This is a genomic window from Vibrio sp. 10N.261.55.A7, from assembly GCF_002877365.1.
Taxonomy (GTDB): domain Bacteria; phylum Pseudomonadota; class Gammaproteobacteria; order Enterobacterales; family Vibrionaceae; genus Vibrio.
The window spans coordinates 20,433-77,918 of record NZ_MCWZ01000003.1; the positions used below are offsets into that span (position 1 = coordinate 20,433).

The following is a 57,486-nucleotide window of genomic DNA, read 5'->3' on the forward strand; positions in this document are numbered from 1 at the left end:
TTCATAATCACTATCATAACGTCCCGCACCGTAAGAACATGACACTTGAAATGTGAGTTCTTTTTCAAAGAAGTCGGAACGTGAAAGCTCTAAGCCAACGACACCCACAAGTACAATGCGTCCCTGTTTTCGACACATTGTCGCGGCTTGAGATACTGGTTCATTTGACTTAGTTGAAGCAGTAATGATTACAGCATCTACACCACGCCCACGAGAAAAAACTTCAGCAACTCTTATTGGGTCTACACCCTGTGATAAATCTACTACTTCCGCTCCTAACATTCGTGCCAAATTACATTTCGAAGAATCGAAATCTATCCCAAGAACCCGACAACCATTTGCCTTCAGCAACTGAACCGTAATTAAGCCAATTAATCCCAGACCGGTAACTACTACACACTCCCCTAATGTAGGTTTAACAAGGCGAATCCCTTGCAGCGCGATTGCACTTAAAACAGTAAATGATGCTTCTTCATCGGACACATTATCCGGCACACGGGCACATAGATTTCTAGGAACTCGTACAACTTCGGCATGGTTCCCGTTAGATACAACTCTACTGCCTGTATCAAATTCAGTGCAACCTGAATCTAACACTTTACCAACATTACAATAACCCAGAGTCAAAGGCTGATCTAGTTTAGATTTTACTGTGTCTATTGTAGTCAACAATCCATCGGTCTTAACCTTATCGTAAACCATCTTAACTTTATCTGGTTGTTGTAATGCTTTATCAATAAAATTAGCTTTACCGAAGTCAATCAACATTCTTTCGGTTCCCGCTGAAACAAGTGTTTTAGATGTTGAAATCAAGATATTGCCCAACTTGGATTGGGGACAGGGTACATCAACGAGAGTAGTCTCACCGTTACTCAGATTTTGCAGTATTTGTCGCATAATTTAATTTCCCAAGGGTATAAAGCAAAGATATAAATAGAATTCTTGGATCTGAAAAGGTTGCCATCGATACTGCACAAAGCAATAATAAAGAATGCAACATCGCTACACAAAAAACACGATGCACGATGGCTTGATATATAAAAGTAAAATGAAGCATTAAAAGGGCTATTAATACAAAAATCCCATGGCGAACAAACACTAGGAGGTATTCAGAGTCAAAAGCCATGTTAAGCTTAGTAATTGGTATTCCTGAAAAGAGCATCTTTAAGTTGTATTCTTCGAGAATAACATCCCAATTTGATAATCTCGCGATAAAAGAGCTTAACGATGAAAATCTTTCAACTAATGACGGGATATCAGCAAATAAAACAAAAAATGAAAAAAATACCGAAATAACAAGGCTATTTTTCAAAGATGTATTATACATAAAGAACACAAGTATAAAGGAGAGAATCACCGTCCTTGAAAGGGTTAAATACAGAAATGCAATAAGGGACAACAAAACAAAATACACGAGAAATTTATTCAAACCTATCAGATCTCGTGATCCGTAAATTATCAAAAAAGAAATAGCATAAAATAACGCAGTGTGATTGGGGTTTCCTAAAAGACCTATATGTCTAGAATAAGCTACATCACCTAAGCTTTCCATGCCAGGGAATAGATAAAGAGAATACAAGCCATAACTTCCTACCCCATAAATATAATTAGTGATAACCATCACGAAATAGACTGACAAGAAAATCACAAGAAATTTCAAAAATCTACTGATGTCGACTGGCTTTATAAAAAAAAACAAAACAACTATAACAACTTTTAGATATTCCCTTAACTCATAAAAAGAAGCGCCATAAAATGCAACATCCAAAAAAAGAAACATCAGAAAAAAACAGAAGAAAACGCATAGGAGCAGTAGTTTCTCTTTATTTAAACTGAAATTAAAGTTAAACAATGCATATAGAAGAGCAAATATATAATGGGGTATGTAGTAGAGACCGAAATGCGGAAAAAATAGAGACAAAGAAGATATCATATATAGTTACCGATACTAAATCCATCTGGTTTAGTGCTTTCTAATTCCTTAGTATTGATTCCATAGTTATTTACCATACTGGCTAAATACCCCATGACTTCTTTATCTATAGGCAAGTTAAAAACCTTAGATCCAAAGGGTCTAGAAATGACTGAAGAGCAATATGATAAGCAATTTAAGCTCATTGCGTCTTGTATTGTAAAACCGTATGAATCCATAGTTGTAGGCCTGAAGTAAACTTTATGCTCAGCCAATAGAAAAAGAAACTTATCTTCCTTCATTTCACTATATACAGTTACATTGCTTAGTTTGTTAGCAATAGATATTATCTTTTCGTGAACTGTGATCTCTGGCTCACCATACAAAACCACTGATATACTAATATCTCGAAATAAATCGTATTGCGCTAGTACTGATTCTAAAAAGGTATCTATGTTATATAGTTTTTTTGCGTAGCCTGCGATAAGGATATCAGATTTTTTCACTGGCAGCGAAAATGTCACATTGGGAGCAATATACACAATATCCTTACAAGTAATGACACCAAACTTTCGATGGAATTCGCTTACATGATTTTCGGTTAAGGAAAGTATCCTTATGCTTTTAATATAAAATAGAAATTTATATAAAAGAAGCATATTCACTTCAGTTGGGTTGCCATTATGGAAGATATACCTTCGATTGCTAGCCTTACCTAATATAAATTCAAGAATGAGAGTTTTAATTGTTGAGAAGTTCAAAAACACAACTTCACTGAACTCATAACGACAAAATCTGGCTATATATAAGTATCGAAAAACTCTATTTATGGTTTTTTTTACTTTATATTTACCTGTTGCTTGCAGCTCATATACAACACCAGTATATGGATCATATATTTCATCTATCTTCTCATTACCAACAAGTCGTGACATATAGCTTGCCACCCCACCAATCTGACCAGAATAGGGACCGACTACTTTAACTTTCAATCAATAGCTCCAATAACTTTGTAGTACTAGTGCGGCTATACCGGCTAACATCAAACTCTTCATATATAAATCGATTATGAGCATGGAGCAAATTCTGAAGCGAATGTCCAAAGTCCATTTCGCTATTCCAAAGTAAAAACGGATAATCAGAAAGATACTCTAACATAACAGAAGATACTTTCCCTGTAGCAGAGATAATCACAATCGGTTTACGCATAGCCATATAGTCAAATAATTTAGTTGTACTCTCAAAGTCAAACCCAGCGACTAATAAAATAGCAATATCATACTGCATCGCGTTTTCAATAAACTCTTTATAAGAAACTAGTCCGTAATTATTAATGTGCGGATGTGATATGGAGTCAGGGCTATACAAATTTAGCTTTGCTTTTTCACCTAAATATCGTAAAAGAGGCTCAATACTCCTACTTGTACTGAACTTTCCTCCATAGAAAAAACTAATAGGCGAGTCGTAATCAATATATTTCTCATTCACAATGTCAAACTGAGTATTATCAAAGCCATTATCAATTACTTTCACATCTTTTGCGTAAATGAGATTAGCACAAACCCTATTCACTGTAATAACGTCTGTCGCACAAAAATTAACAATCTTTTCAAAGGTACTTCGAACATAGTTAATAATTCTCCCCTTTGGATGAAGAGGGTTTTGAGCATAAGGATCACGATAGTCTAAAATGATTTTTTTTGAAAACAACCTTAGTATAGGTGTTACCCAAAAATATAAAAATGGACTTCCAGACAAAAGAATACAGTCATAGCGCCTAATATTGGTAAGTAGTGAATAAAGAATATTGAAACCCCAAAAAAAATTAATAGAACTAGGGAAAGACTTAAAAATATGACCTATACATTTTACTTTTTCGTCATATTGAGCCGCACAACTCTTCTCATTAGTCAATACGTAGACTTCATGTTTTTTTGAGAGCGTTTTAGCCCAGAAAGACACTCGAGCGGCAGCTACTGTTTTACTTGGGTGGTAATGATAATTCACTAGTAATATCTTCATTTTATTCCTTTGGCTGGTACACCAGCTACCACAGAGTCCCTGTAGATTGACTTAGTAACTACAGAGCCAGCCCCTATTACTGAGTTACTGCCAACGTCACTCATCACTATAGAACCACAGCCGACCCAAATATTATCTTCAAGTCTTATAGATACTAAGCCTTGCGGATTTGATAGGTTATGGTGAAAATGTTGGTGTCTGCCGGACAGAAAATGACAGTGCTGTGCTACTTGTACATCATTACCAAATGAACAAGAGGCTATAGTTGTATTAACACCAAACCTTACGTTATCGCCAATAGAAATATTCTTGTCAGTTAGAATAACCCCATACGAAAACTTAACTTTATTACCAAGGCTATTAAGTTGACTTTTATAATACAGGTATCTTAACTGTTCTCCAAAAATCACGTGCTTTGACAAAATACACGAAACTTTATAAAAACCCAAAAATCTAGTTAGCATTATATGCAACCAAACCACTGGGTAGAGGAAGAGATTAAGAAAATTTAGGCTTATTGATGAGAACCGCATCGTGCTTCCCCTTAAAGACAAATGCTCTACCGCATACCACGCCATCCAAGGATGTGCTTCTTATGATCTCAAAATCCGTTTGGTGATTAACACCGCCAGAGTAATGGATAAGCGCTTTAAAACTGCGACTATCTAACATTTTAACAAGTTTTACATCTGGCCCACCATCAATACCCTCATAAGAAACTGAGTTAAATATCATGTCGCCTACATCTATCCTAGAGAGAACATCTAGAATATGTTCCAGATCTTTCACACGAGTTCTGAGCTTGTTATATGCAACATAGTAGCGACCAAAAAAGTCTCTCTGCACATTAATAACCAAACTCACACTTTGCGAGCCTAAAGTGTCAATAATTCGATTCATTTCATCTAGATCAGAAAAATATAAACTATTTAGAGCTACTTTCTCAAAACCGGATTTAATCACTTTCTTTGCTATATTGAGGCTGTCGATATTCCCAGCATAAGTCAAAGGCATAAAAGTCTGCTCAGCAACTTTATCTAATAATTCAAAATCGATAGTGTCTCCAATATTGGATATAATAAGTTCATCAACTTCTAGTTCATTAAATAGTTTTACAGTATTTAGTAGATCACCAACGTACTTATGCTTGTCGAATTTTCGTCCCTTAACAGCATAATTACCTTGATACAATACATTAGGAATTATTCGCTTCATTTATGTAACTCAATAAAATTCTTCAGTAATTTCAGGCCATATTTGTGGCTTTTCTCAGGATGAAACTGAACTCCAAAAACATTCCCCCTAGATACACCGCACACAAAGTCCTCACCATTATACTGAGAAATAAGATCCTCTTCAGACTTGAAAGTAGAAGGCAGATAATAAGAGTGGACAAAATAATACCTAGGTTTATCAATCATTGTAGTCAACGGGGAACATCCGGATATACTCCGCCACCCCATATTTACTTTTTTCGACTCAAACCTTCTAAAGAAGCCTTTCTCAATAGAAAGCCCTTGAAGCTTCCCCTCTTCTGAGCCTTCAAAAAGAAGTTGAAAGCCGAGACAAATACCTATAATTGGGGTCCCTGAAGATACCTTATTACGTATACAAATATCTAAGCCATTAGCTTTCAGCGATGAAATCGCCACATCATAACTCCCAACCCCTGGAAGAATTATTATATCAGCACTAAAAACATCTCTTACTTCATTACTAACAATAGAGTCAAACCCTATATAGCTCAGTGCATTCCGAACAGATTTGATGTTGGAACAGCCATAATCAACTATTACAATATTCACGAAAACTTCCTATATAGCTTGTAGAATATAGTATCAAAGTCACTTTTTATTGCTGAAGAAAGTGTTTTGCTACCTATAAGTTTGCGAAAACCTTCTACACTATAACCAAGCTTATCAGCTACAAATTTTTCGTTGTTAACTATACTTTCATCATATGGCTTTTCTTTCAAAATTTCTAATGCATCTTCTTTCTCAATCTGTCCTGTTTGTATCAAATTTGACAAGTGAGCTTTTCTCTTATCGATACCGAAATAATTATACAAATAGTAACTTTGAAAATACTTAGTTAATTTACTTTCAAAATGCTTACCACCATAATCCTTCCAATCGAATTCATCTTTCAATATTTCTTGAACTGAAAACTGATTGTAATCAACAAAATACAGTGGTCGGTAATCTTTAATATTCTTGATTTTTTTATAGTAGAACTTCTTCAACTTTGAGTAGGTTGGATATTTCTTTAGCTTTTCTCCAGTATAGCTTTCAAATACACTTGAAATAAACATTTTGTCATCACTATTCATGGACCAGTTTCTAGGTAAAGTAAACTCAGTCCAAATGTTGTGCCCACTCAAAATGCTCTTAATCCCAAATTTACTTGCAAGCATGTGAAGTACAGGAGGAAACACGTGGTCCTGAGGGATATCACAGTCTAGAATTTTATAAGCAAAAAATGCTTCTTGGAGTTTCGCCATCTCATTCCAATCAATAACATGAGTATATAGATCTAAATCATATTTATTAACAATCTTATTTATGTTACTAACTGACTCTTTAGTATTCCAACCAGTATCAACATGAACAAGTAAAGGGTTTATTCCATTTTCAACGGCCAAGTATACCAAATAACTAGAATCAACACCTCCGCTAACCCCTATAATACAGTCATATTCAGAGCTATTTGATTTATTCCTTATTTCATTGAAAATGAGTTCTAATTTTTGGGACTTGTCACTCACGTCGTATCTAGAAATCTCAATTTCGATTTTTCTACAATATGAACACACTCCATCATCATCAAATTCAATATCCTCTATTTCAGAGGTCAATACACATTTTCGACATTCAATCATAGGTTTTCCTCCAAGAAGTCGGCTATCTTCTTAGATGTATCACCAACACCATAGATAGATGAGCTTTCAGGGATATCAACAATATGCTCTAAATCGATACTATCTTGCGTTTGTACGAGAACATTGAAACTTCTATTCGTCAACTCAACCCACTCTGTTTCATTACGTAAAGTGAAACAGAATTTCCCTGCAAAGTAAGCTTCTTTTTGCAAACCACCGCTATCAGTTACAATAAATTCAGAGTGCTCAATAAGCCAACCAAATTCGAAATATCCCATTGGGTCAACAACTAGTACATTGGCGTGAAGTTCAATATTACACTCTTCAATTAATTTCTTCGTTCTTGGGTGAACAGGAAATACGACACGAATGCTTCGAGACAAAGCATTAACTTGTTCAATCCTTTTTCTAAGAATTTTCGCGTCGTCAGTATTCTCTTGTCGATGCAATGTTAGAAGGCAATATCTATCTTCTATTACAATACTTGGCTTAGTGAAAAAATTTCTATACGACAAATAGCAGTCGTACATTATATCACCATAGTCTCTAATCTTACTACCATCAATCCCTTCATCAATGAGGTTGCTAACACCTTCATTTGAAGATGTAAAAAGTAAATCTGATACCCTATCCGTCACAATTCGGTTTATTTCCTCTGGCATATTATTATTAAAAGACCTCAAACCTGCCTCGACATGAATCAATCGAATACACAATTTTTTGGCTGTTATAGCAGCCGCTAGCGTGCTGTCGGTATCACCGAAAACGCACACAGCATCAGGAGCTTCATTTATAAATATTTCTTCTAGTCCCACCATCATCTTAGACGTGTTTTCAGCATGACTACCTCCTCCACAAGATAGACTATACTGAGGCTTCGAAATATCTAGCTGTTCAAAAAAAATCTTCGACATTTGATAATCGTAGTGCTGCCCTGTATGAACTAATATATGCTCAATCGTGGATTTTTCTTTAAGCGCTGAACTGAATGCCGCGGCTTTTACAAATTGGGGCCTAGCACCAATAACTGTGATTAGTTTTTTCATTTTTCTATTTTTTCATAACCTATATAAAGATGCTGATTAGTAAACTTTATTACTTCATGCCTTTCCATATTGCGGATTTTTTTTGCAGGATTACCTGCAATTACGCAGTAACCATCAGCAAATGACTTAGTCACCACTGAGCCTGCGCCTACAATTGTATGATCGCCAAGAGTAACTCCAGGCAGTATAACTGAGTTCATACCAATCCAACAGTACTCACCAATTGCTGTCTCCTTCTGGTAGTGGACCCTTGTATCATTCAAATCATGGTTAGCAGAAATAATACCGACATTCGAAGCAATTTGCGTGTAGTTCCCAATCTTAATCTTACCAATCCCTTGTATATAACACCCTGGCATATAACCAGGGTTAACATCTATTCCAATAGAAACATTTTCCCAGCCAGTCACTATAGATGTATGATGAACAGGCCAAGGTACCGACCTATTACGAGTAACCTTTTGTAGCAAAGCCATTTTTAGTTTTATTGGCGTTTGATAATCTTTAGTTTCTTTAATAGATCGAGATAGCTTATTAAATATAAATCCGAACATAATATACGTGTCATTTACCTTCAGTTAAACGAAAACATACTATCCAATAGAGTATATATATCAGTGAGCCTCCCAAGGAGTAAATATACAGCATTTGGATAATATCAATTCCTCTCCATAGTAAAATAATGGAAATCGTAGTAGATAGTAGGTAGGCCAATTGTAATAGCATATCTAACTTTTGCTTTTCAAATATATATAAAACAAAACTCACTGGACTGACTATGAACTTGAAAAACAACATAGGAACCAATATAGTTGCATATACACCAGATTCTTTCCAAGCATTGCCAAACACAAATTCAAATATTTCGGCCCCAAAGAATAGAAGCAATGAGAATGGTATCAAACCTAGAACAAAAAGAGAAAAAGACACTTTAAAAAATAGCTTTCTAATTGACCCTTCTTTCTTTGCTACAATAGCTTGCTTTTTAAAAACCACACCTACAGACTGAGAAATTAAATTTATCGGCATTAGCATTACACGTGAAGTAAATGAAAAATACCCTAGAATTTGAGAGTTGGTTAATTTACCTAAAGACAAATTTGGTAATTGAAGAGATAGCAAATTAAATAACGAAGATGGCACATCAAACTTAGGAAAGTTACTGTATTTCTTAAGCATAGCGTAAATACTGCTTAAATCAATTTCCTCCTTGGGCTCACATTTCATAAAAGACCACATGTAAGCCACGCCAAGTAGCATACCTAGCAAAGCCCCTAGTAATAAACCATTAGCACCAACACCCCAAAAGCCTAGTATAATCTGAGAGAGAATAGTCGAAATTGAGATTATCACCTTATTTTTCCCAATGCATTTAAAGCTAGCCTTGACTATTGCCATATTCAAAGTGACATTTGTCAAACAAGTCAAAGTTAATATAGGGGGAATAAAGTAAGCAAACAACACTTCGTTCTTTTGGCCTGAAAGGCTTATTATCTCATCGCCAAAGAAAGCGACGAAGACAAAAGAAATCAAAAACCAAAGTATAGACAGGAACAAACATACTTTTTTCAAGCCTGCTATATGAGGTATTTCCGCAACAACTATCGCATTTTCTAAGCGGAGCATTACCAAAGGGCTAATAACAGCCACAACCGTCATGGTAAATATGTAAATTCCAAAATCAACGGGAGTATAAAGCCTAGATAACAATGGTGAAGATATAATAAGTAAAACTTGACTGAGTGTTGTTGCAGATAGTACAGCAGCAATACTACGTAACATTACATATACCCATGCATAGGCAGACTAAAAACAGTGTCGGAAAGACGCTCTGCTATTGGAAAATCCCCCCTCTTATAGCCCAGTTTATAAAAAGCGGTTTGCTCATGCATGCAAGTTCTATAGTACACCATTGTTGGTATACCTAGCTCCCTATACTTCGCGATTTCTAAGGACCTATCCTCTACTATAAGAGTATATTGAGCCCAAGAACTCGTATACCCCTTTGGCACCAGCGGCGTTTTGTATACACTCTCAAGCTCACTTGTATACTTATCAGCCACTCTATTCCGACTAATTAACTCTTGAGGAAAAGCGGACAATTTCTCCAAAAGTATCGCTGCTTGTATTGTATCTAGGCGAGAGTTCATTCCAATACGTATATTATCGTACTTGTCCGTACCTTTTCCATGAACACGATAAGAGCGTAATAACGCTGCATATTCATCATTATTGGTAAATAGCGCACCTCCATCACCATAACAGCCTAATGGTTTAGCGGGAAAGAAACTAGTCGTAGCAATGTCACCAAAGCTACCCGCTTTCTTACCATTAATTGAACCGCCAAAACCCTGTGCAGCATCCTCTATTACTTTTAGGTTATACTTAGCCGCTATACGTTCAATTTCAGGGTAATTGGCAGGTAAACCAAACAAGTCAACAGCAATGATAGCTTTTGGCTTTAACTTACCGGCTTCGATAACATTGATGATTTGTTTCTCTAATGCAGCTGGACAAATGTTAAATGTTTGCTCATCAGAGTCAACGAAAACAGGAGTTGCACTTGCAAATGAAACTGCTTCCGCTGTTGCAAAGAAAGTAAAAGTGGGACAGAAAACTGCATCCCCTTTTTTAATATCTAACACCATCATACAAAGTGTTAATGCATCAGTACCATTAGCGCAGGTAATCGCATGTTTAACACCCACGTATTCAGCTAACTTAGCTTCTAACTCAAATACTTCCGGCCCCATAATATATTTACCATGGCTTAGAACCGTTTTAATGCGTTTGTCTATCTCTTCTTTTAAATGCTGATACTGTGCAGCTAAATCTATAAATTGCATGACTATTTATCTTCTAAGCGAGTAAGAGTTTCACCATCAAGCACATAAGTTTCATTGGTAAATGGACAAACCGTCGTCGCGTTACCAGTAAGAGGCAAATCTAGAGCTTCACCATAAGCACTCATCCAACCAATCTGTTTTGCTGGCACACCAACCATCAATGCAAATGATTTTACATCTTTATTAACAACAGTACCCGCACCAATAAATGCATACTCGTTAATCGTAATACCACAAACAACGGTACAGTTAGCCCCCAATGTTACGCCTTTTTTTACGATAGTGTCACGATATTCATCTTTACGTTCTATCAAAGAGCGGGGATTATAAACATTGGTAAACACCATGCTTGGTCCACAGAAAACGCCTTCTCCAAGATGTACATTATCGTAAACTGAAACGTTATTTTGTATTTTGCATTTATCACCGATAGTTACTTTATTGCCAACAAATACATTTTGCCCCAGTGATACGCCTTTACCAATTTGAGCTCCACCACAAACATGTGCCCAATGCCAAACACGTGACTCATCACCAATAACCGCACCATCATCAACAATCGCAGTTTCATGCTTCATAAAGCCCATATAGTTACTCGCTCTATCTTTGACTTAAAGTAATTTTGACATCAGAAAATGATAATGCTCAGGATTTGCAACAATTTTTTGGTCACGAATTTTTTCAACCGTTTCGATTGCAGTTCTATTTTCTTCCAAGCCATAACCGTTGCCTGCAAGCACATTTTCATAGCTTTGCGTGTGTAAATCAGTAAAACCACCCGAGAATTCAAGCTCTTCATCACCAATCACAATGCTACGATAAGTTTTCTTTTCACCTTGTACCGCATTCTTTGGAAGGTTATTCGCATCAATTGACAGGAACCACTTAACACGTGCGCGCTCATACTCTAAGTATCCTGAAACTGTTTGCTCATCTTTATAATGGACTTCATTGGTTTTAATATCACCAAATATAAAGTGCAGCATATCAAAGAAGTGCACACCTACATTAGAGGCAACACCACCAGACTTCTCATTTACTCCTTTCCAAGACTTAAGGTACCATTTACCACGAGATGTCATGTAAGTTAGCTCAACATCGAACACTTCATCTTTAGGAGCACTTTGTACTTTTTCACGCAGTGCGACAATTGAAGGGTGCAAACGAAGCTGAAGAATACTGTTTACTTTTGCACCATACTTTTCTTCATACCGCTTTAAAATATCAATATCCGAAGAAGTTAATACCAATGGTTTTTCACAAATAACATCAATACCATTTTTAAGGGCAAACTTCATTTGCGGTGCATGTAGGTGGTTTGGTGAACAAATAGAAATGTAATCTAACTTGTTACCTTTTAAAGCTTCGTCTTCAACAAAAGCAGCAAAGTCTTCAAATTCAGTAAAGAACTCTGACTCAGGAAAGTGCATATCCATAATACCAACAGAGTCATTAACATCCATTGCCACCACTAAGTCATTTCCAGTATCTTTAATCGCATTGAGGTGCCGAGGGGCGATGTAACCGGCGGTGCCAATAAGTGCAAACTTTTTCATTTTTCTCAACTCCTTACAATCTGATATCTGATTCATTCGGCGCTAACACATGCTTTACATCGTACAAAACATGCTCAGACTTCCCAAGAGCGCGTAACTTACTTTCACCCATATCTTTAAATTCACTGTGATCAACGGCGAGTACCACAGCATCGTATTTTCCATCTTCTAAATCATCAATTAGATCTATACCGTACTCATGTCCCACTTCTTCGCTAGAAGCCCAGCCATCATAAACATCAACCGCCATATTGAAATCTTTAAGTTCTTTGACGATATCAATAATCTTAGTGTTACGCACATCTGGGCAATCACCTTTAAAAGTAAAACCTAAAATAAGTACTTTAGCTTCATCGATATGAATTTTTTTACTCGCTAACTTCTTAACGAGTTGTGTCGCAACATACTCTCCCATGCCGTCATTAATACGACGTCCCGCTAGAATCACTTCAGGGCGGTAACCAACCTCTTGCGCTTTATGGGTTAGGTAATATGGGTCAACACTAATACAGTGACCACCAACCAAACCAGGTTTAAATGGTAAAAAGTTCCATTTAGTGCCTGCTGCTTTTAAAACCTCTTCAGTATCAATATCAAGCTTATTAAAAATCTTGGCAAACTCATTGATAATTGCAATATTCAAATCACGCTGAGTATTCTCAATCACTTTAGCGGCTTCTGCTACTTTAATAGATGATGCTTTATGTGTACCTGCTGTTATAATCGAAGCATAAAGATTGTCAATAACACTAGCTATCTTAGGTGTAGACCCAGCGGTTATTTTCATAATTGTAGTGAGTCTATTGGTTTTATCACCAGGGTTGATTCGCTCTGGCGAGTACCCTGCGAAAAAACCTTCATTTAATTTCAGCCCTGATAACTTCTCTATGATAGGGAGGCAGACCTCTTCAGTTGCACCTGGATATACTGTCGACTCATAAATTACTGTATCACCTTGAGATATAACTTTTGCTATCGCTTCTGAAGCCCTTATTAAAGGATTTAAATCTGGGGTATTTTCATCCGTAATTGGAGTGGGTACTGTTACTATATAGAAATTGTAGTCTTCTATCTCTTCTAATTTACTAGTGTATTTTAACAATTTTGCAGATAAAAGCTCTTCTGATGTGCATTCAAGAGTAGAATCTACTCCTTCGTTCAGCTCTTGAACCCTCACTTCGTTTATATCAAAACCAATAGTGTCGTATTTCTTTCCAAACTCTACAGCTAATGGCAAACCTACATAGCCTTGGCCAATAATGGCTATCCTAATTTCATTAATATTCATTATTGCCAAATACCTTTTGTATCAATGATTATTTTATTTTCCACTTGATCCTTTTGGATAAGTTTAAACTCTTTATGGTCAACTAAGACAGATATAATATTGGCCCGTTCTATAGCTTGCTCGATATTTACTAACTCAATATTTAAAGTACTCAAATCTACTGGTAATATATTAATATTTGGCTCAACTACAATAATTTTCCCCAGCTGTTCTGTTGCCAGCTTTTTCACTATTTGAACCGCGGGACTTTCTCTTAAGTCATCAATATCAGCTTTAAATGATAAGCCAAGGCAAGCGATAGTCGGCTCATCTATCCCACTAGCAAGTTTTGTAATCTTGCTAGTCACATAATTAGGCTTTGAATCATTAGTAATTCTAGCTTGCTTTATGATATTGGACTTTTCTGGGCAACTATCAACTATAAACCAAGGGTCTACTGCAATGCAGTGACCTCCAACCCCAGGACCTGGTTGTAAGATATTTACTCTAGGGTGTCGATTCGCAAGCCTGATCAACTCCCAAACATCAATATCTAGGTCATCACAGATTAAAGATAATTCATTTGCAAACGCAATCTGCACATCACGGCAGCTATTCTCCGTTAATTTTGCCATTTCCGCAGTTCTAGCGTTGGTAACAACACAATCCCCTTGAACAAAAGACTTATACAATTCAATTGAACGCATAGAACACTTGCGAGTAAGCCCACCAATAACCCTATCATTATCTACTAGCTCTCTTACTACATGACCAGGTAAAACTCGCTCAGGACAATGCGCAACATTGACGTCAGCAAGTTCCCCATGAGTTTGTGGGAATGTCAGATCTGATCGGGCTTGCGCCAACCATTCCGCCATTTTCTCAGTTGTGCCTACAGGGGAGGTTGACTCTAAAATAACCAAGTTACCTTTTCGTAGTACCGGAGCAATTGCCTTGCTCGCAGCTTCAATGTAAGAAAGATCCGGAGAAGGAGCTTCACCTTCATCGCACGGTAAAAAAGGAGTTGGAACTGCAATTAAAAAAGCATCAGCAACTTCAGGCACTGTCACTGCCTTGAAATAACCTTCTTTTACTACTGCATTTACAATTATATCTAGTTCAGGTTCTACGATATGAATTTTACCTTGATTGATAGTGTCGACAGCATGTTGGTTAATGTCTACACCAATTACTTTTTTCTTACGTGATGCAAACATCGCTGCAGTTGGTAGACCGATATATCCAAGCCCTATAACTGATACCGTTTCAAAAGACATATATACTTCTCATTTAATTAAATCATTTTGCTAGGATATCTAAAATTCGTCGACAAGCTAACCCATCACCATAAGGATTATGGGCGAAACTCATATCTTTATATGCTTGTTCGTCTTTTAGTAACGTAGTTAATTCTGTAACAATTCTCTGCATATTGGTACCGACCAACTTTACAGTGCCAGCTTCAACAGCCTCAGGTCGCTCTGTAGTATCCCTCATCACTAACACGGGCTTGCCTAAGGAGGGAGCTTCCTCTTGGATACCGCCAGAATCAGTTAGAATTACATGAGCTCTATTCATCAAATAAATAAATGGTAAATATTGCAGAGGTTCGATCAAATACACATTCCCGATACGAGACAAAATTCTATTTACAGGTTCACGAACGTTAGGGTTTAAATGCATTGGGTAAACTATTTGAACATCTGGGTTGTCCTGAGCAACATAAGCTAAGGCTTCACATATACGCTCAAAACCATCGCCAAAACTCTCCCTTCGGTGACCAGTAACCAAAATTAGTTTTCTACTCTCATCAAGAAAAGGAAGTTGAATAGATAATTCACTCTGTAACCTTCTACTAGATTCAAGTTTTTCTTTAACCATTAACAACGCATCAATAACAGTATTCCCCGTAATAAATATGCGGCTGCTATCAAAGTTTTCTTTTAATAAATTATGTTCAGATGTTTTAGTTGGTGCGAAGTGGTAGTGAGTGAGAACTCCAGTTAATCTGCGATTTGCCTCCTCTGGCCAAGGAGCATAAATATTACCAGTTCTTAGCCCAGCCTCTACATGCCCTACTGGAATCTGCTCATAGTAAGCCGCGAGACTAGCTCCAAAGGTCGTAGCAGTATCACCATGAACCAATACGATATCTGGTTCAAAATCTGTCAATACGGGTTTAAACTCCTGAACTACACGGGCTGTAATACCATTAAGTGACTGTCCAAGCTCCATGAGGTCAAGATCATAATCAGGTATTATGTCAAACAACTCCAAAACTTGATCTAACATCTCCCTATGCTGTGCTGTTACACAACATTTAGCAATAAACCGTTCATCTTTATTTAATGCAGTAACTAAAGGAGCCATTTTAATTGCTTCTGGTCGAGTACCGAATACGACGAGAATTTTTTTAAAACCCATAACAAGACATCTCTTCAATAATAATTTTACTATTTTATAGGCGTTGTTGATCAAATCAGCTTGAAGATCAACGACACCATACATCGCTAGCCGTTAGCTTCTAACGGGTATACCTAGTCCTATGACTTTATTAATCGCTTTGACATTCGCCATGATTTAGCCCACTTGAGCGTTGTAACATCTAAAGCCAATTTACCGCTTGTTAGTCCTTTATATCGGGGTATCGCGGTCTCAGATATTGAACGAGAGTGATAACCAGACTCAGTTTTCCACTCCGCTATCGTTCCATTTTTCAGCGCTGTTACCGCCTCATTTCTGGGATGCCCGTCTTCCCAAAGAGCTGTAGTCTTTCGAGGCGGTAACAACGGAGCACAGCCTTTATTTTTCAGAGTCTCGTGGCAGTTTTTTGTGTCATATGCTCCATCGGCAGATACGGCAGCGACCTTTCTGCGTTGTGGGTTGAGTAACGTCGGTAACACTTCACTATCGCCAACATTGACAAGACTGATTTCCGCACTAATAGCTTCGTGGGTATCCACGTCTACACCTAAGTGCAGTTTGCGCCATGTTCTACGTTTTTCTACACCATGCTTTTTCACTTTCCACTCACCCTCTCCAAAGACTTTAAGGCCAGTCGAATCAATAGCTATATGGCGAATAGTCCCTCTAGATTTATTGGGATATTTGACCTGAACTGTCTTCGGTCGTTTACTGATACAGGTGTAGTCAGGGGACGTGAGTGGAACATCCAATAACTCAAAGATAGAGTCGATAAAGCCTTGAAGAGCCCGTAATGGAAGAGAGAAGATGCCCTTAATCATCAAGGCAGTTTCAATCGCTGTATCAGAGTACTGAAAGCCTCTCCCACTCTTGCCATGATGGGGTTTGCATTGCCATGCATCTACGGCTGAATCATCTATCCAAAACGTAACCGAACCCCGTTCACAAAGAGCCTTATTGTACTTCGCCCAGTTAGCTATCTTCTTCTTCGCTTTACCCATGTCACCACCGTTCCAACCACTTCAAATGTTCAGATCGCAGGACGTGGATAGGCAACAACGCGTATTTTATATAAAAAAATGGATAGCTATGACAAGCCGAATACAATCACTTTAAATAAATTAATTCAATATTATCATGCATCTAAATGAAAAATTTAATACTAAAGTAAAAAAACCTAGGTAACCACAACACTAAATTGATCGTCACTTCTAGCGAAACTCCTTATAAGGGATATTCCTGAACCAAAAACAATTCCAAATATAGCACCTAATAAAACGAGAAGTGTACGCTTTGGTTTATCTCTATACTCAGGTTCTTGAGGCTCCTCTAAATAGCGAAAAGTTCCAAATTGAACTGTTCTATTGATTTGAGTGCTACTTAATAGATCTAGCTTTGAATTGATCTGTTGGATTCTTGGTTCTATCACACTCAAATTATTAACTTTTTTTAACGCTTCAATTTTTGCTTCCAAAGCTTTGCTGCCCAAACTTATAGAAAAGAGTTCATTATCTCCTGAACTTTGATATGGATGGATCACATTGGCTGCTTCTGCTATCTTCAAGGCGTACTCTGCTCTGCGCGTTTCGACTTCAAGCTTTTGTTTAGCATGAAGACCAAGAACAGATTTTTTCTGTAATAATTCATTCTTTTTACTAGTAATATTTGCCTGTAAATTCAACAGAAGATCCTGCTGAATAACTTGCGAGATGAACGATATATAATCCTGGAGCATTTTATAACTATCTAGCTTGGTTGTTGCTTGCATTGATAGATCATAAATAAACTCCTCTGTCTTATCTGCCTTTCTTGCGCTCAAACGACTGAACCATTTATTATATAAATGAGTGGTTACATTCTCCTGGCCACCAGATTTTTTGATATCTAGATTAGACTTAAATTCTTGAAAGACTTGATTATTTTCCAAAAATGTTCTTTTATTCTTATTTGAGTTAAAAGCTGTAATGAATCCCTTGAAAAGAGCTTCTCGATCTACTAAGTCATCCAAATTCTCTCCAACAAGAACCGTGCCATCTTCTTGATATAGATCAAACACAGGCTGAAATTGCTTCACTTGCAATTGATATTGAGAGTAATCTTGAGCTTGGGGTAGTGTTACTTTTGCATTACTACTCCACCACTCTTGGGCGAATAGTGTATACAAGATGGTACTCAATGCGAATATCATTGTAGTGACCAAAATAATGTACTTTCCCTGCCACAGCACTTCAAGTAATTCTCGAAGACCCATAGGTTCTCTAATTGGCCTGTTATAGCCATTGGGTATATCAGGAAATTCATTTGATGTATGGTTTGACGAGGGATGAGTCACTGTGTTTCCTTACTTAGTCTAATGGTTTTCATTACCACGCTACCGCCCTTAGGTCTGACTCCTAAAAGCAAATAAAACTATGAATTTTATAGTTCTCTACGAACATCTATCAGATAGTTAAATGCTATTTTCTAAAACAAGAAAAAGTGCATTGTAGCTCAAATCCAACCGCTAGGCGATAGTCCGTTGGCACTCGAACTTAGCACGCTATCACACTCTCTGCTAGCGCCTAATCTTACTCGTTGATATACTAACTCAAAGTATCAAATTATCGGTAAACTATGATCATAGTAACTGGCGGCGCTGGCATGATTGGCAGCAACATTGTCAAATCACTTAACGAACAAGGTATTAATGACATACTAATTGTCGATAACCTTAAGAATGGTAGAAAGTTTCAAAATCTAGCCGACCTTGACATCACTGACTACATGGATCGTGATGATTTCCTAGTTCAAATCATGTCAGGTGAGAATTTCGGTCCAATAGAAGCAATTTTTCACCAAGGTGCCTGCTCTGCCACCACGGAGTGGGATGGTAAATATATGATGCTCAATAATTATGAGTATTCTAAAGAGCTTCTGCACTACTGTTTAGAACGCGAAATCCCGTTTCTTTACGCTTCTTCAGCTGCGACTTACGGTGAGACAAGCACCTTCATTGAAGAAAAACAATACGAAGGTGCACTTAACGTCTACGGCTATTCGAAACAACAGTTTGATAACTATCTACGTCGACTATGGATAGATGCCGAAGAACATGGTGAAAAACTATCGCAAGTAACCGGCTTTAGATATTTCAACGTTTATGGGCCTCGTGAGCAACATAAAGGCTCAATGGCATCAGTAGCATTTCATCTAAACAATCAGATGAATGCGGGAGAAAACCCTAAGTTGTTTTCAGGAAGTGAAACGTTTAAGCGAGATTTTATTTACGTTGGTGATGTTGCAGCAGTCAATCTAGAGTTTTTGCAAAATGGTCAGTCTGGCATCTTTAACTTAGGTACTGGTAATGCCGAGTCTTTTGAAGCGGTCGCTAAAGCCGTAATTGACTACCATGGTAAAGGTGAAGTAGAGACCATTCCGTTCCCAGAGCATTTAAAGGGTACATACCAAGAGTTTACTCAAGCTGATTTAACCAAACTACGGGCAGCCGGCTGCAATCACCAGTTTAAAACTGTTGCTGAAGGTGTGGCTGAGTATATGGCTTCCATCAACAAATAACTCTCCCAAAAGTAAACTTAATTTGCGGTCATTAAGCCAAGGGTTTATCTTATATCCCTTGACTTTTTCTATTTTACGCCCTTTAAAGGTTTTTCTGTGACTCAAGAACGTAACGACTACGATCCCAAAGCATACAACCCGACATTTAAGAGAGAGTTTCTTACTCCAATGCACTGGGGAACTTGGTTGGGTTTACTTGTTGGTTTACCTTTTACATTACTCCCAAATTCTATCCGTGTATCTTTAGCTCGCTTCGCAGCAAAAAAAATGTGTGCAAAAAGAAAAGGCTCCATTCAAAAAGCGAGAATAAACTTAGCCCTCTGCTTCCCGAAAAAAAATGAGTATGAGAGAGAGGTTATTTTAGAAAAATGCTTAACGACTGCTGGTGCATTTCTTATTGGCTTTCCAGCTATTAGTTTGAGAAGCAAAAAGTGGCTAAAGCGCAACTCATCCATAGTAGGGCTTGAACACCTTCAAAAGCTACAAGAAGATAACCAAAATGCCATTTTACTCGTGCCACACTCATGGTGCATTGATATTCCAGCCATCTTACTCGCTTCCACAGGGCTACCAGTATCAGCAATGGCTAACAGCCAAAAAAACCCTCTAACAGACTGGCTAATGCACAAGCAACGAGTTCAATATGGTGGTCGTGTTTATGATCGAAGTGGTGGTATCAAACCATTTATCAAGTCAGTGAAAGACGGGTATTTAGGTTACTACCTGCCAGATCAAGATCACGGACCAGAACAGAGCGTATTTGTAGACTTCTTTGGAACTGAAAAAGCAACCCTCCCAGGTTTGGGGAAGCTCGCTAAAGTGAGCCGAGCAAAGATAGTGCCTACCTTTGCGAGTTACAATATTGATACGGGTAAATATGAAATTGAGATCAAGGCCCCTATCGACGACCTTTCAGGTGATGAATACCTAGATGCAAGAGTAATGAATGAAGTCGTTGAAGGTTTTGTAAGGCCTAAACCTGAACAATATATGTGGATTCTAAAACTGCTAAAAACTCGCCGTAATGGTGTAGACCCATATATTGGTTATTAGTCTATGCCAAAAAATGTAAAGCCACTAAAATACTAAGTGGCTATGTACTAATTTAGTTATGGTAAGGCAATCTCTTGAAATCTTTAATGATGCTTCCCAAATTTAAGTTGAGCTGCTCACCATTAGCGACAGATTGATATTTAGCAACATAAGCTTTAGCCATAGCATCAGCATTGAACACGTCTTGTGCGTATTCATGACATCGCTTATTGCTAAATACCTTTGCGTTTGAGACTGCACTGACTAACTCAGATTCATTCACCGATAATAAACCGACATCCTCATTTACTAGTTCAGGAAGAGAACCGTAAGGTGTTGCAAATACAGGACAACCAAAGTAGAGACTTTCCGTGATTGCTAGACCAAAAGGTTCATGCCAAGTGACTGGAAACACTAACCCTTTTGATTGAGTCATAATCTTCGATTTAACTCTATCATCAACCATACCTAAGAAACTCACATGCCTATCTAGTGTCAATCTAAAGCCCATTTTCAGATTTAATCGATGTCCACCTAAAACATCTAACTTCTGCCTAGCTTTTCTAGTGATGTCTATCGCCCCTTGAACATTCTTCACTCTCCAAGCCGCTTTTCCTAAGAAGTGAAATCGCTCTCGTACTGACGTAAAATTAGGCTTTAAATAGTTGTCCCAGTTAAGACCATTATAAACAAAAGCTTCTGCACCATGATTCTTCGCATGCTGTGATGACACAAACACAGTATTAGGGTTGATTGGCCCGTTGGAGTTTCCATGCTGTGTGATCATATAAGGCGCTGAGATTTCTTCAAACTTTGAGTGAAAGTGGACGACATCAATATCTTGAGGTATCTGGGCTTCAACTGGCACATTTGGCTGATACTCAATAACTCTCGCCCACTCACATTGCGTTCCCTTCCCTGCGAGCAACGTCATTTTATGCCCCCCTAAATGCAGAGCATAAACTAAGTCCCAAATAACACGCTCAGTACCACCATAATTTCTTACAGGAAGAGTGGCATGAGTAAACATTAAAATATTCATATTTGATTAGGCTTTATGTGAATTAACTTTGTTGATAACAGCTTTATGCACACAGTCGGGAACGAACTGCTGTATCTCCCCCCCATGAATTGCAACCTCTCGAACCAGTGTTGAAGATAAAAAAGCAAACTCTTCAGAGGGTGTTAGGAAAAGGCTCTCGAGTTCTGGCTTCAATCTACGGTACATAGTGGTCAAACCAAACTCGTATTCAAAATCCATAGTAGTCCTTAACCCGCGCACAAGAATTGTAGCGTTTTGTACTGTCGCAAAATCAACGAGTAAACCACTGAACCCATCAACAGAGACATTGGAGAGTCCTTTTACCGTTTCTCGTAATAAATTGACCCGCTCATCTAAGCTAAATAGTGTATTTTTACTTGGGCTTGCCGCCACACCTATCACAAGGTGGTCAAACATGCTGGCAGCACGCTTAATCAGATCATAGTGCCCGTTAGTTACTGGATCGAATGTGCCTGGGTAAACAGCAATACGCATAAGTGTCCTTCATTATTTCAAAAGCAATAATTAAATATTCAGTTAGCTACGAAGTAAGCTTACTCAACACTCGTTCAAGTTGTGCAATGACTGCTTTGCACTCTATTCTTTGCATCAAATCATGCCCCTTAGCACGCGCTCCCCATTTAAGTTCTTCCACGGGTTTCTTATGCTGCTCTGCTGCAATCTCTTCATATACCGAGACAGTTGTTTCTAAGCTATTATAAGGCCCTGTTCTTTTAGGGTTACTATGAGCATACAAACCTATAACTGGTGTGCCTTGAGTGGTTGCAATATGAGCGGGCCCTGAATCAGGTGCTATCACAGCTTTCGCTAGTTTTAGAACTGCAGTTAACTGTTTAAGGGATGTTTGACCAACTAAATTTACTGGCGGAAACTTCATAGCCATTTCAATATTTTCAGCCAGTTTTTTCTCTCGCTCAGTAGGAGCTCCGCAAAGAACGACCTTCACACCTAGTTGATATGCGCGATCAGCAACGGCCGCATAGCGTTCAACTAACCAGTTTCTTTCATCTTTACTGGCGGCTGGACTGATCACAATATAAGGGGTTTTAACAAGCTCACGAGCTAAAGCAACATCTTGCTCAGTAAGCGGGATTGACCAAGTAGGTTTTTGTTGAGAGCAGCCTAAGAAACGAGCAAATTGAGAAAAGTTATCTAACACATGTAGGGTAGATGAATTTGGTAGTTTTCTATTAGTAAATAGCCACTGCCCCTCTTTAGCGCGAGACCATTGAAATCCAAGCTTAACCTTAGCTTTAATCCCAACAGTTAATAAGCTCGCTCGCAGGGCAACTTGCATGTGCAATAAGTAGTCGAATTTCTGATGTTTTAATTCGCGCCATACTTTTTGCATACCTTTGAAACCAAGCTTTTTGTCAAAGGTTATAACTTTTATCCCCGGTAAATCTCCTAGTAGTTGCGCTTCAATCTTTCCCATTACCCAAGTAATTTGGCATTCAGGATAAGTTGATTGAATCTGCTGTACAACAGAAAGGGCATGGCACACATCGCCAATAGCAGAGAGGCGAAGAATGCAAATAGAGCCTGGCTCAATTCTACTAGCAGTCATGTTCAACACTTAGGGGCATCATCTCTTTTACTGCTTCCAAAACAAGTTTAGGTTGAATATCAACGAGACAGGGGGAGTGTAAATCATTACTAATAGCGCACTTGTTTTTATAACAAGGAACACAGTTTCGCTCTGATTGAATAAGTTTCACATTCTTAACTCGCTGTGATTTGACTGCGTTGTAATACAAATTGCTGTGTATATCTATTGGTTGTTCATAAGGCCAAGGAGACCACATACTTGCAGGGGCTACACTGATAATTGAAACTATCGGAATATTGTACCCCGATGCTAAATGTCCAGGACCACTATCTGGCCCAATAAACCCACAACTCCCCTTTATCAACTTGGACGTTTGTGCCAAAGACAACTCTGCCAGCATGCTATGCAAACGTTCCGATTTAGGTATCCCTTTTATTATATCGCTAACAATGGTTTGGTCTCGTTCTAGGGCAGCACCAGTAAGCACTACGTGGTACCCCTCTTGAAGTAGGTGCTGTATTAACTCAACCCAATATAAAATCGGCCATTGCTTCAAACTGTTTGAAGAAGGTGCATGAACCACTAAATAGTCCTTCGGCAAGCTTTTCTCTAGATCGATCGGTAAAGGTTCTTCAGGGGACACCAAATGAGGTACAGCGTCCACACCTATCAGACTCAATATACGGGCAGCACGGCTCATCTTATGCTCAAATCGATTTTGTTCTTCGATATGTTGAGAATAAACGCATTTTTTAAGCCATGCTGTACTGTGCGAATTTTCAATAGCACCAATTCTTTTTTTACCAAAAACCAAACCATAAATAGCGGTGCGATCATTAAGCATTTCATTAACGACCAAATCATAACGACCATTCTCTTTTAATAGTCGGTAGTAATCATTGAGCGATGGGCGTCCAGGCATTACAACTAAGTTATCGACGTCTGGGTTCGTACCAAATACCATCTCTCCTCTCGCATTGACTAAAACATCAATCTGAGCTTGAGGAAATGCTTCTCGAAGGCTTCGAGTAAATACAGAAATCAATAAACTATCACCAATACAGTGAGTAGCAATAACTAATATCTTTTGATAGCGATATGAATAACTCATTAATTCAGTACGTGTTTGATATACTATTTTGCTTAGTATGCCACAAACCATCCATTTCGAGACAGTGATTCATGTTTACATCCAAGCAAATCAAAAATACGACTTATTGGTATAACTCGACTTTACTCACTGAAGATGTTGAACTCGTATTTAGTGTTGAGTACTGGAGAGATAAAAATGCCATCATCGGTAGCGCTCAAGGTCGTGGGACAACCTGGTTTGTAAAAGGAAACACCGGCGAATTTGCACTGAGGCATTACCACCGTGGAGGACTATTTGGTAAGTTAGTCAAAGATAGCTACTGGTTTGCTGGATTAGAAAATACCCGTGCTTATCAAGAACTGTTGCTTCTAAAAACACTGACAGAAAATCATGTCAATGTCCCTACCCCCATTGCTGCGAAGGTAGAAAGGTGCGGTAGTTTTTATAAGGCAGACATCTTAGTTGAGAAACTAGACAATGCTAAAGATTTAGTCTCGATACTCAATACTCAAAAACTATCGAAAGTGCAGCTCCTAACTATAGGTAAAGAAATTCGTAAAATGCATGAGATTGGTGTAAATCACACGGACCTAAATATACACAACATACTAATTAATAATAACAAGGTTTGGATTATCGATTTTGATAAATGTCGACAGCAAGATGGAAACGAATGGAAGCAGGACAACCTAGATCGATTGGAGCGCTCATTTGCAAAAGAGGTTCGGTTAGGCGAAATTAATGCTGCAGACTTCTGTTTTCAAGAGATAGAAAAAGGGTACCAAAATGCACCCTTAAGTCGTTAAAACCTTACTCTTCTTTCAAGCCAAACAGCTTGCGCAGTTTCTTCTTCTTTTTGTATATATGGCCGCGAACCACCTCAGCTAGGGGGCGCTTAAAGCTGACTCGTTTTGCTAGGCGTACTTGCTCTTCAAAAGGCTTATTCCCATGCTCTTCAAAAAATCGCTCTAAAACGATTCTGGCCCAGTCTTTTCTTCCACTTGTTGAGTAGTGGTTCACCCACTCTTTTGCTGGCGTAATCGAAACTTGCCTAGAAAGAGCTTCAGATAACGCAAATTGCTCTAGAGTATGAGCGAAACACCCTTCCTTGCGTAAGCCTTGAATCAATATATCGGCACGATCGAAAGCTGATATGCGAGCTCCAGTCATTCCAATCACTGCAGATGCCCACATGACCGAGTCTGAGTTTGTACGATAAACACTGCCATCAGCAAGTTTAATATCCCTATCTCTTATTGCGGCATATTCATTATTCTCTGGAAGGGCATTAATGTTCGCTTCTGAGCAAAACAACAGTGCATGCTTATTGGAGATTGAGTCGAAGTACACATTGGTGGCTTGGGTAAAGTATGTGTCTGTATCGAGAAACAGCAGCTTATCTTCTGCCCCAATATTTAAACACTCACAAAGATACTTTAAGCCCCGATTTTTAATTCTAAAATGATAAGTATTATTGAGGCTCCACTCTGCTTTTTGAGCGGGAGATATCGAAAACACCTTGATTGGCATATTGACAAAATGTCCAGGTTCTTCAGCTAAAACAGAAACTTCAGGGCGTACACCACTCTTTCCACTCCAATTAGCTAAAAAGGATAAAATGCAAAATCTTGCACCTTGATAATATGTTTTATCGTTTCCATAAACTACGAAGGTTAAGTGTGTCCGAGCTAAGTTTGATGTCATAATCTTAGTACTTGTTAGTGTTCTGAAAGAGCGCTTTGTGTTTTTTACTGAGATGACTTCGAATATCACGTCTATAAAAGTCTTTAATCGCACTTCTTAATCGTATGTAGAGCCCAGATTTTGCGCCATTCAATTCGCTGGCAAACATACCATTCTTACTTCCTTGAGAAACAAGAGGAGGCTGGCACCAAAAAATATTGTAACCCAGCTCAGAACGAACATTCCCAATCAACCCATCGATAGGCGCATCAATTGTGTTCGTCTCAATATAAGTCACCATTCTCGTCGCGAAAGATAAATCGTAGACATAGCCTCCACACAGCTTATTTGTTTTACTACGGTAAAGTTGCTGCTCTGGAACTCTTAAGCTGAATGGTACGGATGTGGCTGCATCTTCAATATTGACAAAATAGTTAGACTCTTCACTCACTTCATCTAAAGCTTCGAGTAACTCATCCAAGAAGTTTTTTGCTAAGATTGCATCATCTTCAAGCACTAAAACATGAGGTATCTGTTCTTCAACGACCTTCTTCATCACCAAGTAGTGCTTATAGAAACATGATTTTTCAGGCAACCTTAGTGAATCATTAAAAAACTCATTACGAATTTCATCACTCAAATTATCAATATCGCCACGCAACATGTACTCATAATCCGTAATGCCACGCTCAGGCAGGTGTTTATCGATATGCTGTCTGCGCTCTTCATAGCCTTTACTGACATGAATAACAAAAGTTTTGATCATGATGGTGTCTCAATATTTGGTGAAGTACTTACTAACTCGAGTGTTTTATGTAAAGCGCCTTGATTTCGCTTAACTATATCATAGCCCCACTGCCCTTTTTCAGTTAACTGATCCGGTTTAACTAAGGCGCTGACTATCTGCATAGCAAGATCGTTCGCATCCAATACTACTGAAAGCGCATTCGACTCTATAAGCTGATTAGCAAGATCAGGAAAATTAAAATAACTGGGGCCTGTTAAACAGTATTTTTTAAGCAGCGCTGGCTCTATGAAATTATGCCCACCAACTTTTTTTCCGATTAGGCTTCCCCCCATGAAAACAAGATCGCTTGCCGATAACATAACCATGAGTTCACCCATCGTATCGCCCAAATAGACATCGACATGACGATCAATATTCTCTACCGAATCACTGCGGCGAGCTAAAGATAAACCTTGGCTTAAGACCAGATCCGCCACTCTATCAAACCGTTCTGGATGACGAGGTACAATCACAAGTAATAGCTCTGGCGCCTCCATTTTAGCTTGTTGATAAGCCTCGAGTATTTGTTCATCCTCTCCTTGATGAGTGCTAGCTGCTACTACTATTTTTCTGCTGGTTCCTAAGGCGTTTTTTAATGCATTCCCTTGGACTTCGATATCTTGATCGAGCGTAACGTCATACTTGATAGAGCCTGTGACAATAATCTTTTCACTTGACACCCCAAGAGATTCAAATCGAGATTTATCGTCAGCATGAACCGTGAGTATTAAATGTAACTGGGAGACAGCAGGATAAATCAAAGTATTTAATTTACGATAGTTGCCGACAGATTTTTCCGAAAGGCGACCATTGATTAACGTAATTGGGATGTGATTATTAGCAACTGTATGAATCGTATTCGGCCATAACTCCGTTTCAATAATGAGCATTTTTTCTGGTTGGATAGCATTGATAAAACCTCGAACACACCAGCTAAAATCAATCGGCATATAGCGGTGTATGATGCCATTATCCATCTTTTCAACCTGCGCAGCGCCAGTACTGGTTGTTGTTGTCACCAGTATTCGTTTGTCTGGGTTTTTCGCTGCTAGTTTTTCCACTAACTTCTTGCTTGCTAGGACTTCACCTACTGATACGGCATGAATCCAGATAACACCTGATTTTCTGTCGTCAATTTTTGGTGTGAAACCGAAATGCTCTTTCCAGCGTCTACCAAAGGGTGGTTTGTTGGTTTTTGGACGATACAAACCCCACAGTAAAATGGGGCTAATGAGACTGAGCAGTATGGTGTAACACCAGCGAACCATCGTTGTCATTCTTCACGCCTTTTAAATGTGCTCTTGTTTAATGATGTCGAACTGCTGAATCGCAGTAATGACTTTCTCAGGCATAAGCTCCGTTAAGCACTTTAGATGCTGTTTAGGGCAAACTCGTTCAAAGCAAGGGCGACAATCAATGTCAGTATTCAGAATCGACAACTTATCGGTTAGCGGTGGTGTATATTTCGGAGAACTAGACCCATAAACAGCGACAACATTACAACCAACCGCTGCGGCAACATGCATCAAACCAGAGTCATTACTGACAACGGTACGACAGGCGCCAATCAGATCAACGGCCTGAATCAGACTTGTGCTGCCAGCGAGATTAAAACAATACTGCTGCCCATCAGATTGCACTTGATCAATAATTTTGGTTGTAACTTCTCGATCTTTGGCCGAACCAAATAGCCACACTTGATAGCCAAGTTCAATCATCCTAGAGGCAACTGCAGCAAAGTGATTATCGGGCCAACGTTTGGCAGGGCCGAATTCAGCGCCAGGGCACAAACCAAGAACGGGGCGATCCAAATTTAAACCGAATTCTTCCATCGCTGCCAATTGTGTTTGCTCTATGACTTCTAGCTTTGGAAACGGCAAGCCTGATAGCTCACCCAAACAACCACTGCCCGTCATTTTTTCTTTGGTATGCGCTAATGCTACATATCTTTCTAGCATATATTGGAACGATTTCTTGTTGGTGCGGATGTCGTTGAGAAGCCCATAGCGCATTTCACCTTTCCAGCCTACTCGCTTAGGTATCTGAGCAAACCAAGGAATGAGCGCTGATTTCGCTGAATTTGGTAGTGTGTAGGCCATATCATATTGTTCATTTTTCAGAGACTTGCCTAGCGAATATCGAGTTTTCAGATAAAACTGCCCATGCCCTAATGGCATCTCTAAAGCTTGATTCACCTCTGCCATTCGCTCAAGGATTGGCTTACACCAGGCCGGAGCCAAGACGTCAATAAGGGCATCAGGATATTGTTTTTTTAGTTCAATGTATAAGCCTTGGGACATCACCATGTCCCCCACCCACGACGGGCCAATTACCAGTATTTTCATAGTCTTCTATTTCTTATAGTTCTGGTTCTAACTGTTTTGGTTCTAACGGTTCTAGCTATTATCATTCTGGTGTTCATTAACATATTGACCGGATAATTCGAAGTAACGCTCTAGTGTTCTAATGCAAATAAGTTGCTCTAATTTTTCATCTTTAAATGGCGCGACATAGTCATGTGCGTTGTTAATGATCTTCTCAGCTTCTTCTGGATGAGCTAGGTAATATTGCATTTTTTCGTCAAAATCTGACCAGTCATCTTTCACTTCAATATAGTGAACACCCGCTTTTAATGTGCCTTCCATAAACCAAGTTTCGTACTTCATTTTAGGCGTAATAACGACAGAGTTAGAAGACATCGCCCATTTTAAATTTGACGCAACATCGTTACCTTCTAAACATATTAGAAACTTATATTGAAGTTGTTCGTCAACCGACATAAACGGCTTTTGCCACTCTGGGGGGTCATTACTAGAATTAGATTGCCCTGCATCCATTAACGGGTGTTCGAACATTTTCTGCATAAAACGAATGCGGTGAGGCTGAGTGACTGCTCCTCGAAAGACGGCCATATCCTTTTTATCTGAATACTTGAGTTTATCGTTTACAAAACGAAAGTGGCGTCTTTTATCGAGCTTGAAAAGGACGGAGTTTCCATTATCACCTTCTACTGGGCGAGCTTTGAACAACGTTGGCACTGACTCTATGTGCGTTTCATCACCGAAATAGTAGTTAAATCGAAAGTGCTTTGGGAAATAATGAAGAAACTCTCTTAGATCAAAGTAGTAGGAAGTGTAACCTTTTCTCTTATAGTTATCGATTTCAACACTGTTGTTTGAAAGATAAAATGAGCCTTTAACTTTTAAATAATACTTAACACGCCCTTTGATGTAACTTTCTCGCTCCTGATAAGCACCATTTAAAACACTATAATGCCTTCGAAACAGAGTTCTTGGTAGCAACTCCAAAGCCGTATGCTTTAGGTAATAAAATAGCTTCATGCTTCCTCTTTTTGATTCATCAGCATAAAGCTAACAAAACCAATCAAGTACATATAATAAATTGCCGCTTGAGCATTAATAAATGGCGCATCTGACACATTACAAATTGCTATAAATAGTGCAGGAGGCCACAAAAGAGCTGAGCCATTTTCTATTGAATATCGCCTAGACAATATAATGGGATAAAGTAAAAAAGTAAGAAAAATAGCTCCACCTATAACTCCATACATAACAAATTTATCAATAAAGCCATTATGGAAAGTCATTGAAATTAGCCTATTAAAGCTCGGGGATATTCTTTTTTCTGATTCTAATCGGTCAAACTCTTGCTTGATATCTTTACCGTAACCCAAGATGAGTTTCTTTTGCCAAAGATTAGCGCCTATGTTGACCATTTTCAATCGAATCCCGATAGAAGATCCGTACACTCCCTTTTGGATCAACCGATAATCTTTAATAGTATGCTCGATTCTTTCTTGAACTACTGAGAACTGAGATATCCCAAAAATCACTGTACTTAAAAACACTAGTACACACACACTCAATTTTTTACTTCTTTTAAATGAGGCATACAATAGAAGCAGGAAAAACACCACTATCATTGCGATAAAAGGTCCACGTGATAGACTCAGTAGTAAACCAACCACAGAGCAAGTAAGTGAAATCAGTAAGAACACTATTCTTTTCTCTTTGAAATTAGTTACAATAAGTCCCAGAGAAGCAATACCAACTAAGCCACAAATGGTTGCAAATGGAATAGCGTTGATTGGCCAAGCTCCACGTCCCAAACTAACATGAAGCTGATAGTAATACCCATATAAAGCACAAGAAGACGCTGCAGCCAATAATATCCACTGCATAACCTTTTTAGTGTAAAAGTCTCTTGGTGTCACCAAAAGTAAAACGAGTATCGCTAAAGTAGCTCTTAACTCTCGTGAATCAAAGCCATATATTTTATATGCTATGGCACCAAACAGTCCACTGACAAGCAAAAGCTTAATCCAAAAGCTATTTTTGAAATTGTCTCTTATGATCTCGAAGCGAAAAAGTAATATTGAGACCAAAGCTAAAACTAAAACAATGGGAACGAGACGCATATCCCCATCACCGTCCCATAACATTCCAGTCGTCATCCAAAGCACAGGAAGACTGAACAGCAACTGAATAAATTTGTTGTTACTTTTACTACTACTTATGTAATTTAACATTTTCAAATACTCTTAAAACACGTTTGTTGACATGACTCCAAATATACTTTTTATGGTAGTTCTTAATCATATAGCGAAATTTATCAACTACCCCTGTGCCTTCAGCATTAATTGCACTAGCAAAAGTACCATTTTTGCTGCCTTGCTGAACTAGATCTGGTTGCGACCAATAGATATTGAATTCGATAACATCTCTCATTTCACTTTGATAAACATCTATAGGAAGATGAATAGGATAAGAGTTAAGATAGTCATACAATTTCTTAGCCGCTTTATAGTCAATAATATAACCACCCGTCATTTTGGTGTAGTTGGCTAAATAAATGTACTGATCACACTTACGAAATTTAAATGGGACGCTCAAATAAGCACTTTCTATATTAATAAGATAGTTAGACTTATCCTTCAGCTCATCAATAACTTTTTCTAATTTACTTGAAAAGTTTTTTGTCAAATAGGCATCATCTTCTAACACCAGAGCAAAAGGAATCTCTCTTTCCACAATAGCTTTGTAAGTTAAATAGTGCTTATAGAAACATGATTTCTCTGCTGGGGTTTGAGGACTACCTAGGAATAAGCTATCTAAAACATCCCTTGTTAAGTCTTTAATATCACCATCAAGCACATACTCAAAACTATCCAGACCTGACTCTGGTAAATGCTTGTCGATATGATTCCTTCTATCTTCATATCCTTCACTTACATGAATGACAAACACATGCTCAATGGGTTGCACCATTTAAGGCCTCTCCTACTACAATACGGGGCGAAAAAAGAACAGATTATATCTTGAGTCAGCATATGTTTCACGCAATCTTATTCATACAGTATAAGAAAACGAGAGCCCTGACTTTGCTTCTGACATCTATGACAAAAAACACACTCTGCACTCCCTAAAAACTCTTTGAAACAAAGTTGTCGCTTAGCTTGCAAACTCTCACTTTCGATTTGTAACAAAGCAATATTTCATGTAATTAATCTACCTATATTTAACACTGGATTTTTTATGAAGTCATACTGCATAACCCTAAATGGCTGCGAAGACCGCCAAGCCACCACAAAAAAAGTTCTCACGAAAGCACAGCTCGAGGTTGAATTCTTTATCGGTGTTGATGCACGAGTGGATACTCACCCTTTGCTAAACCGCAACAGAGATAAAGAATTTCTATATAACATGGGGCGCCCAGCAGCCATTGGAGAATTTGGGTGCTATGCCAGCCACTACCTTATGTGGGAGAAGTGTGTAGAGCTTAACGAATCAATCATCATTTTTGAGGATGATTTTGATATTAACCCTGAGATGTTTCAAAACACATTGGACATCGCTAAAGAGCATATCGACAAGTGCGGCTATATTCGAATTGAAAATGCAGATAACCACGATATGTTCTATCAAGTCCGTACTTATGGTGAACAACGCCTAGTTAAGTACTTAAAGATACCGCAATGCATGACCGCCTACGCAATTTCACCTAAATGCGCGAAAGCCTTCATGGGACACAGCCAAACTTTTGATTACCCTGTCGATGTGTTCTTACGTAATGCTTGGATTCATAAACAGCCCATCTTTGGCGTTTGCCAATCTGGCCTTTGGGGAGAAAATAAACCTTCTATCATCGGCAACCGGAAACGATCCGGTAAGAAAAACTACTTCGTCGCAGTAATGAAAATTATCAACAAGATTAAGAATATGACTCTTAACCTTGCTATGAACTTTTCTCATTTATTCAGCTTGGGATCCGATTACAAACCGACTAAATGGTGGAAAGGCTAACCCAAAAACAACTACTTCTGGCAGGCTGAACAGAAAAACGTATTTCTTTGCCCAATTTTTAGCTCTTCGATCAATGATTGACACATTGGGCATTTCTTTCCCGCTCTACCATATGCCTGAAGTTCTTGCGCGAAGTAACCCGGTTTTCCATCAGCTTGAGCAAAGTCTTTTAGAGTTGTGCCGCCCTGCTCTATTGCTTTTGCGAGTACTTGTTTAATTTCTGGAACTAATACACCCCACTCCCTTTTGAGGACTTTCCCAACTAGCCTTGTTGGATGAATCTTCGCAGAAAACAAAGACTCGCAAGCGTAGATATTTCCAACACCAACAACATTCTTATTATCCATAATGAATTGCTTAACTGTTACACGCTTTCCCTTAGCCCTCTCAAACATAGTGTCAACATTGAATTCATCCGTTAATGGCTCTGGACCGATATTTTCCAACACCTTGTGCGATTCGTCTTTGTTCACCCATAGCCAACAACCAAATCTTCTCGGATCGTTATATCGTAAGACTTTGCCATTGGTGAGCTTAAGATCAACGTGATCGTGCTTAGAAGGTTCAAAATCGGCATCGAGGACTCTCAGCGATCCTGACATACCCAAATGTACTATCGCGCTGCCAACATCCGTTTCAATGATTAAATACTTAGCTCGTCTGGAGATAGAACGAATTACCTCACCTTCCATCTGTTTTAACTCTTGAGGTATATCCCAACGTAGTTTTGGAGTACGAAATGTGAAAGATTGAATCGTTTGTCCAACCAAATGAGGGCTAATCCCCATTCGGCTCACTTCAACTTCAGGCAACTCTGGCATGAATCAAAATCCTTGAAAATGTAAATTTTTTGGTGAGGCAGCTACTGATTAGGCAGCAAATATCCGGGTTCGACGGAAAGGGCTATCCATTTACCTTGCCAGTTATTGAGTAACCAAAACTGTGGCGTTTGATAAAAAGTGATCCTCTGAGGCTCTTCCTGATCAACATACCATGCCTCTATACTCTGCGGGTTTTGCAAACTTGGAGCTAGCGTTTGTCTTGTATCATCATCGACTTCAGTGCCTATCAGCTTAGACCAACGATCCGCTAATTCTTCTGGCGAAATATTACTCGGCTTGTTAATTCGCCATCGACCTTGATTCTTTTCTAATGACCAACGATTAAAATGAAGTGATTGAAGCTCTTTACTTGGATTCAGTAAATAAGGATAAGGACTCTGAGGAGGCTCAATAAGATACGTTTTGATCATGGTCGGAAGATAGAGAACACCAATGAACGCCACGATGGCCAACATCAGCAAATTATTCCAACGCTTCCGGCGAGCTGGTGATACGCGCATCTTATTACCCTACAAACCTAATCACTATCATTTCAGTATAAGGGATTGTAATAGTGACTGCGAGTGATGCCGTTCAGTAAACTTTTTGCGTAAAACTAAAAAACCCAGCTCGAAAGCTGGGTTTTATGCAATCTTCTCTAAACAAGAAGCTTCAAAGAGATAATATCAATTACTTGATTTTAGCTTCTTTGTACATAACGTGTTGGCGAACTACTGGATCAAACTTCTTGATCTCAAATTTGCCTGGCATGTTACGCTTGTTCTTGTCAGTTGTGTAGAAGTGACCTGTTCCAGCAGATGATACTAGACGGATTTTCTCACGAATGCCTTTAGCCATTGTTCAATTCCTCTTAAACGTTTTCGCCACGTGCACGGACATCAACAAGTACAGCATCAATGCCTTTCTTATCGATAATACGCATGCCTTTAGCAGTTAGACGTAGTTTAACAAAACGTTTTTCGCTCTCTACCCAAAAACGGTGAGTTTGTAGGTTCGGCAGAAAACGACGCTTGGTAGCATTGCGTGCGTGTGAACGGTTGTTACCCGCTACTGGACGCTTACCAGTTACTTGACATACTCGGGACATGAATGTCTCTCCAAATCGTTTCAGCTCGATATCAACCTTGGTGGCCGAACCTCTCCATCAAAGATGAAATTAGAGGTAAAAACCAAAATGGAAAATCCATTCAAGGCTATCAAAGGTCGCGCATTATACTAACTTGACATGCATTGCTCAAGACCCGAACAGATCCTTTTTACAGGATTTCGTGATCTTTTTTTGAACATTGCAGCTTATTGAGTAATCGAGGCTGATTTAAGGTTCTAAAAATGTGGCGGGAATGATAGCAGAATTCTATCAACTAACAAGCCAAAATGTGATTCAAATCCATCCACGTTCTGCAAAAGAAACCACTTCACCGTCTCCAACTACAAAATGGTCGAGAATTCGGATGTCGACTAACGAAAGCGCATCCACCAATTTTCTCGTGATTCTTCGATCAGATTGACTTGGTTCAGCAACACCTGACGGATGATTGTGAGCCAAGATTAATGCAGCAGCATTGTGTTCAAGTGCGCGTTTCACGACTTCTCTTGGATAAACAGATGCCGCATCAATGGTTCCCTCAAAAAGGATTTCGTCCTTTATTACTCGATTTTGGTTATCTAAAAAAAGAACATGGAACGCTTCACGTTGTCGATCCCTCAATATAATAGAAAGGTACATTTTGGTTTGCTGTGGGCTAGAAAGTGAATCGCCTCTCTTTAATGTTTCCGCTAAATAACGTTGCGTCATCTCCGTCACGGCTTGCAACTGCACATATTTCGCCTCCCCTAAGCCTTTATAACTGCAAAATTGATCCTTGCTGGCTGAAAACAAGCCACGTAAAGAGCCTGTCTCTTTCAGTAATACATCCGATAGCTCGAGCACATTCATTCCTTTGGTACCTGTGCGCAAGAAAATAGCCAGAAGCTCAGCATCAGTTAAGGAGTTCGGCCCATTGGCGAGCAATTTCTCTCGTGGCATGGATTCTGCGGGTAAGGCTTTAATACTCATTTCGATAATCAACGTTATTTAATAATGAACAAACTATTGTCGATACAATAAAAGGCACATTATTAATTATCCCCTCGAATCACAGCGGTTGAGAGCCAACGAAAGAAAGAATGTAAATACGATGTCTAGTACTGAGTATCGCTTTGTCAAACACACATAATGAGACTCTATGATTTCATGTCAGCTCCATGTTATCTTAGCCACAGAATTTTCAGGGGAAAACAACATGCAAACGCTAGCAGGTAAAAAGATTCTATTGGGTATAAGTGGTGGCATTGCCGCTTATAAATGCGCAGAACTGACACGTCGACTCATCGAGCGAGGTGCCGAAGTTCGCGTCGTGATGACAAACGCAGCCAAAGAGTTCATTACTCCTCTCACCATGCAAGCGGTATCTGGAAACCCTGTCTCTGAAAGTTTATTTGATCCAGCTGCGGAAGCTTCAATGGGGCATATCGAGCTAGCAAAATGGGCAGACCTTGTATTACTAGCTCCAGCCACAGCGGATCTCATCGCTCGCATTAGCGCTGGTATGGGCAACGATCTTCTCAGTACGTTAGTACTCGCTACTGATTCACCTGTCGCTCTATCACCGGCGATGAATCAGCAGATGTATCAAAACGTCGCAACGCAAGAGAACTTAGCAACACTGAAAAGACGCGGTATCATTATTTGGGGCCCAGGCTCAGGCGAACAAGCCTGTGGCGATGTTGGGCTAGGGCGTATGCTTGAACCAATGCAGATTGTTGGTCACTGTGAACATTTTTTTCAAGGAGAGATTTTCACTCCTCAACATAAAATCCTAACCGGCAAATCGGTTCTGATCACCGCTGGGCCAACGCGTGAAGCTATCGACCCTGTTCGTTACATCTCCAATCATAGTTCAGGAAAAATGGGTTATGCATTAGCGGAAGCCGCTTTAAAGCTAGGAGCGACAGTTACTCTTGTCAGTGGGCCCGTCAATATCGCACCTCCACAATCAGCTTCAACGATACAAGTTGAGAGTGCTCTGCAAATGCACAACCAAGTCATGGAGCAAGCGCCAAGCCATGATGTCTTTATTAGCTGCGCTGCCGTTGCCGATTACCGCCCTGAACGCATTGCCGATCAAAAAATCAAAAAAACAGCCAACAGCGATTCAATGAACATCGTCATGGTAAAAAACCCAGATATCGTTGCCTCAGTTGCAGCGCTGAGTGAAAACCGACCATTTACAGTTGGCTTTGCTGCTGAAACACAAGATGTCGAAAAATACGCTCGTGGGAAGCTGCTGAAAAAAAATCTAGATATGATCTGCGCGAACGATGTTTCCGTCGAAGGGCAAGGATTCAATAGTAACGACAATGCAATTACCGTCTTTGATAAACAGGGTGAGCATTCACTTCCCCTTGCGTCTAAGTCACAGCTTGCTGATTCGATTATGACGATTATTGAGAAAAGCCTCTAACGTCACTATTTTTACTATTACCCCAATCATTTTTCTCGAAAAACTACGAACTCAATGCACTGTTGGTTACACTAACACTCCACCAACAGTGCAATAACGTTAGGTTAAAATTCTCAAGTTGTAATCAAAAGGAAGGGTCATGGCCGGCACAAGAAAATCCAATCGTCGTGAAGAAATATTGCAAGCACTCGCACAAATGCTGGAATCAACAGATGGAGCATCTCGAATCACGACGGCCAAACTCGCCAAGCAGGTTGGGGTGTCCGAAGCGGCTCTTTATCGTCATTTCCCTAGCAAAGCCCGTATGTTTGAAGGCTTGATAGAATTCATAGAAGAATCTCTCATGTCTCGTATTAACCGTATCTTGGATGAAGAGAAAGACACACTTAACCGTATTCGACTGGTTATTCAGCTCATCTTGGCGTTCTCTGAACGAAACCCTGGGTTAACTCGTATTTTGTCTGGCCACGCCCTGATGTTTGAAAACGAACGCTTGCGCGATAGAATCAACCAACTATTTGAGCGTATAGAATTATCTTTACGTCAGATCTTACGCGAGCGTAAATTGCGTGAAGGCAAGTCCTTCCCTGTCGATGAGTCTGTCCTAGCGGCACAATTACTTGGCCAAGTGGAAGGCAGTCTCAATCGCTTTGTGCGTTCAGACTTTAAATATCAGCCAACCGCTAACTTTGAAGAGTACTGGGCGCTGCTAAGCGCACAAATCCAATAATCTCTTGTACTAAGTCACTATTATGAAGAACAGAACATACGACAAGCCAACCTTTTCACCCTCGCTGCTTCACCCTAAATATTGGGGAATATGGCTTGGGTTTGGTCTATTAGCACTGGTTGTTAACATTTTACCTTATCGATTATTGCTCAGCTTTGGTCAGAAGCTAGGACTACTGGGAATGCGCTTTGGTAAGAAACGAGTGCATGTCGCTACTCGTAATTTGGAACTCGCTTTTCCAGATAAACCTTCGGAAGACGTTCAATCACTCGTCAGAGAAAACTTTAAAAATACCGGTTTGGCACTTATTGAAACGGGTATCGCATGGTTTTGGCCAACTTGGCGTTTTAAAAAACTACTTGTTGATAAAGACACCGACGTTCTAAGGCAGCACGATCAAAACAATCAAGGTGTATTACTTTGTTGTGTTCATGCACTGAACCTTGAGATCACTTGTCGTTCGTTTGCTGTACTTGGCCTTCCGGGATATGGCGCTTACCGACCACATAACAATGCTGCCTATAATTTCATTCAATATCGTGGAAGAACCCAAAACGGTAATGGAGCAATTGACCGTAAGAATGTCAAAAAGATGATACGTGTCCTTCGTAACGGTGAACGTTTATTCTACCTTCCTGATCACGACTACGGGCGTAACAAATCCGCCTTTGTTCCTTTCTTTGCTATTGAAGATGCGTGTACCACTACAGGCACCAGTATTTTTGCTTATACCAGTAAATGTGCGATCGTCGTAGGTTCAGGGTTTAGAAACTCCAATGGTCAATATGACATACTCGCTAATAAATCTATTGAAGAAGATTACCCTCAAAAAGATGAGAAAGCTGCTGCGGCTTACATGAACAAGTATGTAGAAGAGATTATCTTGCGTGCGCCTGAGCAATGGATGTGGCTGCATAAACGCTATAAAACAATGGAAGATGAAAGTGTTGAGCGTGGAATACGCTACAAATAGCCTTCCTTTGAAATCCTCTCAATAAATTGAATCCAATAAAAAAGCTGAGAATCATCTCAGCTTTTTCGTTTGTACTGTAAGTTCAAATCCTGCATACACTGATAGGCAGAATTTAGATTCCGTACTGCGCGCGGTACGCTTTAACCGCTTCTAAATTGGCAGCGTCTGTGCCTTTTTCTTCCAAGAAGGTCACCAAATCCGTTAGGCTAACGATTGAGATAATGGCACAACCGAAGTCGCGCTCTACTTCTTGAATCGCAGACAACTCACCTTTACCTTTTTCTTGGCGATCAATCGCAACCAGAACACCCGCTAAATCAGCGCCGTTCGCTTGAATGATTTCCATTGACTCACGAATTGCAGTTCCCGCTGTGATCACATCATCAACCAACATGATACGCCCTTCAAGCGCACTACCCACTAGGTTGCCACCTTCACCGTGGTTTTTCGCTTCTTTACGGTTAAAGCAGTAAGGTACATCTGTGTCGTGGTGATCCGCTAGAGCAACAGCCGTTGTCGTCGCAATTGGAATCCCTTTGTATGCAGGGCCAAACAGAACGTCATAGTCAATGCCTGAATCAGCCAGTGCGGCTGCGTAAAAACGACCAAGGCGCGCTAAGTCACGACCTGTGTTGAACAATCCAGCATTAAAGAAGTAAGGGCTTTTTCGGCCTGACTTTAAAGTAAATTCACCAAATTTTAAAACTTCTTTCTCTAGGGCAAACTCAATAAATTCACGTTGATATGCTTTCATGTCTCTCTCTCATTTTTCAAATTACTGTTTTACAATGTATGCCTTACTGCCTTCTTTGTTTCAAACTGGCGCTATCGCTAGCCCAATGAAAAGAAGGCAAAAAAATAGCCTCTGTATAATAGAAGCTACTTAATAAACTATTTCGCTAACGCAGCTTTCTGCGCGGCGACAATCTCGCTAATGCCTTTGCTCGCAGACTCCAGCAGAGCCATTAACTCTTCATGACTGAACGGTTCGCCTTCAGCAGTGCCTTGAACTTCAATCATCTTGCCTTCTTCCGTCATCACTACGTTCATATCGGTATCGGCTTTTGAATCTTCGACATATTCAAGGTCACATAAAATGTCTTTACCAAGAATACCCACAGAAACCGCGGAAACATGCCCTTTCATCGGGTTCTTTTTCAGCTTACCGCTATCAATTAACGATTGAAACGCATCAGCCATAGCCACGCTTGCACCAGAGATAGACGCAGTACGAGTGCCACCATCGGCTTGAATCACATCACAATCAACCGTGATCATGATTTCACCCATCGCTTTCAAATCAACAACCGCACGTAGACTACGAGCAATCAGACGCTGGATTTCCATCGTACGACCGCCTTGCTTGCCACTGGCCGCTTCACGACGAGTACGCGTGTGAGTCGCACGCGGTAGCATGCCATATTCAGCCGTTACCCAACCTTTACCTTGCCCTTTCAACCAGCGAGGTACATTCTCTTCGATCGTTGCGTTACAAAGAACTTTCGTATTACCAAACTCAACCAAAACAGAACCTTCTGCGTAAGCGGTGTAGTTACGAGTAATTTTAATAGGACGAACTTGGTCTGCAGCGCGATCATTTGGACGCATAGGGCATCTACCTTTTATGGATGAGACGGATTGAATTGGGGCAAGATTATATAGGAAATGTCGCTTCGAGGCGAGTAGCAGATAGCGTGCCTTTCCTTTTGTGCTACTATTACGCAGCAAATTTTCAGCAGATATTGAGACAGGAAAATTCGATGATTTATAGTATGACAGCCTATGCACGCAAAGAAGTGAAAGGCGATTGGGGCACAGCCGTTTGGGAAATTCGCAGCGTAAATCAACGCTACCTAGAAACGTATTTCCGCATGCCTGAGCAGTTTCGTGGCCTAGAGCCTGTACTTCGTGAGCGCTTTCGTAAACGTTTAGCGCGCGGCAAAGTAGAATGTAACCTGCGCTTTGAAGCCAACCCAGCGGCGAAAGGCGATCTTGCCATCAATGAAGATCTCGCGAAACAGGTCATCAATGCGGCGAATCAAGTGATGTCACTGACCGGTGAAGAAAGCCGCTTGAACCCGTTCCAGGTCATGAACTGGCCAGGTGTGATGGAAACGCCCGAGCAAGACATGAACAGCATCAATAAAGATTTGCTGGCGGGTTTTGATGAAGCAATCAAAGAGTTCATCGAAGCTCGTGCAAGCGAAGGTGCAAACATGAAAGCACTGATTGACCAACGCTTGTCTGCCATTACTGATGAAGTGGTTAAGGTTCGCGCCCGTATGCCTGAGATACTAGAATGGCAACGTGAGCGTCTATTGAAGAAATTTGAAGAAGCCAACATCGAACTCGATGGCTCACGCGTTGAACAAGAACTTATCTTGCTTGCTCAGAAATCAGACGTCGCAGAAGAGCTAGACCGTCTAGACTCTCACGTGAAAGAAGCGAATGCCGTCATGAAGAAAGGTGGCGCTTGCGGCCGTAAACTCGACTTTATGATGCAAGAGTTTAACCGTGAATCGAACACACTGGCTTCTAAGTCAATCAGCACCGACATCACTGCATCAGGTGTGGAGCTTAAAGTGCTTATCGAGCAAATGCGTGAGCAGATCCAGAACATTGAATAACTAAAGCCTTTCAATATCAGATCAAAAAAGCCAGAGCATAACGCTCTGGCTTTTCATTTTCGACTTTATGGCAAGATAGGATTAAAGCAGAACCAAATACGTCATAAACAGAACACACAATCCATAAATGACCGGATGTACTTCTTTACCCTTACCTGCAACCACCATAGTAAATGCGTAGCTAATAAAGCCCATCGCCATGCCGTTTGCCGGAGAGAAGCTCAGTACCGTGAACATAATGGTAAAGAAAGCCGCAATGCGTGACTCTTTCTTATCCCAGTTGATTTGACCTAAACGGCCGATCATGTAGATACCAACCACCACCATCGCAGGCGCTACCATAGCAGCAGAGAAAATAGAGAACAGTGGGTATAGGAATAATGAGACTAGAAACAGTCCTGCCACCATTACCGCAGCCAACCCTGTCTTAGCTCCTTGAGAGGAAGCAATACCTGACTCAGAAAACGCCGTAATTGAAGTGGTACCTAATACAGAACCAATCACCGTACCACCAGCATCGGCAACCAGAGCAGAGCGTGCGTTTGGCACCTTACCATCTTTATCAATGATGCCCGCATCGCGACCAACACCCACAATGGTGCTGAGGCCATCAAAGAAATCGACAATCAGGAAAATAATGACGATGAACAGTAGATCGAACATCTTCTCAGCCGTGAAGCCCGAGAAGTTAAAGATCGCACCAAAGCTGCCTTCCATACTTGGTGGCATGGCAACGAACTGGTCTGGAATTGGCGCGTGAGAAGTGCCTAAGAACACATCAGCTAACACTGTCAGGACAATCGCAGAGATGAACGAAATAAACGTGGCGAGTTTGATATCACGAACCATACAGCCTAATGCGATAAAAATACTGATATACGCAATGATGACCTGAGGGCTAGTAATGTCGCCCATGCCAACAAGAACAAATGGGTTTGAGACAATAATGCCCGCATTCTTTAAGCCAAGGAAAGCGATGAATAGGCCAAGCGAAACCGTGATGGCCAGCTTCAAATCTTCAGGTATCGACTCAATCATGGTTTTACGCATGTTGGTCAACGAAAGAATCAAGTAAAGGACACCCGACAAGAAAATACCAAACAAGGCTTCATGCCAAACCAGCGCCACCGAGCCACTGAACAACATCCCTTTAAAGAAGCCATTCATGCTCATGCCTGGCGCTAGCATCACTGGGTAGTTTCCAAAAACACCCATAATCAGCGTTGCAATCGCGGCAGCCAGTGCGGTCGCGGTAAAGATAGAGCCTCGGTCCATTCCCGGAATGTCACCTAGAATCGCAGGGTTGACCGCTAAGATATAGCTCATCGCTAAGAAGGTAATAAAACCGGCGTATAGCTCTGTGCCAATGGTGGATTTTCTTTCGGTGATTTTGAAGGTTGATTCAAGAAATGATGGCGATGCCTTGCTCTTGATAGTCGTATCGAGACTCACAGTGAAACCTTATTCAGTAAATTAAAATTCGGTGGAATTATCACGCTGAATATGGCGCTCCCTTAGTCAGGGAAAAGCGATACGGGATGGACTATAGCAACTGAGATAGGCTCAGTAGTAGAAACGTTTAGACCAAATCACTAAACATATACAGTGCGATAAAACTTTGGCGCGAATTCTAATTACTCCTCTGAATAATTCAATGATTTTCGACATTATTTTGAACAAAAATTACACCATAAAATCAAGCTGTTGATAAATAAGCAAACGTTTGCCAGGTATTGATTCAATCATCGAAAATTCATCCATCAAGTTTCCGTCATGTCAGCCACACTACGCTGACTCAATTTCTCTGCGCCGGTAACTTTTCATTCACTTGTCGAAATCAAGCAAATCATGCTATTCTTCGCCTCCATTTTTCTGGCCTAAAAAATCATCACTTACAGGGAATAATCTGAAAAGGTTCTCTCAAAGTGACGATCAATTGGGGCAGTGCTATCTTTAATTGAAGACGAATCACTTTCGGCTTTCATCCAACCAACGTGGAACAGTACAGATGGGCAAAGGTACTCTATATATCGTTTCTGCACCGAGCGGAGCAGGAAAATCTAGCTTGATCTCAGCGATGCTGGAAACCAATCCAACATACGCAATGAAAGTGTCTGTTTCTCATACCACCCGAGGCATGCGCCCAGGTGAACAAGATGGCGTGCACTACCACTTTGTGCAGAAAGAGCATTTTGAAGATCTCATTAGTAAAACTGAGTTCTTAGAATATGCCGAGGTATTTGGTAACTACTACGGTACGTCACGAGTTTGGATTGAAGAGAACCTTGAAAAAGGCATCGATGTTTTTCTAGATATCGATTGGCAAGGTGCTCGCCAGATTCGCCAACAAATGCCATTGGCACGCAGCGTATTCATATTGCCACCCTCTAATGGTGAGCTTGAACGACGCCTAAATGCACGTGGGCAAGATAGCGATGCCGTCATTGCGAAACGCATGGCTGAAGCCAAAGCAGAAATCTCTCATTATGATGAATACGATTACGTGATCATTAATGATGATTTCGACGCGGCGCTAATGGATTTTAAAGCCATTATTCGCGCAGAAAGATTGAAGCAAGATAAGCAAGCGGCGAAATATAAAGGCATGCTTAACGCGCTTTTGGCTGAATAGCCAACGAAAGTGATGGAACAAGGTGCGTTAACCGCTCTCTCGTTATCATCACGACACAAGATCCTTTAGGATCAAATCTATTTATTCGCTAGAAAGTCGCTCGCTAAGCTTGTATACTTTCTCGTCATTTAAAATTTTTAGTTAACTAATTTGGAGTCCTCATGGCACGCGTAACTGTTCAAGATGCTGTTGAAAAAGTAGGCAATCGTTTCGACCTAGTTCTTATTTCGGCACGCCGCGCTCGTCAAATGCAGACTGGTGGTAAAGATTCACTAGTGCCAGAAGAGAATGATAAGCCAACGGTTATCGCTCTACGCGAAATCGAAGAAGGTCTTATCACTAAAGACGTTCTAGACGCCCGTGAGCGCCAAGAACAGCAAGAGCAAGAAGCAGCAGAACTAGCAGCAGTAAGTAGCATCGCTCACACTCGCTAACCAATTCTCAAGGGATTAGTTCGCAAGGAAGATCTTTGCAAAGTAAGTTGCTTATACAATTAAACAACCTGCCGGGCCTATAATTTGTATCTATTTGATAGCCTCAAAGACGTTGCCCAAGAATACCTAACAGAGCCTCAAATTGAGGCTCTGCGTCAATCTTATGTGGTAGCAAGAGACGCCCATGAAGGGCAAACCCGCTCAAGCGGTGAACCATACATCATCCACCCTGTTGCTGTATCTCGTATCTTGGCTGAAATGCACCTTGATATCGAAACACTACAAGCCGCTCTCCTTCACGACGTCATTGAAGATTGTGATGTCACCAAAGAACATCTAGAAGAGCAGTTTGGTACAACAGTGGCTGAACTTGTCGATGGTGTGTCTAAGCTGGATAAGCTTAAATTTCGAGATCGCAAAGAAGCTCAAGCCGAAAACTTTCGTAAGATGGTGCTTGCCATGGTGCAAGACATCCGCGTTATTTTGATCAAGCTTGCAGACCGTACTCACAACATGCGCACGTTAGGAGCTCTCCGCCCAGACAAGAAACGCCGCATCGCCCGTGAAACTCTCGAAATATACTCTCCTTTGGCGCATCGCCTCGGTATCCACAACATCAAGACTGAACTCGAAGAGCTTGGCTTTGAAGCGCTATACCCAAACCGCTATCGCGTATTAAGCGAAGTCGTGAAGGCCGCGCGTGGTAACCGTAAAGAGATGATCCAACGTATCCATAGCGAAATTGAAGGCCGCCTTGAAGAAGTCGGACTCAACGCTCGGGTCTTCGGCCGCGAGAAAAACCTTTTCTCAATTTACAACAAAATGAAAACCAAAGAGCAAAGATTCCATACCATTATGGACATCTACGCTTTTCGAGTGGTCATTGAAGATGTAGACACCTGTTATCGCGTGCTTGGCCAAGTTCACAGCCTGTATAAGCCTCGCCCGGGTCGCATGAAAGATTACATTGCCGTACCTAAAGCGAATGGCTACCAATCTTTGCACACCTCGATGATTGGCCCTCATGGTGTCCCTGTTGAAATACAAATTCGTACGGAAGACATGGATCAAATGGCCGACAAGGGTGTTGCTGCACACTGGTCCTATAAAGCCGATGGCGATCGCACAGGCACCACCGCACAAGTAAAAGCTCAGCGTTGGATGCAGAGCTTACTCGAACTTCAACAAAGTGCGGGTAATTCCTTTGAGTTCATTGAAAACGTAAAATCAGACCTCTTCCCAGACGAGATTTACGTCTTCACGCCAAAAGGCCGCATTGTTGAACTACCTGTTGGCGCAACGGCGGTCGATTTCGCTTACGAAGTGCATACTGATGTCGGCAACATGTGTGTTGGTGCAAGGGTTGACCGTAACCCTTACCCACTGAGTAAAGCGCTGAAAAATGGCCAAACCATTGAGATCATCAGTGCACCTGGTGCGCGTCCAAATGCCGCCTGGCTCAACTATGTTGTGACTTCTCGAGCTCGAACTAAGATTCGTCAGGTTCTGAAAACCATGCGAAAAGAAGAGTCTGTGACGCTTGGTCGCCGCTTACTCAACCACGCATTGGGCGACAAATCGATTTCTGACCTGTCTCAAGAGAATATCGACCAGGTACTGAGTGACCTTAAAATCAAGGATGTCGAGGATCTACTCGCCGCAATTGGTTTGGGTGAGCTCATGAGTATTGTCATCGCGCGTCGCCTATTAGGAGACAGTGATGAGCTTACGGAAGTTGAGAACAAAGATGGTAAACCGAAGAAGAAACTTCCAATCCGCGGTGCGGAAGGAATACTGCTGACGTTCGCCAACTGTTGTCACCCGATTCCTGATGATCACATCATCGCTCACGTTTCTCCAGGTCGTGGCTTGGTTGTTCACCGTGAGACCTGTCCAAACGTACGTGGCTACCAAAAAGAGCCAGACAAGTACATGGGCGTAGAATGGTCTGATGATTATGAGCAAGAGTTCATCAGTGAACTGACTGTTGATATGCAAAATAGCCAAGGTGCGCTCGCTGAGCTCACCAACGTTATTTCAAAGACAGGCTCTAATATTCACGGAATCTCGACCAAAGAGCGTGATGGCCGCTTGTATACCATCACCATTTTGCTCACCACGAAAGACCGTGTGCACCTAGCTGGAATTATGAAGAAGATTCGCGTCATGCCTCATGCTCTGAGAGTACGACGTAAACGTAACTAGCTTCTCTGTACTTTAATGCGCTCATGATTGGGCGCATTTTTATTTATATCAAGCTATTCCTACCGGCCATCTAAATCCGAAAGAAAAATAAGATCATGAACTTAGAACGATACCAACGTATTCAAGAAGTGCTGAAAGCCCGTCAAACCGACCTGACCCTTTGCTTGGAAGAAGTGCATAAGCCCAACAACGTCTCCGCCATCATTCGAACGGCTGACGCGACCGGAATTCATAAAATCCATGCTATCTGGCCCAGTGCTCAAATGCGCACACTCAGCCACACATCCGCAGGGGCGAGAAACTGGGTCGAAGTGGATACTCACGGTGACATCACCAAGGTTGTTAGCGACTTTAAAGCTCAAGGCATGCAAGTCTTAGTCACCAACCTTTCAGACACCGCTGTCGATTTTCGCGAGATAGATTACACCAAGCCAACGGCCATCATTCTTGGCAATGAAAAAGCCGGAGCTTCAAAAAAAGCACTAGAGTTGGCCGATCAAGACATCATCATCCCAATGATGGGGATGGTGCAATCACTCAATGTGTCAGTGGCAAGTGCTGTCGTTCTTTATGAAGCGCAGCGTCAACGCCAAGAGGCTGGAATGTACCAACGTGAAGAAAGCTCAATTCCTAAAGAGTCGATTCACAAAACCTTGTTTGAACGTGGCCACCCTGTGCTGGCAAAAGTAGCAAAACGCAAAAAACTGCCTTACCCACCACTGGATGATGAAGGTCAGATCGTCGCTGACGAGTCATGGTGGAAAGAGATGCAAAGCAAGTAATGCGTATTCTAACGATGAGTAATCGCGTTCATGCTATTACTCATCTGAATTAAACAACTATTTTTCATTGTCGCTCGATAACGCCCGTGAACTCTCATCTAACTGGATGTTTGGCCTCTATTTTTTCCTGTACAAAAACACAGCCCAATGTTTAACTAGCCATATCAAACAGATACTGATGTGTGAGTGTGCTTATGTCCCAACTTCTTTCCGCGATTTCTCTTACCTCACTCTCAGGAGTGGGCGCTAAGGTTGCAGAAAAACTCGCTAAAGTTGGCTTGCACTCGGTACAAGACCTGTTGTTCCACCTGCCATACCGCTACGAAGATCGCACTCGTGTTTACCCCATTGCTAAACTGCATGCTGGTTTGTGGGCCGCTGTTCAGGGCAAGGTCATGAGCGTTGATACCATTTTTGGTAAACGGAAGATGCTGGCGGTAAAAATCAGTGATGGAAATGGCACCATTACATTACGCTTTTTCAATTTCACGGCAGGAATAAAAAACAATTTTTCTGAAGGAAAATGGGTTCATGCGTACGGAGAGATAAAACGTGGGGGCATGGGGTTAGAAATCATTCACCCTGATCTCAAATTTTCCTCCCCTGAGCAAGCACCGGATGTCGAGCAAACCCTCACCCCTGTTTATCCAACAACGGATGGATTACGCCAACTCACACTGCGCAATATTACCGATCAGGCTCTCGAGCTTCTTGATAAAGCCGCAGTACAAGAATTATTGCCTGCAGGGCTATACGACCACCAGTTAACGTTAGGGCAGGCACTGCATACCATTCATCGGCCTCCTCCCAACATCAACCTCGAGTTATTTGACGATGGTAAACACCCCGCTCAGCTTCGACTCATCATCGAAGAACTTCTGGCGCAGAATCTTTCCATGCTTGCTGTGCGCAGTAAAGGGCAACAAGATAAGGCAACACCACTCCCATCAGTAGAGAAGCTAAAACAGCAGCTTCTAGATCAGTTGCCATTCATCCCCACCAACGCTCAATCAAGGGTCGTTAGAGAAATAGAAAATGACCTTACACTCGCTCATCCTATGATGCGTTTAGTGCAAGGTGACGTCGGTTCAGGCAAAACCCTTGTGGCTGCTCTCGCCGCGGTACGCGCAATAGAACACGGCTACCAAGTGGCATTAATGGCCCCAACCGAACTCCTCGCTGAGCAGCACGCCATCAACTTTTCCAACTGGTTTGAAACCATGGGGATTAAAGTAGGGTGGCTCGCGGGTAAATTGACCGGCAAAGCCAAGCAAGCTCAGTTGGATAGTATCGCTTCGGGAGAAGCCCAAATGGTGGTCGGCACACATGCTCTGTTTCAGCAACATGTTGAGTTCCATAACCTTGCGTTAGTGATCATAGATGAGCAGCACCGTTTCGGTGTCCACCAGCGACTGGAGTTGCGAGAAAAAGGCGCGAAACAAGGCTACTATCCGCATCAATTGGTGATGACAGCCACACCCATTCCGCGAACGCTTGCGATGACCGCGTATGCCGATTTGGAAACCTCTATCATCGATGAGCTTCCACCCGGTCGAACCCCAATTCAAACCGTCGCCATCCCTGACACCAAACGAAATGATATTGTCGAGCGTGTCCGCAATGCCTGTCTAAACGAAGGCAAACAAGCGTATTGGGTTTGTACTCTGATTGATGAATCCGAAGTCCTCGAAGCGCAAGCAGCGGCTGATACGGCTGAAGAGCTGCAATTAAAGTTGCCCGATTTAAAAATCGGTCTCGTACACGGACGAATGAAAGCCGCGGAAAAACAAGCAGTGATGCAAGATTTTAAAGACAACAAGCTTCATTTGCTTGTTGCAACAACGGTGATTGAAGTCGGCGTTGATGTCCCCAATTCAAGCTTAATGATCATCGAGAACTCAGAACGTCTTGGCCTTGCACAGCTTCATCAATTAAGAGGACGCGTGGGCCGAGGGAAAATCGCCAGTCACTGCGTCCTTCTGTACCATGCTCCACTATCTAAAACGGCACAAAAGCGACTCGGTGTCTTACGAGAAAGTAACGACGGCTTTGTGATTGCCCAACGAGATTTAGAGATACGCGGGCCGGGCGAACTGCTTGGTACTAAGCAAACGGGTGTGGCTGATTTCAAGATTGCCGACTTAATGCGAGATCAACGCCTCATCCCAGAGGTTCAGCGAATGTCACGACACATTCACGACCAATACCCTAGCAACGCTTCTGCCATCATCGAGCGTTGGCTGGGTGAACGCGACTTCTACGCGAAAGCATAGCCGTAAACATTCAGAGAAAAAAACAAGGCTGGCGCAATGCCAGCCTCATTTACTCTACGTCATTCTTTCTAAATTCAATCGGCTATTTGGTTGGGAAGCTCAGCTGCGCCTTCAAACCACCTTCACTGCGATTGTTTACCGATACAGATCCCTGATGCTGGCTGATGATTCGCTTCACGATCGCTAAACCTAGCCCCGTACCCTCACTGCCTCTCGCCGTATCACCTCGAGTGAAAGGTTCAAATAACTTACTCACCTGATCGGCCTCAATGCCAGGGCCGTTGTCTTCAATACTGACCCAAACGAGTTTTTTATCCGCCGTCACACCCGTGCTAATTCTCACCCAGCCATTGCCGTATCGAACCGCATTGATCACCAAATTGGTCACCGCACGCTTAATTGCAATCGCATTACCTATCGCTGGGTGCTCATTAGTGGAAAATACCGTTTCTATCTCAACGTCAGCATGGCTCTCTGCTAACGCTATCTCATTCGAGATTTCATTCAAAAATACAGCGCTAAAGGTCTCTCTATCAACAGGTTTTAAATAGTCCATGAACTGACTGATGATCTCATTACACTCTTCCGTATCACTGATGATGCCTTCCGCGAGGTAACTGTCATCAGCCGACATCATCTCGGTTGCTAAGCGAATGCGCGTTAACGGCGTACGAAGATCATGGCTAATGCCCGCCATTAACAAGGCTCGGTCTTCTTCCAAGGCTTGAATACCTTTCGACATCTGATTAAAGGCTCTTGTTACCGAACGAATCTCAGATGGGCCTTTCTCAGACAAAGGTGGGGGAATCTCACCACGGCCCACCCCTTTGGCTGCTTTTTCCAGCTTTATCAAAGGCCGATTTTGCAATCGAATGAACAACCAGCCTCCTGCTATCACGAGCAAGGCCACGATTAAGCTATTGTAAAAAAGTGGCGTAAAATCGTTCTCTTGCAGCTCCGATAGAGGGATTCGAATCAGAGAATTCGGCAGTGAGTCGATCTGCATCCACAAGACATAGCTGTCGCTGGCGAGGATCATTCTCACCTCAGTGGGTGTATCCAACTCGTGCGTCATGTCCTCACTCATAAGATCGATGCTCATCGCCTTATCGAACTCTTCCGCTATCGGGCTATCGTTGGCATGAATCGTCACACCCAATTGCTCTAACACGCGGCGACGCAATGGAGCATCCATTTCGAGCGCGGCAAGCTCGCTGTTCGACTCATCCAGCATCAAGCGGATTTCATAGCCGATAATTTTATTGAACTGCTGCAAGCTTGGCATCAAGGCGTAGTTGAACACTGCATAGTAAGAATACACTTGGCTAGCGATCAATAAGGTAAGAAACAGAAGGATGGTTTGAGTGAATGAACTGCGAATGCGCATAATAGGAACCTTTGCTATTCCTTAGCAATGCACCTAAGTGGTCAAAGGCCTTAACCACTTAGGCATACAATAAGGCGTTTAGGAATTAAACTTCTTTACCGTCAGGGACAAAGACATAACCCAAACCCCAGACCGTTTGGATGTAGCGCGGCTTGCTTGGGTCAATCTCTAGCATACGACGCAAACGGGAGATCTGGACATCAATCGAACGCTCCATGGCTGAATATTCACGGCCACGCGCCATGTTCATCAGTTTATCACGAGACATCGGCTCACGAGCATTGGTCACAAGCGCTTTAAGCACAGCGAACTCACCCGAGGTCAGTGGCATAGGCTCTTCGCCACGGAACATTTCGCGCGTACCAAGGTTCAGGCGGAACTCACCAAACTCAACCAAGGCTTCTTCCGAGCTTGGCGCTCCAGGTGCTTCAATCGTTTGACGACGAAGAACAGCTTTAATACGAGCAAGCAATTCACGAGGGTTGAACGGTTTAGGCAGGTAATCATCGGCACCCACTTCCAAACCGACGATACGGTCAATCTCATCACCTTTTGCCGTCAACATTAAGATTGGCAACAGATTGTTTGAGTTTCTCAATCGACGACAAATAGAGAGACCATCCTCTCCAGGTAGCATCAAATCAAGCACCATAAGGTGAAAATTTTCGCGTGTTAATAGGCGGTCCATCTGCTCACTATTGGCAACACTGCGTACTTGGAATCCCTGCTCCGACAAATATCGTTCTAGCAATGCGCGTAAACGTGCATCGTCATCGACCACTAAAATTTTAAAGTTTTCTTGCATGTAATGATTCCACCTATTAATAAGCTTGCGTTCATAACAGAGTCGCAATGTGAAATGTAACACTGTTGAACGTAATGTGGCGCAAAGAATTGTTAACGTTTATTACTTTTTGAGCAATTGAACGCCGCAGTTTCAATCGATTCACTTCTATTATATGAAAGCACGCCATTTTATTCAGTATTATTATCAATATAGCGCCTATATCTGCGTCACTTTCCCGAAAACCAAACAAGCAAAATGACGCAACTTTCCTAGGTGTCTTCTTACCCGTTACCCAGTTTCGGTTACATTGATCTGATTTTGATCCGCATGGCAAAGCCAATAACGCCAACACTGTTTACTGCTGCTCCAGCGTATCGCCAATACTCAGCAGGCCATAATGATGGGGCATTGGTAAAGGCACCGTAGATGGTCATCACAGCCAACAATGCCGGCAATACAGAGAGCAGTAGGTAGGTTTTCTCAAAGCCTTTTTTAAGTAGAAAATAGAGCAGCCCTGAAAAAAACAGCATCACAACAATAGCAGCGACTGACGCGACGGGCCCAATAGGCTAAACACCATGAACGATTTGATAAACACCGACTGCATTCCAAATGCATGCATAAGAGTAAAGGAGAGAGTTGTACTTTAAAGGCAGAGAAATATTGATTAAATAACATGGGTCACCTTAACTAATGGAAAGTTTTCATGAGGCTAGAGGGCATAAAAAAGGTTCATCGCTAGGTTGAGACAGAGTGTTTATAAGATAGATCTAGTCGGGATAGAGATTCAAATTTGCGTGGCAAAGTTGTGCTTATTGGAACCTATCGAAAACGCCAGTATAGTAAACACAGCATGACGAAAGAGAATGAATTCGGATTCGATGACAGAGTCTAGAAGGCCGGAATAAACCTGAGTGTCAAAAAAGGGAAGAGATTGAAAACAAAACTCATCACGCGTGAAGGCTACAGTAAACTCAAAGAAGAGCACGATCATCTCTGGCATACCAAGCGCCCTGAAATCACCAAGATTGTTACCTGGGCAGCGAGCCTGGGCGATCGCTCTGAAAACGCGGATTACACCTTCAACAAAAGGATTTTGCGTCAAATAGATAGGCGAGTACGCTTCCTCCGTAAATTTTTGCCAGACGTCACCATCGTTGATTACTCCCCCCAACAAGAAGGCAAAGTCTTCTTCGGCGCTTGGGTTGAGATTGAGAATGAACAGGGTGAAGTGAAAAATTTCAGAATCGTCGGCCCAGAGGAAATTTATGGCGACGCTAAGGGCTACATCTCCATTGACTCACCAATGGCTCGCGCCCTATTGAAAAAAGAAGTCGATGACGAGTTTGTTGTAAAAACACCGGAAGGTGAGAAAGAGTGGTTCATTAACTCAATTCGTTATCAATGACCTTGCAAATAATAACCTTGCAAAGTGTGCGAAGAAAATTAGGTATAAAAAATCCCTGCTTAGTGAGAAACCAAGCAGGGATTTTAGTAAACGTTAAGGGTTACTTTTTGTCATCAGCCTCGTCACTTAAGAGGTAGTTATCATCACTGCTCACGACCGCACCGTGTTTCAAGAAGTTCTTGCCCAGAATCATGCTGTACTCAAATCGACTGCGATCTTGCAGGTTCACTTTGACCTCTTTTTCTAGGTCACCCAATGTCACTCTCATTTTAACCACTGGGCGAATATTCGCTTTTTCACCTTTTTTGGCTTTAATGCGCATCACATCAATCACAGGCTTCGTAAATTCTTTCTCATCACCTTGGCTGTTTTGATAGGTAAACGTCACCATGTCTTGGCCATCTTGCTTAAAGCGCTTTAAGTTGACCGCGTTCATCGAGCTCACATCAGCGCCGGTATCCAGTTTCGCAGGGAACGTCATGCCTCCAACTTGCACCATCTCAATATGACCCGCTTTAAACAGAGGCTCAGCTTGCAGCAAATGGTCAGCGCGAGTATTGACAAACACCCCACCCTTCGACATTTTTTGCCCTAGGATGAAATACGGGCGCTTCTCATCACTATCGAGTGTTTCAATCGCGAACTCTTGCTCACGAATTTCACCGGCAATAGAGAACTTCGCCTTAACCACCGGTCGAGTGGATTCCCCGACTCTCAAGTTTTTCTCAATCTTCTTTTTCAGTTTTTGCTGTTCGCCTTTCGAGTTTCTCAAAAAGAACTCAACATAATCCTCTGCCCCTTCAGTGACTTCAAAACTGGCCACTTTCAATAACGGCGTCTTCACCGAAAACGAAGGCTCAGCATCGAGTTTAAAGCCGTCGAGCAAAATGGTTTCTTGAGGTGAAATAACCAGTGGCTTTTTCGACTTAGCCACCTCGATGAAGCTTTTTGCACCCTTGCCTAATAGGTCTTCAGCACTTGTATCAATCATAAACGATTCGCTGATCGTATCGGTGCCGACTCGAAGCTGAGAGCTACTGCCCGAGCGATCCTTGAGATACACCAACCAGTATTGTGTGGTTTTACTGTCCAGTTGAACGGGCACATAAACCAGTGGACGCTCATGACCACTGACCTTAAGCATGCGCACAAGAGGCAACGTCATCTCTTGCTGCTTGCCATCACTGCCAACCATATCGAATTTCACTTCATCGTTTTTCTGGTCAACATCAATGTTCTTCGCGTGCAAGATGCTGTAGCCATTTTTGAGCGAGAAGCTGACGTTCATTGGAACATAAGCGATCGACACTTGTTCCTTCTTGCCCACCACTTTGGCTTTAGGCTGCTCTTGCAGATAGTCATAGCCTGCAAAGACCCAAGCGTTATCTTCTAGGAAGGTTTTACCAATCAATACCGGCGCAGAAAAGTTGCTTCTGTCTGTCAGGTTCACGTCGGTTTGCACTTCACGGCCCGCAATACTCATTGGAATGTTCACCGTTGGACGCAGCAAAGGCGTGCTACTCGTGCGGCTGCGAATCATGCTGACTCGCTCTAGAGGTTCCTTAATCACAATGTCTTTGCCGTTGTACGGGTGCTGAACCGTAAAAGAAACCGTCGCTTTGAACGGCGCAAAAATCTCACCATCCCAATCGAAGTAGTCGAGTTCTTTGTCTTTCTCCACCTCTTCAACGAGAGCCATCATCAGCTCTTCGTCTTTCAAATCTTTGTAGTCTGGATGCACGCTTGAGACATGAATATTCTCAGCGTGCATGGATGTTGTATCCGCTCCAGTATCGATCTTACCAATGAATGGAACCCCCTCAAGCGCCTCTGAACCTGTCAGATATACATTTTCCGTGCGCCCCAACACCACTTTGTTATCCAATTCATACGCAGGACTTTGAGTGGTAAAAGGGATATCTACCGCCAAAGAGGAATAGGAGAATAGAGAGGTACTGAGCATGGCAATAACCAAAGGCATTTTTTTCATTATTGATTTCCGTAATTCTAAGAGGACACCCAAATCATTCGAGTAGCCAAGGGCGGATTAGTTCGAGTTACTTTATCTATTGACATAACTTTAACCAAAATCGACCAAAAATCTCGTTTCGGTTTGGATTTTTGACAGCTAACTTACAAAAATATTGGAAAATCTATTGCTTACCCCAATATTAAGAAACATCAAAGGCGCTAATGGCCTCGCATCAAACCGTTATCGAGCCATAGTCAATAATAGAACAAAAGAGAATTTTCAGATGAGCCAAGCTATCTGCCAAACCATTGCCCGCGAACTGAATGTTCGTACGGAGCAAGTGAATGCTGCTGTCACTTTAATTGATGATGGAAATACCGTTCCCTTCATCGCGCGTTACCGTAAAGAGGTCACAGGTGGGCTGGATGACACGCAATTACGTAATCTCGATAGCCGCTTATCCTACCTACGCGAGCTCGGTGATAGGCGTGAAACCATCCTGAAATCGATTCGAGATCAGGGCAAGCTAACCGCGGAACTGGAAAAAGAGCTCAACCAAACCGATAGCAAGACTCGTCTTGAAGATTTGTACCTTCCCTACAAACCAAAGCGTCGCACTAAGGGCCAAATCGCCATTGAAGCGGGGCTTGAACCGCTGGCTGACACCTTGTGGTCAACGCCTCAAACAGAACCAGAATCAGAAGCCAGTCAGTATATAAACGCTGAGAAAGGCATCCAAGACACGAAGGCTGCCCTTGATGGCGCTCGCGCGATTGTCATGGAGCGCATTGCCGAAGACGCCAACCTACTGGAGAAAATCCGCCAGTATCTAACACGCAATGCGGAGCTTGTGTCACGCGTCGTGGCTGGAAAAGAGCAGCAAGGCGAGAAGTTTAAAGATTACTTTGAGCATAACGAGCAGCTGAGCAAGGTGCCGTCCCATCGTGCCTTAGCGATGCTGCGTGGTCGAAATGAAGGCTTTTTGAGCCTCGCAATGAACGCCGACCCGGCTCAAGAAGAGAGCGTACGTCAGTCGTACTGCGAAACGATTATTACCGACCATTACGGCATCAACCTGAGCAGTGCACCTGCCGATGCTTGGCGTAAACAAGTCGTGAGCTGGGCATGGCGCATTAAAGTGTCGATGCACATGGAAACGGAATTGATGGGCGCGTTGAAAGAGCGCTCGGAAGTGGAAGCGATTGAGGTCTTTGCCACCAACCTGAAAGATTTATTGATGGCAGCGCCTGCAGGGCCAAAAGCAACACTAGGGCTTGATCCAGGCTTACGTACCGGCTCTAAAATTGCCATCGTTGATGCAACAGGTAAAGTACTAGCAACAGACACCATCTACCCTCACCCACCTCAAAAACAGTACGACAAGTCTGCGCACACTGTTGAGCAGTTGGTGAAGAAGTACAATGTTGACCTGATTGCGATCGGTAACGGTACGGCCTCAAGAGAGACCGACACCTTTGTTGCGGATGTGATTAAGCGTGGTGGCTTAAAAGTTCAGAAAATCACCGTTAGTGAAGCAGGGGCATCCGTCTATTCGGCCTCAGAATTAGCGGCGAAAGAGTTCCCGAATATGGACGTATCACTTCGTGGTGCCGTCTCGATTGCACGTCGCTTGCAAGATCCTCTGGCAGAGCTGGTGAAGATTGATCCGAAATCCATTGGTGTGGGCCAATATCAGCATGATGTCGGCCAATCGATGTTGGCGAAACGCCTTGATGCCGTCGTCGAAGATTGTGTTAATGCCGTTGGCGTTGATGTGAACACAGCCTCGGCCGCACTGCTGACTCGCGTCGCTGGGCTAAGCACCACCATGGCGCAAAACATCGTTGAGTACCGTGACACCAATGGTCGTTTTGAGGCGCGTACGACACTGAAAA

The 57,486-nt window shown here is 41.5% G+C and carries 55 protein-coding genes, 1 pseudogene and 1 riboswitch; of the genes and pseudogenes, 15 read left to right on the forward strand and 41 right to left on the reverse strand.

Features of this window, described 5'->3' with window-relative positions; all coding sequences use genetic code 11:
• From BCU12_RS00410 to BCU12_RS00500, 18 genes and pseudogenes are all read right to left on the reverse strand, one after another.
• Positions 1–897: zinc-binding alcohol dehydrogenase (locus BCU12_RS00410; RefSeq protein WP_133153791.1), on the reverse strand; the 897-nt coding region annotated here is incomplete at its 3' end.
• Positions 869–1,624 carry a hypothetical protein gene (locus tag BCU12_RS00415; RefSeq protein WP_133153787.1) on the reverse strand — a complete coding sequence of 252 codons (756 nt, stop codon included), beginning with the start codon at positions 1,622–1,624 and terminating at the stop codon, positions 869–871. The genes BCU12_RS00415 and BCU12_RS00410, both read right to left, overlap by 29 nt.
• Before the next feature lie 305 nt (positions 1,625–1,929).
• The gene (locus tag BCU12_RS00420) at positions 1,930–2,904 is read right to left on the reverse strand and encodes a hypothetical protein (protein ID WP_102402441.1); all 975 of its coding nucleotides are present in this window, start codon (positions 2,902–2,904) and stop codon (positions 1,930–1,932) included.
• Positions 2,894–3,934 (reverse strand): hypothetical protein, encoded by a 1,041-nt coding sequence (locus tag BCU12_RS00425; protein WP_102402442.1) that lies wholly within the window; start codon positions 3,932–3,934, stop codon positions 2,894–2,896. Before BCU12_RS00425 ends, BCU12_RS00420 begins: the two co-directional genes overlap by 11 nt.
• 498 nt (positions 3,935–4,432) lie before the next feature.
• On the reverse strand, positions 4,433–5,149 hold the full coding sequence (locus BCU12_RS00435) for a HisA/HisF-related TIM barrel protein (RefSeq protein ID WP_102402444.1): 717 nt from the start codon (positions 5,147–5,149) through the stop codon (positions 4,433–4,435).
• Positions 5,146–5,739: an imidazole glycerol phosphate synthase subunit HisH gene (hisH, locus tag BCU12_RS00440; protein ID WP_102402445.1), complete on the reverse strand. Its 594-nt coding sequence runs from the start codon at positions 5,737–5,739 to the stop codon at positions 5,146–5,148. The genes BCU12_RS00435 and hisH overlap by 4 nt, the downstream gene beginning before the upstream one ends.
• A complete protein-coding gene (locus BCU12_RS00445; protein WP_102402446.1) occupies positions 5,736–6,812 on the reverse strand; it encodes an N-acetyl sugar amidotransferase in 1,077 nt (358 codons plus the stop codon). The genes hisH and BCU12_RS00445 overlap by 4 nt, the downstream gene beginning before the upstream one ends.
• On the reverse strand, positions 6,809–7,858 hold the full coding sequence (gene wecB, locus BCU12_RS00450) for a UDP-N-acetylglucosamine 2-epimerase (non-hydrolyzing) (protein WP_102402447.1): 1,050 nt from the start codon (positions 7,856–7,858) through the stop codon (positions 6,809–6,811). The genes BCU12_RS00445 and wecB (BCU12_RS00450) overlap by 4 nt, the downstream gene beginning before the upstream one ends.
• The gene (locus BCU12_RS23645) at positions 7,855–8,412 is read right to left on the reverse strand and encodes an acyltransferase (RefSeq protein WP_102402448.1); all 558 of its coding nucleotides are present in this window, start codon (positions 8,410–8,412) and stop codon (positions 7,855–7,857) included. Before BCU12_RS23645 ends, wecB (BCU12_RS00450) begins: the two co-directional genes overlap by 4 nt.
• Positions 8,413–8,422: 10 nt before the next feature.
• Complete coding sequence (locus tag BCU12_RS00460; protein ID WP_102402449.1) at positions 8,423–9,640, reverse strand: oligosaccharide flippase family protein; 1,218 nt, start codon at positions 9,638–9,640, stop codon at positions 8,423–8,425.
• The gene (locus BCU12_RS00465; RefSeq protein ID WP_102402450.1) at positions 9,640–10,704 is read right to left on the reverse strand and encodes a DegT/DnrJ/EryC1/StrS family aminotransferase; all 1,065 of its coding nucleotides are present in this window, start codon (positions 10,702–10,704) and stop codon (positions 9,640–9,642) included. Before BCU12_RS00465 ends, BCU12_RS00460 begins: the two co-directional genes overlap by 1 nt.
• A 2-nt stretch (positions 10,705–10,706) precedes the next feature.
• Positions 10,707–11,282: an acyltransferase gene (locus BCU12_RS00470; protein ID WP_277871242.1), complete on the reverse strand. Its 576-nt coding sequence runs from the start codon at positions 11,280–11,282 to the stop codon at positions 10,707–10,709.
• A gap of 33 nt (positions 11,283–11,315) precedes the next feature.
• On the reverse strand, positions 11,316–12,260 hold the full coding sequence (locus BCU12_RS00475; protein ID WP_102402452.1) for a Gfo/Idh/MocA family oxidoreductase: 945 nt from the start codon (positions 12,258–12,260) through the stop codon (positions 11,316–11,318).
• Positions 12,261–12,273: 13 nt separating this feature from the next.
• Complete coding sequence (tviB, locus tag BCU12_RS00480; protein ID WP_102402453.1) at positions 12,274–13,548, reverse strand: Vi polysaccharide biosynthesis UDP-N-acetylglucosamine C-6 dehydrogenase TviB; 1,275 nt, start codon at positions 13,546–13,548, stop codon at positions 12,274–12,276.
• The gene (gene wecC, locus BCU12_RS00485; protein ID WP_102402454.1) at positions 13,548–14,804 is read right to left on the reverse strand and encodes a UDP-N-acetyl-D-mannosamine dehydrogenase; all 1,257 of its coding nucleotides are present in this window, start codon (positions 14,802–14,804) and stop codon (positions 13,548–13,550) included. The genes tviB and wecC overlap by 1 nt, the downstream gene beginning before the upstream one ends.
• A gap of 22 nt (positions 14,805–14,826) precedes the next feature.
• Positions 14,827–15,951, reverse strand: coding sequence for a UDP-N-acetylglucosamine 2-epimerase (non-hydrolyzing) (wecB, locus tag BCU12_RS00490; RefSeq protein WP_102402510.1), 1,125 nt, complete (start codon positions 15,949–15,951; stop codon positions 14,827–14,829).
• A 93-nt stretch (positions 15,952–16,044) separates the two neighbouring features.
• Positions 16,045–16,952, reverse strand: a pseudogene (locus tag BCU12_RS00495) (IS5 family transposase).
• A gap of 176 nt (positions 16,953–17,128) precedes the next feature.
• Positions 17,129–18,283: a Wzz/FepE/Etk N-terminal domain-containing protein gene (locus tag BCU12_RS00500; RefSeq protein WP_241909708.1), complete on the reverse strand. Its 1,155-nt coding sequence runs from the start codon at positions 18,281–18,283 to the stop codon at positions 17,129–17,131.
• A 281-nt stretch (positions 18,284–18,564) separates the two neighbouring features.
• Between BCU12_RS00500 and rfaD the strand changes: the two genes are divergently transcribed.
• Both rfaD and lpxM read left to right on the forward strand, forming a co-directional pair.
• Entirely contained in the window at positions 18,565–19,506 is a 942-nt protein-coding gene (gene rfaD, locus BCU12_RS00505) for an ADP-glyceromanno-heptose 6-epimerase (RefSeq protein WP_102402456.1), read from the forward strand.
• 96 nt (positions 19,507–19,602) lie between these two features.
• Complete coding sequence (gene lpxM / locus BCU12_RS00510; protein ID WP_102402457.1) at positions 19,603–20,559, forward strand: lauroyl-Kdo(2)-lipid IV(A) myristoyltransferase; 957 nt, start codon at positions 19,603–19,605, stop codon at positions 20,557–20,559.
• A gap of 52 nt (positions 20,560–20,611) precedes the next feature.
• Here lpxM and BCU12_RS00515 read toward each other — a convergent pair whose 3' ends face one another.
• From BCU12_RS00515 to BCU12_RS00530, 4 genes are read right to left on the reverse strand one after another with little or no spacing between them, the layout of a single operon-like run.
• Positions 20,612–21,568, reverse strand: coding sequence for a glycosyltransferase (locus BCU12_RS00515; RefSeq protein WP_198599207.1), 957 nt, complete (start codon positions 21,566–21,568; stop codon positions 20,612–20,614).
• 18 nt (positions 21,569–21,586) lie between these two features.
• Positions 21,587–22,075, reverse strand: coding sequence for a pantetheine-phosphate adenylyltransferase (coaD, locus tag BCU12_RS00520; RefSeq protein WP_102402459.1), 489 nt, complete (start codon positions 22,073–22,075; stop codon positions 21,587–21,589).
• A gap of 46 nt (positions 22,076–22,121) precedes the next feature.
• Positions 22,122–23,168, reverse strand: a complete 1,047-nt coding sequence (locus BCU12_RS00525) for a glycosyltransferase family 9 protein (RefSeq protein WP_102402460.1) — start codon at positions 23,166–23,168, stop codon at positions 22,122–22,124.
• Positions 23,158–24,261 (reverse strand): glycosyltransferase family 9 protein, encoded by a 1,104-nt coding sequence (locus BCU12_RS00530; RefSeq protein WP_102402511.1) that lies wholly within the window; start codon positions 24,259–24,261, stop codon positions 23,158–23,160. Before BCU12_RS00530 ends, BCU12_RS00525 begins: the two co-directional genes overlap by 11 nt.
• Positions 24,262–24,332: 71 nt before the next feature.
• Between BCU12_RS00530 and BCU12_RS00535 the strand changes: the two genes are divergently transcribed.
• On the forward strand, positions 24,333–25,049 hold the full coding sequence (locus BCU12_RS00535; RefSeq protein WP_102402461.1) for a 3-deoxy-D-manno-octulosonic acid kinase: 717 nt from the start codon (positions 24,333–24,335) through the stop codon (positions 25,047–25,049).
• A 4-nt stretch (positions 25,050–25,053) separates the two neighbouring features.
• On the opposite strand, the gene BCU12_RS00540 is transcribed toward BCU12_RS00535, so the two are convergent.
• From BCU12_RS00540 to BCU12_RS00570, 7 genes are read right to left on the reverse strand one after another with little or no spacing between them, the layout of a single operon-like run.
• Positions 25,054–25,947, reverse strand: a complete 894-nt coding sequence (locus tag BCU12_RS00540) for a hypothetical protein (RefSeq protein ID WP_102402462.1) — start codon at positions 25,945–25,947, stop codon at positions 25,054–25,056.
• Positions 25,948–25,951: 4 nt separating this feature from the next.
• Entirely contained in the window at positions 25,952–26,692 is a 741-nt protein-coding gene (locus tag BCU12_RS00545) for a glycosyltransferase family 25 protein (protein WP_102402463.1), read from the reverse strand.
• Positions 26,689–27,990 (reverse strand): lipid IV(A) 3-deoxy-D-manno-octulosonic acid transferase, encoded by a 1,302-nt coding sequence (waaA, locus tag BCU12_RS00550; RefSeq protein ID WP_102402464.1) that lies wholly within the window; start codon positions 27,988–27,990, stop codon positions 26,689–26,691. The genes BCU12_RS00545 and waaA overlap by 4 nt, the downstream gene beginning before the upstream one ends.
• Positions 27,991–28,002: 12 nt before the next feature.
• Positions 28,003–29,058: a lipopolysaccharide heptosyltransferase II gene (gene waaF, locus BCU12_RS00555; protein WP_102402465.1), complete on the reverse strand. Its 1,056-nt coding sequence runs from the start codon at positions 29,056–29,058 to the stop codon at positions 28,003–28,005.
• A gap of 51 nt (positions 29,059–29,109) precedes the next feature.
• A complete protein-coding gene (locus tag BCU12_RS00560; RefSeq protein WP_102402466.1) occupies positions 29,110–30,054 on the reverse strand; it encodes a glycosyl transferase family 90 in 945 nt (314 codons plus the stop codon).
• Positions 30,051–31,262, reverse strand: coding sequence for an O-antigen ligase family protein (locus BCU12_RS00565; RefSeq protein WP_102402467.1), 1,212 nt, complete (start codon positions 31,260–31,262; stop codon positions 30,051–30,053). Before BCU12_RS00565 ends, BCU12_RS00560 begins: the two co-directional genes overlap by 4 nt.
• Positions 31,243–32,001, reverse strand: coding sequence for a glycosyltransferase family 25 protein (locus BCU12_RS00570; RefSeq protein ID WP_102402468.1), 759 nt, complete (start codon positions 31,999–32,001; stop codon positions 31,243–31,245). The genes BCU12_RS00565 and BCU12_RS00570 overlap by 20 nt, the downstream gene beginning before the upstream one ends.
• Before the next feature lie 267 nt (positions 32,002–32,268).
• Here BCU12_RS00570 and BCU12_RS00575 point away from each other — a divergent pair, with 267 nt between their 5' ends.
• Positions 32,269–33,036 carry a glycosyltransferase family 25 protein gene (locus BCU12_RS00575; protein WP_102402469.1) on the forward strand — a complete coding sequence of 256 codons (768 nt, stop codon included), beginning with the start codon at positions 32,269–32,271 and terminating at the stop codon, positions 33,034–33,036.
• Positions 33,037–33,047: 11 nt separating this feature from the next.
• On the opposite strand, the gene mutM is transcribed toward BCU12_RS00575, so the two are convergent.
• The 5 genes from mutM to radC form a co-directional block, all read right to left on the reverse strand.
• Positions 33,048–33,857, reverse strand: a complete 810-nt coding sequence (mutM, locus tag BCU12_RS00580; RefSeq protein WP_102402470.1) for a bifunctional DNA-formamidopyrimidine glycosylase/DNA-(apurinic or apyrimidinic site) lyase — start codon at positions 33,855–33,857, stop codon at positions 33,048–33,050.
• A gap of 41 nt (positions 33,858–33,898) precedes the next feature.
• Positions 33,899–34,378: a hypothetical protein gene (locus BCU12_RS00585; RefSeq protein ID WP_102402471.1), complete on the reverse strand. Its 480-nt coding sequence runs from the start codon at positions 34,376–34,378 to the stop codon at positions 33,899–33,901.
• A gap of 169 nt (positions 34,379–34,547) precedes the next feature.
• Complete coding sequence (gene rpmG, locus BCU12_RS00590; protein ID WP_002535344.1) at positions 34,548–34,715, reverse strand: 50S ribosomal protein L33; 168 nt, start codon at positions 34,713–34,715, stop codon at positions 34,548–34,550.
• Positions 34,716–34,728: 13 nt separating this feature from the next.
• Entirely contained in the window at positions 34,729–34,965 is a 237-nt protein-coding gene (gene rpmB / locus BCU12_RS00595; RefSeq protein WP_017036316.1) for a 50S ribosomal protein L28, read from the reverse strand.
• A 294-nt stretch (positions 34,966–35,259) separates the two neighbouring features.
• Positions 35,260–35,934 carry a DNA repair protein RadC gene (gene radC / locus BCU12_RS00600; protein ID WP_102402472.1) on the reverse strand — a complete coding sequence of 225 codons (675 nt, stop codon included), beginning with the start codon at positions 35,932–35,934 and terminating at the stop codon, positions 35,260–35,262.
• Positions 35,935–36,160: 226 nt separating this feature from the next.
• Here radC and coaBC point away from each other — a divergent pair, with 226 nt between their 5' ends.
• The 3 genes from coaBC (at position 36,161) to lpxL (ending at position 39,084) form a co-directional block, all read left to right on the forward strand.
• The gene (coaBC, locus tag BCU12_RS00605) at positions 36,161–37,381 is read left to right on the forward strand and encodes a bifunctional phosphopantothenoylcysteine decarboxylase/phosphopantothenate--cysteine ligase CoaBC (RefSeq protein ID WP_102402512.1); all 1,221 of its coding nucleotides are present in this window, start codon (positions 36,161–36,163) and stop codon (positions 37,379–37,381) included.
• A 139-nt stretch (positions 37,382–37,520) separates the two neighbouring features.
• The gene (gene slmA / locus BCU12_RS00610) at positions 37,521–38,111 is read left to right on the forward strand and encodes a nucleoid occlusion factor SlmA (RefSeq protein ID WP_102402473.1); all 591 of its coding nucleotides are present in this window, start codon (positions 37,521–37,523) and stop codon (positions 38,109–38,111) included.
• A 22-nt stretch (positions 38,112–38,133) separates the two neighbouring features.
• Positions 38,134–39,084 (forward strand): LpxL/LpxP family Kdo(2)-lipid IV(A) lauroyl/palmitoleoyl acyltransferase, encoded by a 951-nt coding sequence (gene lpxL, locus BCU12_RS00615; RefSeq protein ID WP_102402474.1) that lies wholly within the window; start codon positions 38,134–38,136, stop codon positions 39,082–39,084.
• A gap of 112 nt (positions 39,085–39,196) precedes the next feature.
• Here lpxL and pyrE read toward each other — a convergent pair whose 3' ends face one another.
• Both pyrE and rph read right to left on the reverse strand, forming a co-directional pair.
• Positions 39,197–39,838 (reverse strand): orotate phosphoribosyltransferase, encoded by a 642-nt coding sequence (gene pyrE, locus BCU12_RS00620; RefSeq protein ID WP_102402475.1) that lies wholly within the window; start codon positions 39,836–39,838, stop codon positions 39,197–39,199.
• 137 nt (positions 39,839–39,975) lie between these two features.
• Entirely contained in the window at positions 39,976–40,692 is a 717-nt protein-coding gene (gene rph / locus BCU12_RS00625) for a ribonuclease PH (protein WP_102402476.1), read from the reverse strand.
• A gap of 152 nt (positions 40,693–40,844) precedes the next feature.
• On the opposite strand from rph, the gene BCU12_RS00630 reads away from it, so the two are divergent.
• The gene (locus tag BCU12_RS00630) at positions 40,845–41,711 is read left to right on the forward strand and encodes a YicC/YloC family endoribonuclease (RefSeq protein ID WP_102402477.1); all 867 of its coding nucleotides are present in this window, start codon (positions 40,845–40,847) and stop codon (positions 41,709–41,711) included.
• 81 nt (positions 41,712–41,792) lie between these two features.
• Here the strand turns inward: BCU12_RS00630 and BCU12_RS00635 are convergent, their stop codons facing one another.
• Positions 41,793–43,163 (reverse strand): NCS2 family permease, encoded by a 1,371-nt coding sequence (locus tag BCU12_RS00635; RefSeq protein ID WP_102402478.1) that lies wholly within the window; start codon positions 43,161–43,163, stop codon positions 41,793–41,795.
• Positions 43,164–43,237: 74 nt separating this feature from the next.
• A riboswitch (purine riboswitch) is annotated at positions 43,238–43,337 on the reverse strand.
• A 382-nt stretch (positions 43,338–43,719) separates the two neighbouring features.
• Here BCU12_RS00635 and gmk point away from each other — a divergent pair.
• From gmk to recG, 5 genes are all read left to right on the forward strand, one after another.
• Entirely contained in the window at positions 43,720–44,343 is a 624-nt protein-coding gene (gene gmk, locus BCU12_RS00640; RefSeq protein ID WP_102402479.1) for a guanylate kinase, read from the forward strand.
• 161 nt (positions 44,344–44,504) lie between these two features.
• Entirely contained in the window at positions 44,505–44,777 is a 273-nt protein-coding gene (gene rpoZ / locus BCU12_RS00645; protein WP_004735648.1) for a DNA-directed RNA polymerase subunit omega, read from the forward strand.
• Between the two features lie 84 nt (positions 44,778–44,861).
• Positions 44,862–46,982 (forward strand): bifunctional GTP diphosphokinase/guanosine-3',5'-bis pyrophosphate 3'-pyrophosphohydrolase, encoded by a 2,121-nt coding sequence (gene spoT / locus BCU12_RS00650; RefSeq protein WP_102402480.1) that lies wholly within the window; start codon positions 44,862–44,864, stop codon positions 46,980–46,982.
• A gap of 95 nt (positions 46,983–47,077) precedes the next feature.
• Positions 47,078–47,764, forward strand: a complete 687-nt coding sequence (gene trmH / locus BCU12_RS00655; RefSeq protein ID WP_102402481.1) for a tRNA (guanosine(18)-2'-O)-methyltransferase TrmH — start codon at positions 47,078–47,080, stop codon at positions 47,762–47,764.
• Between the two features lie 194 nt (positions 47,765–47,958).
• Positions 47,959–50,037 (forward strand): ATP-dependent DNA helicase RecG, encoded by a 2,079-nt coding sequence (recG, locus tag BCU12_RS00660; RefSeq protein WP_102402482.1) that lies wholly within the window; start codon positions 47,959–47,961, stop codon positions 50,035–50,037.
• Positions 50,038–50,119: 82 nt separating this feature from the next.
• On the opposite strand, the gene envZ is transcribed toward recG, so the two are convergent.
• The 3 genes from envZ to BCU12_RS00675 form a co-directional block, all read right to left on the reverse strand.
• Positions 50,120–51,424 (reverse strand): two-component system sensor histidine kinase EnvZ, encoded by a 1,305-nt coding sequence (envZ, locus tag BCU12_RS00665; RefSeq protein WP_102402483.1) that lies wholly within the window; start codon positions 51,422–51,424, stop codon positions 50,120–50,122.
• A gap of 85 nt (positions 51,425–51,509) precedes the next feature.
• The gene (ompR, locus tag BCU12_RS00670) at positions 51,510–52,229 is read right to left on the reverse strand and encodes a two-component system response regulator OmpR (RefSeq protein ID WP_102402484.1); all 720 of its coding nucleotides are present in this window, start codon (positions 52,227–52,229) and stop codon (positions 51,510–51,512) included.
• Between the two features lie 284 nt (positions 52,230–52,513).
• Positions 52,514–52,744, reverse strand: coding sequence for a hypothetical protein (locus BCU12_RS00675; protein ID WP_133153789.1), 231 nt, complete (start codon positions 52,742–52,744; stop codon positions 52,514–52,516).
• A 401-nt stretch (positions 52,745–53,145) separates the two neighbouring features.
• Here BCU12_RS00675 and greB point away from each other — a divergent pair, with 401 nt between their 5' ends.
• Entirely contained in the window at positions 53,146–53,619 is a 474-nt protein-coding gene (greB, locus tag BCU12_RS00680) for a transcription elongation factor GreB (protein WP_102402486.1), read from the forward strand.
• Between the two features lie 100 nt (positions 53,620–53,719).
• Here greB and BCU12_RS00685 read toward each other — a convergent pair whose 3' ends face one another.
• Complete coding sequence (locus tag BCU12_RS00685; RefSeq protein ID WP_102402487.1) at positions 53,720–55,609, reverse strand: RimK/LysX family protein; 1,890 nt, start codon at positions 55,607–55,609, stop codon at positions 53,720–53,722.
• A 265-nt stretch (positions 55,610–55,874) separates the two neighbouring features.
• Between BCU12_RS00685 and BCU12_RS00690 the strand changes: the two genes are divergently transcribed.
• Positions 55,875–57,486: Tex family protein (locus BCU12_RS00690; RefSeq protein ID WP_102402513.1), on the forward strand; the 1,612-nt coding region annotated here is incomplete at its 3' end.

What these genes read in the sequence shown, in the direction of transcription:
- BCU12_RS00425 (WP_102402442.1), bottom strand. Translation starts at nt 3,934, where the DNA reads ATGAAGATATTACTAGTGAATTATCATTACCACCCAAGTAAAACAGTA.
- BCU12_RS00435 (WP_102402444.1), bottom strand. Translation starts at nt 5,149, where the DNA reads ATGAAGCGAATAATTCCTAATGTATTGTATCAAGGTAATTATGCTGTT.
- BCU12_RS00445 (WP_102402446.1), bottom strand. Translation starts at nt 6,812, where the DNA reads ATGATTGAATGTCGAAAATGTGTATTGACCTCTGAAATAGAGGATATT.
- wecB (WP_102402447.1), bottom strand. Translation starts at nt 7,858, where the DNA reads ATGAAAAAACTAATCACAGTTATTGGTGCTAGGCCCCAATTTGTAAAA.
- BCU12_RS23645 (WP_102402448.1), bottom strand. Translation starts at nt 8,412, where the DNA reads ATGTTCGGATTTATATTTAATAAGCTATCTCGATCTATTAAAGAAACT.
- BCU12_RS00460 (WP_102402449.1), bottom strand. Translation starts at nt 9,640, where the DNA reads ATGTTACGTAGTATTGCTGCTGTACTATCTGCAACAACACTCAGTCAA.
- BCU12_RS00465 (WP_102402450.1), bottom strand. Translation starts at nt 10,704, where the DNA reads ATGCAATTTATAGATTTAGCTGCACAGTATCAGCATTTAAAAGAAGAG.
- BCU12_RS00470 (WP_277871242.1), bottom strand. Translation starts at nt 11,282, where the DNA reads ATGAAGCATGAAACTGCGATTGTTGATGATGGTGCGGTTATTGGTGAT.
- BCU12_RS00475 (WP_102402452.1), bottom strand. Translation starts at nt 12,260, where the DNA reads ATGAAAAAGTTTGCACTTATTGGCACCGCCGGTTACATCGCCCCTCGG.
- tviB (WP_102402453.1), bottom strand. Translation starts at nt 13,548, where the DNA reads ATGAATATTAATGAAATTAGGATAGCCATTATTGGCCAAGGCTATGTA.
- wecC (WP_102402454.1), bottom strand. Translation starts at nt 14,804, where the DNA reads ATGTCTTTTGAAACGGTATCAGTTATAGGGCTTGGATATATCGGTCTA.
- wecB (WP_102402510.1), bottom strand. Translation starts at nt 15,951, where the DNA reads ATGGGTTTTAAAAAAATTCTCGTCGTATTCGGTACTCGACCAGAAGCA.
- rfaD (WP_102402456.1), top strand. Translation starts at nt 18,565, where the DNA reads ATGATCATAGTAACTGGCGGCGCTGGCATGATTGGCAGCAACATTGTC.
- BCU12_RS00515 (WP_198599207.1), bottom strand. Translation starts at nt 21,568, where the DNA reads ATGTTTACTCATGCCACTCTTCCTGTAAGAAATTATGGTGGTACTGAG.
- coaD (WP_102402459.1), bottom strand. Translation starts at nt 22,075, where the DNA reads ATGCGTATTGCTGTTTACCCAGGCACATTCGATCCAGTAACTAACGGG.
- BCU12_RS00525 (WP_102402460.1), bottom strand. Translation starts at nt 23,168, where the DNA reads ATGACTGCTAGTAGAATTGAGCCAGGCTCTATTTGCATTCTTCGCCTC.
- BCU12_RS00530 (WP_102402511.1), bottom strand. Translation starts at nt 24,261, where the DNA reads ATGAGTTATTCATATCGCTATCAAAAGATATTAGTTATTGCTACTCAC.
- BCU12_RS00535 (WP_102402461.1), top strand. Translation starts at nt 24,333, where the DNA reads ATGTTTACATCCAAGCAAATCAAAAATACGACTTATTGGTATAACTCG.
- BCU12_RS00540 (WP_102402462.1), bottom strand. Translation starts at nt 25,947, where the DNA reads ATGACATCAAACTTAGCTCGGACACACTTAACCTTCGTAGTTTATGGA.
- BCU12_RS00545 (WP_102402463.1), bottom strand. Translation starts at nt 26,692, where the DNA reads ATGATCAAAACTTTTGTTATTCATGTCAGTAAAGGCTATGAAGAGCGC.
- waaA (WP_102402464.1), bottom strand. Translation starts at nt 27,990, where the DNA reads ATGACAACGATGGTTCGCTGGTGTTACACCATACTGCTCAGTCTCATT.
- waaF (WP_102402465.1), bottom strand. Translation starts at nt 29,058, where the DNA reads ATGAAAATACTGGTAATTGGCCCGTCGTGGGTGGGGGACATGGTGATG.
- BCU12_RS00560 (WP_102402466.1), bottom strand. Translation starts at nt 30,054, where the DNA reads ATGAAGCTATTTTATTACCTAAAGCATACGGCTTTGGAGTTGCTACCA.
- BCU12_RS00565 (WP_102402467.1), bottom strand. Translation starts at nt 31,262, where the DNA reads ATGTTAAATTACATAAGTAGTAGTAAAAGTAACAACAAATTTATTCAG.
- BCU12_RS00570 (WP_102402468.1), bottom strand. Translation starts at nt 32,001, where the DNA reads ATGGTGCAACCCATTGAGCATGTGTTTGTCATTCATGTAAGTGAAGGA.
- BCU12_RS00575 (WP_102402469.1), top strand. Translation starts at nt 32,269, where the DNA reads ATGAAGTCATACTGCATAACCCTAAATGGCTGCGAAGACCGCCAAGCC.
- mutM (WP_102402470.1), bottom strand. Translation starts at nt 33,857, where the DNA reads ATGCCAGAGTTGCCTGAAGTTGAAGTGAGCCGAATGGGGATTAGCCCT.
- BCU12_RS00585 (WP_102402471.1), bottom strand. Translation starts at nt 34,378, where the DNA reads ATGCGCGTATCACCAGCTCGCCGGAAGCGTTGGAATAATTTGCTGATG.
- rpmG (WP_002535344.1), bottom strand. Translation starts at nt 34,715, where the DNA reads ATGGCTAAAGGCATTCGTGAGAAAATCCGTCTAGTATCATCTGCTGGA.
- rpmB (WP_017036316.1), bottom strand. Translation starts at nt 34,965, where the DNA reads ATGTCCCGAGTATGTCAAGTAACTGGTAAGCGTCCAGTAGCGGGTAAC.
- radC (WP_102402472.1), bottom strand. Translation starts at nt 35,934, where the DNA reads ATGAGTATTAAAGCCTTACCCGCAGAATCCATGCCACGAGAGAAATTG.
- coaBC (WP_102402512.1), top strand. Translation starts at nt 36,161, where the DNA reads ATGCAAACGCTAGCAGGTAAAAAGATTCTATTGGGTATAAGTGGTGGC.
- slmA (WP_102402473.1), top strand. Translation starts at nt 37,521, where the DNA reads ATGGCCGGCACAAGAAAATCCAATCGTCGTGAAGAAATATTGCAAGCA.
- lpxL (WP_102402474.1), top strand. Translation starts at nt 38,134, where the DNA reads ATGAAGAACAGAACATACGACAAGCCAACCTTTTCACCCTCGCTGCTT.
- pyrE (WP_102402475.1), bottom strand. Translation starts at nt 39,838, where the DNA reads ATGAAAGCATATCAACGTGAATTTATTGAGTTTGCCCTAGAGAAAGAA.
- rph (WP_102402476.1), bottom strand. Translation starts at nt 40,692, where the DNA reads ATGCGTCCAAATGATCGCGCTGCAGACCAAGTTCGTCCTATTAAAATT.
- BCU12_RS00630 (WP_102402477.1), top strand. Translation starts at nt 40,845, where the DNA reads ATGATTTATAGTATGACAGCCTATGCACGCAAAGAAGTGAAAGGCGAT.
- gmk (WP_102402479.1), top strand. Translation starts at nt 43,720, where the DNA reads ATGGGCAAAGGTACTCTATATATCGTTTCTGCACCGAGCGGAGCAGGA.
- rpoZ (WP_004735648.1), top strand. Translation starts at nt 44,505, where the DNA reads ATGGCACGCGTAACTGTTCAAGATGCTGTTGAAAAAGTAGGCAATCGT.
- trmH (WP_102402481.1), top strand. Translation starts at nt 47,078, where the DNA reads ATGAACTTAGAACGATACCAACGTATTCAAGAAGTGCTGAAAGCCCGT.
- recG (WP_102402482.1), top strand. Translation starts at nt 47,959, where the DNA reads ATGTCCCAACTTCTTTCCGCGATTTCTCTTACCTCACTCTCAGGAGTG.
- envZ (WP_102402483.1), bottom strand. Translation starts at nt 51,424, where the DNA reads ATGCGCATTCGCAGTTCATTCACTCAAACCATCCTTCTGTTTCTTACC.
- ompR (WP_102402484.1), bottom strand. Translation starts at nt 52,229, where the DNA reads ATGCAAGAAAACTTTAAAATTTTAGTGGTCGATGACGATGCACGTTTA.
- BCU12_RS00685 (WP_102402487.1), bottom strand. Translation starts at nt 55,609, where the DNA reads ATGAAAAAAATGCCTTTGGTTATTGCCATGCTCAGTACCTCTCTATTC.